This window comes from Tritonibacter sp. SIMBA_163 (assembly GCF_046535935.1).
Classification (GTDB): Bacteria; Pseudomonadota; Alphaproteobacteria; order Rhodobacterales; family Rhodobacteraceae; genus Epibacterium; species Epibacterium scottomollicae.
Genome location: NZ_JAWJBP010000001.1, coordinates 788,106 through 830,038 on the forward strand (window position 1 = coordinate 788,106; position 41,933 = coordinate 830,038).

Annotated in this window: 42 protein-coding genes and 1 tRNA gene; 14 read left to right on the forward strand and 29 right to left on the reverse strand. The window is 61.3% G+C overall.

Annotated features, from left to right (window positions below):
- Positions 1-400: 400 nt before the first annotated feature.
- Positions 401-952: a polyhydroxyalkanoate synthesis repressor PhaR gene (gene phaR, locus R0J92_RS03715; protein WP_106162787.1), complete on the forward strand. Its 552-nt coding sequence runs from the start codon at positions 401-403 to the stop codon at positions 950-952.
- 315 nt (positions 953-1,267) lie between these two features.
- Here the strand turns inward: phaR and R0J92_RS03720 are convergent, their stop codons facing one another.
- The 14 genes from R0J92_RS03720 to R0J92_RS03785 all read right to left on the reverse strand — a co-directional run bounded on the left by R0J92_RS03720 (position 1,268) and on the right by R0J92_RS03785 (position 16,710).
- Positions 1,268-2,506, reverse strand: a complete 1,239-nt coding sequence (locus R0J92_RS03720) for a DegT/DnrJ/EryC1/StrS family aminotransferase (protein WP_411050756.1) — start codon at positions 2,504-2,506, stop codon at positions 1,268-1,270.
- Positions 2,507-2,794: 288 nt separating this feature from the next.
- Complete coding sequence (locus R0J92_RS03725) at positions 2,795-4,105, reverse strand: NAD(P)/FAD-dependent oxidoreductase (protein ID WP_411050795.1); 1,311 nt, start codon at positions 4,103-4,105, stop codon at positions 2,795-2,797.
- Between the two features lie 115 nt (positions 4,106-4,220).
- Complete coding sequence (locus R0J92_RS03730) at positions 4,221-5,588, reverse strand: glutamine synthetase family protein (protein ID WP_411050757.1); 1,368 nt, start codon at positions 5,586-5,588, stop codon at positions 4,221-4,223.
- Positions 5,585-6,268, reverse strand: a complete 684-nt coding sequence (locus R0J92_RS03735) for a type 1 glutamine amidotransferase (protein WP_411050758.1) — start codon at positions 6,266-6,268, stop codon at positions 5,585-5,587. Before R0J92_RS03735 ends, R0J92_RS03730 begins: the two co-directional genes overlap by 4 nt.
- A 56-nt stretch (positions 6,269-6,324) precedes the next feature.
- Complete coding sequence (locus tag R0J92_RS03740; protein ID WP_106162782.1) at positions 6,325-7,644, reverse strand: glutamine synthetase family protein; 1,320 nt, start codon at positions 7,642-7,644, stop codon at positions 6,325-6,327.
- Positions 7,645-7,857: 213 nt separating this feature from the next.
- A complete protein-coding gene (locus R0J92_RS03745; RefSeq protein WP_106162781.1) occupies positions 7,858-8,664 on the reverse strand; it encodes an ABC transporter permease in 807 nt (268 codons plus the stop codon).
- On the reverse strand, positions 8,661-9,566 hold the full coding sequence (locus R0J92_RS03750; protein WP_106163093.1) for an ABC transporter permease: 906 nt from the start codon (positions 9,564-9,566) through the stop codon (positions 8,661-8,663). Before R0J92_RS03750 ends, R0J92_RS03745 begins: the two co-directional genes overlap by 4 nt.
- 112 nt (positions 9,567-9,678) lie before the next feature.
- Positions 9,679-10,386, reverse strand: coding sequence for a transporter substrate-binding domain-containing protein (locus tag R0J92_RS03755; RefSeq protein ID WP_106162780.1), 708 nt, complete (start codon positions 10,384-10,386; stop codon positions 9,679-9,681).
- Positions 10,387-10,423: 37 nt separating this feature from the next.
- Complete coding sequence (locus tag R0J92_RS03760) at positions 10,424-11,203, reverse strand: ABC transporter ATP-binding protein (RefSeq protein ID WP_317386480.1); 780 nt, start codon at positions 11,201-11,203, stop codon at positions 10,424-10,426.
- 195 nt (positions 11,204-11,398) lie between these two features.
- A complete protein-coding gene (locus tag R0J92_RS03765) occupies positions 11,399-12,169 on the reverse strand; it encodes a phosphate/phosphite/phosphonate ABC transporter substrate-binding protein (RefSeq protein ID WP_411050759.1) in 771 nt (256 codons plus the stop codon).
- Positions 12,166-12,606: a TerB family tellurite resistance protein gene (locus R0J92_RS03770; RefSeq protein WP_165798095.1), complete on the reverse strand. Its 441-nt coding sequence runs from the start codon at positions 12,604-12,606 to the stop codon at positions 12,166-12,168. Before R0J92_RS03770 ends, R0J92_RS03765 begins: the two co-directional genes overlap by 4 nt.
- Positions 12,606-13,076, reverse strand: a complete 471-nt coding sequence (locus R0J92_RS03775) for a TerB family tellurite resistance protein (protein ID WP_106162776.1) — start codon at positions 13,074-13,076, stop codon at positions 12,606-12,608. The genes R0J92_RS03770 and R0J92_RS03775 overlap by 1 nt, the downstream gene beginning before the upstream one ends.
- Before the next feature lie 22 nt (positions 13,077-13,098).
- Positions 13,099-13,392 carry a DUF1330 domain-containing protein gene (locus tag R0J92_RS03780; protein WP_106162775.1) on the reverse strand — a complete coding sequence of 98 codons (294 nt, stop codon included), beginning with the start codon at positions 13,390-13,392 and terminating at the stop codon, positions 13,099-13,101.
- 216 nt (positions 13,393-13,608) lie between these two features.
- Positions 13,609-16,710: a valine--tRNA ligase gene (locus R0J92_RS03785; RefSeq protein ID WP_411050760.1), complete on the reverse strand. Its 3,102-nt coding sequence runs from the start codon at positions 16,708-16,710 to the stop codon at positions 13,609-13,611.
- Positions 16,711-17,244: 534 nt separating this feature from the next.
- Between R0J92_RS03785 and R0J92_RS03790 the strand changes: the two genes are divergently transcribed.
- Entirely contained in the window at positions 17,245-19,554 is a 2,310-nt protein-coding gene (locus R0J92_RS03790; protein ID WP_411050761.1) for a xanthine dehydrogenase family protein molybdopterin-binding subunit, read from the forward strand.
- Positions 19,532-20,617, forward strand: coding sequence for a DUF2235 domain-containing protein (locus R0J92_RS03795; RefSeq protein WP_411050762.1), 1,086 nt, complete (start codon positions 19,532-19,534; stop codon positions 20,615-20,617). The genes R0J92_RS03790 and R0J92_RS03795 overlap by 23 nt, the downstream gene beginning before the upstream one ends.
- Positions 20,618-20,624: 7 nt before the next feature.
- On the opposite strand, the gene R0J92_RS03800 is transcribed toward R0J92_RS03795, so the two are convergent.
- From R0J92_RS03800 to metF, 3 genes are all read right to left on the reverse strand, one after another.
- A complete protein-coding gene (locus tag R0J92_RS03800; protein ID WP_411050763.1) occupies positions 20,625-21,251 on the reverse strand; it encodes a GNAT family N-acetyltransferase in 627 nt (208 codons plus the stop codon).
- A 118-nt stretch (positions 21,252-21,369) separates the two neighbouring features.
- Complete coding sequence (locus tag R0J92_RS03805; RefSeq protein WP_106162770.1) at positions 21,370-21,852, reverse strand: PaaI family thioesterase; 483 nt, start codon at positions 21,850-21,852, stop codon at positions 21,370-21,372.
- Positions 21,853-21,910: 58 nt separating this feature from the next.
- Entirely contained in the window at positions 21,911-22,780 is an 870-nt protein-coding gene (metF, locus tag R0J92_RS03810) for a methylenetetrahydrofolate reductase [NAD(P)H] (RefSeq protein WP_411050764.1), read from the reverse strand.
- Positions 22,781-22,947: 167 nt separating this feature from the next.
- Between metF and R0J92_RS03815 the strand changes: the two genes are divergently transcribed.
- Positions 22,948-23,853, forward strand: coding sequence for a LysR family transcriptional regulator (locus R0J92_RS03815; protein ID WP_317386473.1), 906 nt, complete (start codon positions 22,948-22,950; stop codon positions 23,851-23,853).
- Between the two features lie 130 nt (positions 23,854-23,983).
- Here R0J92_RS03815 and R0J92_RS03820 read toward each other — a convergent pair whose 3' ends face one another.
- Positions 23,984-25,006, reverse strand: coding sequence for an NADP-dependent oxidoreductase (locus tag R0J92_RS03820; protein ID WP_411050765.1), 1,023 nt, complete (start codon positions 25,004-25,006; stop codon positions 23,984-23,986).
- Between the two features lie 217 nt (positions 25,007-25,223).
- Between R0J92_RS03820 and R0J92_RS03825 the strand changes: the two genes are divergently transcribed.
- Positions 25,224-26,009 carry an inositol monophosphatase family protein gene (locus R0J92_RS03825; protein ID WP_106162766.1) on the forward strand — a complete coding sequence of 262 codons (786 nt, stop codon included), beginning with the start codon at positions 25,224-25,226 and terminating at the stop codon, positions 26,007-26,009.
- Positions 26,010-26,155: 146 nt separating this feature from the next.
- On the opposite strand, the gene R0J92_RS03830 is transcribed toward R0J92_RS03825, so the two are convergent.
- From R0J92_RS03830 to putA, 4 genes are all read right to left on the reverse strand, one after another.
- Positions 26,156-26,452 carry an antibiotic biosynthesis monooxygenase family protein gene (locus tag R0J92_RS03830; protein WP_106162765.1) on the reverse strand — a complete coding sequence of 99 codons (297 nt, stop codon included), beginning with the start codon at positions 26,450-26,452 and terminating at the stop codon, positions 26,156-26,158.
- A gap of 157 nt (positions 26,453-26,609) precedes the next feature.
- Complete coding sequence (locus tag R0J92_RS03835) at positions 26,610-26,987, reverse strand: GFA family protein (RefSeq protein ID WP_317386471.1); 378 nt, start codon at positions 26,985-26,987, stop codon at positions 26,610-26,612.
- Between the two features lie 11 nt (positions 26,988-26,998).
- Positions 26,999-27,769, reverse strand: a complete 771-nt coding sequence (locus R0J92_RS03840) for a rhomboid family intramembrane serine protease (protein WP_411050796.1) — start codon at positions 27,767-27,769, stop codon at positions 26,999-27,001.
- A gap of 290 nt (positions 27,770-28,059) precedes the next feature.
- The gene (putA, locus tag R0J92_RS03845) at positions 28,060-31,467 is read right to left on the reverse strand and encodes a bifunctional proline dehydrogenase/L-glutamate gamma-semialdehyde dehydrogenase PutA (RefSeq protein WP_411050766.1); all 3,408 of its coding nucleotides are present in this window, start codon (positions 31,465-31,467) and stop codon (positions 28,060-28,062) included.
- Positions 31,468-31,578: 111 nt separating this feature from the next.
- Here putA and R0J92_RS03850 point away from each other — a divergent pair, with 111 nt between their 5' ends.
- The 3 genes from R0J92_RS03850 to R0J92_RS03860 all read left to right on the forward strand — a co-directional run bounded on the left by R0J92_RS03850 (position 31,579) and on the right by R0J92_RS03860 (position 32,885).
- Positions 31,579-32,055, forward strand: coding sequence for an Lrp/AsnC family transcriptional regulator (locus R0J92_RS03850; protein ID WP_106162762.1), 477 nt, complete (start codon positions 31,579-31,581; stop codon positions 32,053-32,055).
- Positions 32,056-32,133: 78 nt separating this feature from the next.
- Positions 32,134-32,703 carry a tetratricopeptide repeat protein gene (locus R0J92_RS03855; RefSeq protein WP_411050767.1) on the forward strand — a complete coding sequence of 190 codons (570 nt, stop codon included), beginning with the start codon at positions 32,134-32,136 and terminating at the stop codon, positions 32,701-32,703.
- Positions 32,704-32,801: 98 nt separating this feature from the next.
- Positions 32,802-32,885: transfer RNA gene (locus R0J92_RS03860), tRNA-Leu, on the forward strand.
- A gap of 91 nt (positions 32,886-32,976) precedes the next feature.
- Here R0J92_RS03860 and R0J92_RS03865 read toward each other — a convergent pair.
- The 5 genes from R0J92_RS03865 to R0J92_RS03885 all read right to left on the reverse strand — a co-directional run bounded on the left by R0J92_RS03865 (position 32,977) and on the right by R0J92_RS03885 (position 36,271).
- Positions 32,977-34,209 carry a hypothetical protein gene (locus R0J92_RS03865; RefSeq protein WP_411050768.1) on the reverse strand — a complete coding sequence of 411 codons (1,233 nt, stop codon included), beginning with the start codon at positions 34,207-34,209 and terminating at the stop codon, positions 32,977-32,979.
- On the reverse strand, positions 34,199-34,450 hold the full coding sequence (locus tag R0J92_RS03870; protein ID WP_106162759.1) for a hypothetical protein: 252 nt from the start codon (positions 34,448-34,450) through the stop codon (positions 34,199-34,201). Before R0J92_RS03870 ends, R0J92_RS03865 begins: the two co-directional genes overlap by 11 nt.
- Before the next feature lie 183 nt (positions 34,451-34,633).
- Entirely contained in the window at positions 34,634-35,158 is a 525-nt protein-coding gene (locus R0J92_RS03875) for a hypothetical protein (protein ID WP_411050769.1), read from the reverse strand.
- 17 nt (positions 35,159-35,175) lie between these two features.
- Positions 35,176-35,457, reverse strand: coding sequence for a hypothetical protein (locus tag R0J92_RS03880; RefSeq protein WP_411050770.1), 282 nt, complete (start codon positions 35,455-35,457; stop codon positions 35,176-35,178).
- Positions 35,458-35,557: 100 nt separating this feature from the next.
- Complete coding sequence (locus R0J92_RS03885; protein ID WP_411050771.1) at positions 35,558-36,271, reverse strand: helix-turn-helix transcriptional regulator; 714 nt, start codon at positions 36,269-36,271, stop codon at positions 35,558-35,560.
- Between the two features lie 311 nt (positions 36,272-36,582).
- Between R0J92_RS03885 and R0J92_RS03890 the strand changes: the two genes are divergently transcribed.
- From R0J92_RS03890 to R0J92_RS03910, 5 genes are all read left to right on the forward strand, one after another.
- On the forward strand, positions 36,583-36,813 hold the full coding sequence (locus tag R0J92_RS03890; protein WP_411050772.1) for a hypothetical protein: 231 nt from the start codon (positions 36,583-36,585) through the stop codon (positions 36,811-36,813).
- Positions 36,813-37,076, forward strand: coding sequence for a hypothetical protein (locus R0J92_RS03895; protein ID WP_411050773.1), 264 nt, complete (start codon positions 36,813-36,815; stop codon positions 37,074-37,076). Before R0J92_RS03890 ends, R0J92_RS03895 begins: the two co-directional genes overlap by 1 nt.
- The gene (locus R0J92_RS03900; RefSeq protein WP_411050774.1) at positions 37,076-37,714 is read left to right on the forward strand and encodes a hypothetical protein; all 639 of its coding nucleotides are present in this window, start codon (positions 37,076-37,078) and stop codon (positions 37,712-37,714) included. The genes R0J92_RS03895 and R0J92_RS03900 overlap by 1 nt, the downstream gene beginning before the upstream one ends.
- Before the next feature lie 180 nt (positions 37,715-37,894).
- The gene (locus R0J92_RS03905; protein ID WP_411050775.1) at positions 37,895-38,479 is read left to right on the forward strand and encodes a hypothetical protein; all 585 of its coding nucleotides are present in this window, start codon (positions 37,895-37,897) and stop codon (positions 38,477-38,479) included.
- On the forward strand, positions 38,476-39,204 hold the full coding sequence (locus R0J92_RS03910) for a hypothetical protein (RefSeq protein WP_411050776.1): 729 nt from the start codon (positions 38,476-38,478) through the stop codon (positions 39,202-39,204). The genes R0J92_RS03905 and R0J92_RS03910 overlap by 4 nt, the downstream gene beginning before the upstream one ends.
- Positions 39,205-39,364: 160 nt before the next feature.
- Here the strand turns inward: R0J92_RS03910 and R0J92_RS03915 are convergent, their stop codons facing one another.
- Positions 39,365-40,120 (reverse strand): dienelactone hydrolase family protein, encoded by a 756-nt coding sequence (locus R0J92_RS03915; RefSeq protein WP_411050777.1) that lies wholly within the window; start codon positions 40,118-40,120, stop codon positions 39,365-39,367.
- A gap of 252 nt (positions 40,121-40,372) precedes the next feature.
- Here R0J92_RS03915 and R0J92_RS03920 point away from each other — a divergent pair, with 252 nt between their 5' ends.
- Positions 40,373-40,669, forward strand: a complete 297-nt coding sequence (locus R0J92_RS03920; protein WP_411050778.1) for a hypothetical protein — start codon at positions 40,373-40,375, stop codon at positions 40,667-40,669.
- A gap of 236 nt (positions 40,670-40,905) precedes the next feature.
- Here the strand turns inward: R0J92_RS03920 and R0J92_RS03925 are convergent, their stop codons facing one another.
- A complete protein-coding gene (locus R0J92_RS03925; RefSeq protein ID WP_411050779.1) occupies positions 40,906-41,574 on the reverse strand; it encodes a hypothetical protein in 669 nt (222 codons plus the stop codon).
- Between the last annotated feature and the right edge of the window lie 359 nt (positions 41,575-41,933).

Consider the following 41,933-nt stretch of genomic DNA (forward strand, 5'->3'; position numbering starts at 1 on the left):
CAACGGGACCCCGAAGAAAAGGGCAGGCCGCGCGCCTGCCCTTTTTTGTGTCTGAGAGCCTGGCAATCAGTGTTGGGCGCAAGGGGCACTTCCGGGGCCGACGAGGCACGCGGTCTGGCTGGCCCCCTCGAAAGCCGTGCATCGGGACCGGTCCGACGGATCTTCGCTTGTGATGATGGAGGCCTTCGGTGAGCGGGGGGACGGGGTGCGGACCTTCAAAGTGAGACAACAGCGGCATTCACAGAGAGTCTGTGTCCTCTCAAGAGTGCGTTGCACTTGATCCGCCTCCAACGGTGAAAGGGGGGGGCTCAGCAGCATCTCCTTTTGCTTTCAGTGCTTTCTTTTTATGACAGCCTCGCCTAGGGTTTTTGCAACGCGCACATTTCCCGGGGAGAAGAGAATGGCGGAACAGGATAAGCCTCTGCTCATTAAACGCTATGCCAGCCGCAGGCTCTACAATACCGAGACCAGCGATTACGTGACGCTCGAAGATGTCGCAGGTTTTATCCGGGACGGGCGCGAGGTGCAGATCCTTGACCTGAAAACGGGGGATGACCTCACCCGCCAGTATCTGTTGCAGATCATTGCCGAGCATGAGAGCCGCGGCGAAAACGTGTTGCCGGTGAATGTGCTCAACGACCTGGTGCGCAGCTATATGGTGCCGGGTGGCGGTGTGATGCCGCAGTTTCTGCAGGCGTCTTTCGATATGCTGCGCGACAGCCAGTCGAAGATGATGGAGAATATGACGGCGATCAATCCGATGGCGCAGATGCCCGGCTTCGAGGCCATGAAAACCCAGCAGGAGGCGTTCTTGAAGGCGATGACCGGCGGAATGAGTGGCGGCTGGACTGGCGGCGGCGAGGATAATGATAGCGGCGAGAGCGAAGACGATTTGAACACCATCAAGCGCCAGCTCGCGGAGCTGCAGGAAAAACTCTCAAAGCTGAGTTGAGGGCGTCTGCTCCTTAGCTGAGTCTGTAGAAAGCCCCGGTTTTCCGGGGCTTTTTTTGCGCAATGCTTGCGACCGGGCCCCCTTGCAGCGCGCCGCAGGCGCGCTGCAAGGCCCAAGGGGCGGCCTGACATCTTTGATGTCAGGCGCGACGCGCGGGAGCGCTCCCGCCCAGCGGCACCGCATCAAAGATGCAGTACCGCCAGTTGGGCCGGGCGCCGCGCTGACGCGCGGCGGCGATGGGCGCGGGAGATGGTGGACATGAAGAAGGGCGCGTCCGGACGCGCCCTTCACAAAGTCAGCGTGTTGCCCCGTCGATCAGGCGGCTTCGCGTGCCATGATCTCCTCAACCGAGGCCAGCAGGATATCCGCGATCACATCCAGTTCTGCCTGTGTCAGACGCACCGGCAGACGTACATCGCAGGCCTGCATCAGCATGGCGCGGGTTTCCGGCAGCTCCGGCAGATCCTTGAGGAATTGCCAGTTCCAGAACGCCCGGGCGTTGTCGGTGGAACGACCAAAGATCTGCACCTTTATGCCCTTGTCCGCCGTAGCCTGCGCAAAATCTGCGATCTGCGTATCAGTCATGCCGACCAGATTGAACTGGATCGAATCCGGCGCGCGACGCTCGGGCGCCAGCGGTGCGGGCACGTGGAAATTGGCATGGGCGTTCAGCTTTGCAGCCACGTAATCGTGGTTCTTCAGCCCATCGGCAACGCGGCGGGCAAGCTCAGGGATCTGTGGGCGGATCACCACGGCAGAGAGGTTGCTCATGCGCAGGTTATACAGCGGCAGCAGGTTCTGCCAGCGCCCGAAGGCCTCGGCCAGCGCGGTGCCATTGTCGCCGCGCGCCGGTTTGTGTTTCTGCCAGTTGTGTTCATAGGCGCCGGACATGATTACCGCGCGGGCCACGAGATCGGCGTCATCGGTCACCAGAATGCCACCTTCGCCAGCGTTCAGCATCTTGTAGGACTGGAAGGAGAAACAGCCGACATGGCCGATAGTGCCGATGTTGCGCCCGTGCCAGGTGGTGCCCAGCGAATGGGCCGCATCCTCCACCACGGGGATGTCACGCGCATCGCACAACGCCATGATCGCATCCATGTCGGAGGTATGCCCGCGCATGTGCGAAATGATCACGGCAGAGATGTCCTGATCCAGCTTGGCGGCAAAGTCGTCCATGTTGATGCGGTAGTTCTCACCCACCTCGCAGAGCACCGGCACGCAGTCCGCATGCACCACCGAGGAGGGCACCGCGGCAAAGGTAAAGCCGGGGATCAGCACGCGGGCATCGCGGGGCAGGTCCAGCGCTTTCAGCGACAGGAACAGCGCCGCGGAACAGGACGAGACCGCCAGCGCATATTTGCTGCCCAGAAGTGTGGCAAACTCCGTCTCCAGCAAGGACACCGGTGCATCCTTTGGTGCGGTGTAGCGAAACAGGTCGCCCGATTGCATCAAGGCCTCGATCGCCTCGCGCGCAGCCTCGGGGATGGGTTCACCCTGATGCACATTCGGAACTTGGACGTTCGGGACCTGGGAATTGGGGGCCTGGCTCATATTTCAAAATCCTGAATTTACCTTTTCAGAAATATAAAACAATGACGTCGAGAAGCCAAGGATTCCCCTGTGCTCAGGCACTTGCGGGGTGCAAATTTCACGAAATTGTTGCCTTGGGGCAGGGATGTCGCGCCCAAAACTCGGCCAAAGGAGCGATGTGGCGCGCGGCGGCAGCACCGGAGATTCGCTGTCTTCAGCTCTGCTTCATTTCAGGCGAATGGGGGCGTGACCCGTCTTCATCTTTACAAAAATACCTCGGGGGTCCGGGGGCAGCGCCCCCGGCCGAGATCAGAGGCCGAGCCGATCGCGCAGGGAAAACCAGGTCATCGCCAGCGCCAGCAGCGGCGTGCGCATCTTGGGCCCACCCGGGAAAGGGGCGGTGGGAATGCGCGCCATGGTGTTGAACCCGTCGCTTTGGCCGGCAATGGCTTCGGCCATCAGACGGCCCGCATGGGTAGCGGTGCCGACGCCATGGCCAGAATAACCCGAGGCCGACAGGATGCGCGGCGAGACCCGCGCCAGATAGGGCAGGCGTTTCATGGTGATAGCCAGCGTGCCGCCCCAGGCGTAGTCGATCTTCACGTCGCGCAGATGCGGAAAGATCTCCGTCATCGGCCGGCGCACTTTGGCGGCGACATCGCTGGGAAAGCGATAGCCATAGCTCTCGCCTCCGCCGAACAGCAGCCGCTTGTCATGGCTGAGCCGGAAGTAGTTGACCACGAACTTGCTGTCGGCCACCGCCACGTCGCGGGCGAGCACCCGGGCGGCGTCATCGCCCAGCGGTTCAGTGGCGGCGACAAAATTGTTGATCGGCATCACCCGCGCAGCAACCTGATCGTTCAGCCCGCCGAGATAGCCGTTGCAGGCCAGTATCAGATGGTTGGCGCGCACCGTGCCCTCGCCGGTGCGGACCTCCACCTGCGGGCCGTCCTCGATGGCGAAGACCTCGCTGCGCTCATAGATCTGCACCCCGGCCGCAGCGGCAGCGCGTGCCAGACCAAGCGCGTAGTTCAGCGGATGCAGATGCCCGGCGCCGTGATCCAGCACGCCGCCAACATAGGCCGGCGAGGGGCACATGGCGTGGCATGCCTCCTGATCGAGGATCTCGATCTGGTCGTAACCATAAGCGTCCTGCAGGTGACGGCCATAGTCATGCAGATGCCGCACCTCGCGGGCGCTGTCGGCGGTCCAGGCGACGCCGGGTTTCAGATGACAGTCAATATCATGTTTGGCGATCAACCCCTTGACCAGGTCCTTGGCCTCTTCGCCCAGGGTCCAGAGCTTGGCGGCATCCTCGCGTCCCACCATGCGCTCCAGCACCTCTTGGTCCTGACGCTGGCCGGAGCCCAGCTGGCCACCATTGCGCCCGGAGGCGCCAAAGCCTACCCGTTGCGCATCCAGCAGCACCACCTTGCGGCCCGCTTCGGCCAGATGCAGCGCTGCCGACAGGCCGGTGTAGCCCGCGCCCACAATGCAGACATCCGCCCGTACGCCCCCCGACAGCGACGGATAATGCACCCCCGGCGTCGCGGTGGCGGCATACCAGCTTTCGGGATATTTGCCGGGGCGGTCATTTGCGTGCAACAGGTTCAGCGCCATCGGGTCGGCCTCATGGGTCTGCCACCCCTGAGGTTCAAACGCAGGGGGCTGGTCTTTCAACTTCTCATAAATATCCATTGGCGCCACGCCCAGGACGGGGCGCGGCGCCAATGGATCAGACGTTCAGCAGCAGATGCTCGCGCTCCCATGGCGAGATAACCTGCAGGAACTCCTCGTATTCAGCCCGTTTCACGCAGCTGTAAACGCGGGCAAAGTCGGGGCCAAGCACCTCGTGCAGCGCCTTGGCCTCGTCAAAAAGATCCAGCGCCTGGCCCATCACCTGGGGAATGTCGCCATCGCCCTCATAGGCATCGCCCTTGAACTGGCGGGTGGGGCGGCGCTCTTCCATTAGGCCGAGATAGCCGCAGGCCAGCGACACCGCGATGCCGAGGTAGGGGTTGCAGTCCATCCCTGCGATGCGGTTTTCCACCCGACGCGCCGCCGGTCCCGACAGCGGGATGCGGATGCCGGTGGTGCGGTTGTCGCGCGCCCATTCCAGGTTGATCGGCGCGGCGTGGTCCTTCACATAACGGCGATAGGAGTTCACATAGGGCGCCATCACCGCGAGACCTGCGGGCAGATAGGTCTGCAGACCGGCGATGAAATGATAGAAAGCATCCGTCTCGCCACCCTGTGGACCGGAGAAGATATTCTCGCCGCTTTCCATGTCGATGATAGAGTGGTGGATGTGCATCGCCGAACCCGGCTCATCTGCGATCGGCTTAGCCATGAAGGTGGCAAAGCAATCGTGGCGCAGCGCCGCCTCGCGGATCAGCCGCTTGAAGTAGAACACCTCATCCGCCAGCTTCACCGGGTCGCCATGGCGCAGGTTGATTTCCAGCTGACCGGCGCCGCCTTCCTGGGTGATGCCGTCGATCTCGAAGCCCTGCGCCTCGGCAAAGTCATAGATGTCGTCAATCACCGGGCCGAATTCATCCACGGCCGTCATGGAATAGGCCTGACGGGCGGCGGCAGGGCGACCAGAGCGGCCCATCATCGGTTCGATGTCGCGGGCAGGGTCGACGTTGCGGGCCACCAGAAAGAACTCCATCTCCGGCGCTACCACAGGTTTCCAACCCTGCGCGTGATAGAGGTCGACGACACGTTTCAGCACGTTGCGCGGGCTGAAGGGCACCGGATTGTCCTCGCGGTCGTAGGCATCATGGATCACCTGAAGGGTCCAGTCGCCGGTCCAAGGGGCGGCCGTGGCTGTGGACATGTCGGGCTTCAGCGTCATGTCCTTTTCGATCCAGCCATCCTCATCCGCCGCATCGGCCCAGTCGCCGGTGATGGTCTGGTAGAAGATGCTGTCGGGCAGGTGGAAATAATCCTGCTTGGCAAATTTCGACGCTGGCACCGCCTTGCCTCGGGCGATGCCCGGAAGGTCCGAGATAACGCATTCAACCTCGTCGAGACGACGGCCCTCCAGATAGGTCTTTGCGGCTTCGGGCAGATTTTCCTGCCAGCGCGTCGGGCTCGTCATCGGGTCCTCACTTTCTTGAAGAAGTCGGCAATCTCATTGGCTATTTGCGTTGAGTCGGTGGCGCGGTCGAGGGTCTCTGACGCGGCCTGAAGCTGAGCGTCGGGGACCACGCCCTTGCCGCGGGTCCGCAACAGACCATCGACAAAGGCATTCTGAAATTCGGGGTGCGGCTGCGCGGTCCAGATGTGATCGCCATAGGCCAGAAAGGCATTGGCGCAGAAATCACTCTGGCCGATCACGCGGGCCTCTGCGGGCCTGTCCACCACCTGATCCTGGTGCCAGGCATTCAGCTGCACCGGCGCGCCGTGCAGGCGGTATTCGGTATGGCCAACGCTCCAGCCGCCATCGTATTTCACCACTTTGCCCCCAAGGGCCTGCGCGATGATCTGATGGCCAAAGCAGATGCCGACCAGCGGCATCTTGCGGGCGTGGATCTGGCGGATCAGATCCTCCAGCGGCGGGATCCAGTCGTGGTCCTCATAGGCGCCGAATTTGGAGCCGGTGATCAGCCAGCCGTCGGCGGCCTCGGCCGTATCCGGGAAGACCCCGTCAAGCACCGGATAGGTCTCGAAGCTGAACCCATGCCCCGCAAGCAGCGCGCGGAACATCTCGTCATAATTGCCGGAGGCGGGTTTCAGCTCTTCTGGGGCGTGGCCGGTTTGCAGGATGCCGATCTTCATAAGTCACCAAATATGATCAAAACTGGAGGTTCGCACATCGAACCCATTCTCCGCGGTCATACGGCTTCGAGCCACGAGAGCCAATGGCCCTCTGCCGGCTTCTCTGCAAAGCCCGCAAGCTCCTGGCGTTTTGTCATCACCAGATTGCGGATGGCCATCGGCGGCAAGATGCGCGCGATGAGGGGGCTGTTCTCGAACAGGTCGATGGCCTCGGCCCAGCTGCCAGCAAGCTGCGGCAGGCCTTCGATCTCGTAGATATTGCCCTCTGAGGGGGGCGGGGGCGTGGACCCGTCCTCCATGCCGATGAGCGCCGCGCCAAGGACGGTAGCGAGCATCAGATAAGGGTTGATGTCGCCGCCCGAGACCCGGTGTTCGATCCGGCGGGCCTTGTGGCTGCCGCCGGGAATGCGGATCGCGGCGGTGCGGTTTTCATAGGCCCAGGCGGCGGAGGTGGGCGCATGGGCGCCGGGCACCAGCCGTTCATAGGAGTTGCCATGCGGGGCGAAGACCAGCGTGCTGTCGCGCATGGCGTTGATGCAGCCTGCCACCGCCGCATGCAAGGCGGGCGTGCCCTCGGGGCCGCCATTGTCAAAGATGTTGGTGCCATCAGTGTCGCAGACGGAGAAATGCACATGCATGCCGTTGCCTGCTTCCTCGGCATAAGGTTTCGCCATGAAGGTGGCGGCAAAGCCGTGCTTGCGCGCAACCCCTTTGACCAGCGCCTTAAAGAGCCATGTATCATCGGCGGCGCGCATGGCGTCCTGATGGGTCAGGTTGATCTCGAACTGACCCAGACCGGCCTCGGAAATTGCATCCTGGGCCGGGATGCCCATGGCCTCGGCACCATCATAGAGATCGGTAAAGAAGTCGTCATAGGCGTCCAGCTCAGCAATCGACAGCACCGATTGCTGGTCCAGAGCGCGACCGGTCAGCGGATCAATGGGCGGCAGCGGCTGGCTGCCTGCGTCGTCGATCAGGATGAACTCCAGCTCGGTGGCGGCGGCGACGGTCCAGCCCTTCTCGGTATAGCGGTCGAGCACATGAGCCAGCACCTGACGCGGGTCGCCGAAGAACGGGCGGCCATCTTCATGCACCATCTTCATCGGCACCAGCGCCGAGGGGGTGGCGAGCCAGGGCATCGGCACGGCGCCGCGTTTGGTGGGCAGCAGAATGCCATCGGCGTCGCCGGTTTCAAACACCAGCGGGCTGTCTTCGATGTCACGGCCCCAGATGTCGACGTTGAGAACCGAAAACGGCATGCGGGCGGAGCCTTCACCCAGCTTGTCGGCCATGCCGACGGGGAGGCGTTTGCCGCGCATTTGCCCGTTCAGGTCACAGGCGGCGATACGAATTGTTCTGAGCGCAGAGAAGTCCATGCGCGTGCTCCTTGTCTTGTTGCCCCTACATTGGCGTGACCAATCGAAGCTGGCAAGCAAATTTGATCAAAAAAATTACTCAAGGCAGAATGTGCCGTACTCTTTTGCGACATTTCCGGGTCGCAAACCCGGGAGCGAGGCCGCGGCCACAAAACAAAAAAGGCTCCCGAAGGAGCCTTTGTCGCATAGGAGCCGTGTTAGCCCGGATGTGGTTCAGCGGATCATCTGTGGCTTGAAGCGGACTTTGGTGCGCCGCTCTTGCGGGAGATGCCGGTTCAGCCGGGTGTTGATCGCCCCGAAGACGGCGATGATCACCAGCGTCAGCAGGATGAAGTAGAAGGCGAGAATCGGGTAGGGGACAAAGGGGTTGAACGTCTTGTCCGCGAAATAGTTCGCGTAGTAGAGCGCGTCGCCTTTTTGCCGCCAGGCGGGAAAGCCCGAAAAATACACCAGCGTGGTGGCATGAAAGAGGAAGATGGCCTCATTCGTGTAGGCGGGCCAGGCGAGTCGCATCATGGTGGGCCAGATCACCCGGCGAAAGCGGTGCCAGCCGGACAGCCCATAGGCATCCGCGGCCTCGATATCGCCCTTGGGTATCGAGCGCAGCGCACCGTAGAAGATCTCTGCCGAATAGGCGGAGGTGTTGAGAAACAGTACGATCAACGCCCCGAGCCACGCCGCAGAGAGCGGGTCAAAGATTGGCGACACGCTCTTGAGTGACAGGAACAGGAAGTAGGCAAAGAAGAACTGAATGAACAGCGGCGAGCCGCGGAACACGAAGATGAACCCGTTGGCGGGGCTGCGCAGCCAGCGCCGCGGCGAGTTCTTTGCCATCGCAAGCGCGTTGGCAAAGAAGAACCCGGTGACGATCGCGATCACGCCGAAGTAGACGTTCCAGATCAGTCCGGAGCCGATCAGCACGAATTGTTCACAGAGGGTGAAGTCGCTGCGCGGCAGCAGGCGTTCGCCATAACCGAGCGACCGAAAGGCATAGGCTTGTAGCGTCTCAAAGCAGCTCATGTCGTGGCCTCCGCAGCCGTGCCGGGTTCCTTGCGCTGTGCCTCTCCGGCCAGCGTGGCCTGACCTTTGGACAGGCGGCGCGAGATCCGTGCCAGTACAAGTTCAGAGACCTTGGTGAAGGCGAGGTAGAAGATCAGCAGCGCCAGGAAATACCACATGCGCCAGTCGCCGTGCGGGAAGTCGGTGAACCGTTCGGTCTTGGATCCGCCGAGTTCGCGGGCCCAGTAAACGATGTCTTCCACACCCAGCAGGAACAGAAGCGGCGTGGCCTTGATCAGCACCATCCACAGGTTCGACAGGCCGGGCAGGGCATAGACCCACATCTGCGGCACCAGCACCCGCCAGAACGACTGGCGCGGTGACATGCCGTAGGCCTCGGCGGTTTCGATCTGGGCCCGGGGGACCGCACGCATCGCACCAAACAGGACATTCGCGGCGAAGGCGCCAAAGACGATTGCAAAGGTCAGGACCGCGAGGCTGAAGCCATAGGCCTCATGCACCCATTGGGGGGAATCGTTCAGCGGCATCTTTGCGATCTGGCAGACCACAAAATCATTGCCCTGTCGGATCGGTTCATCCCAGTCAGAGCATTTCACCTTGTGACGCAGCCATTCGATGCCCTGATCGAGCGCAATGACGAAAAACAGGAAGAAGGCGATATCGGGCACACCGCGCACGATGGCGATGTAGCCTTTGCCGAATATGGCCAAGGGGGCAATACGCGAGCGTGCGGCGCTGGCGCCAAAGAACCCGAAGGCCAGCGCCAGTGGCGCAGTGATCGCCAGAAGCAGCAACACGGTCCCGAAAGACAGGTAAAAGCCCATGTGCTTGCCGGTGGTCAGATAACAGCTCAGCCATTGGAAACCCTCCAGGATGGCCGGATCGGAGCAATAGGAAAAAATGGCGGGCCTCGTTTTCTGGCGCGGGATCGCACGCAAGCGCAGCAGGGTGCGCGGGGAAAAGTGGAAAGGGGGCCAATGCCCCCCTTCCGTGTCTCAGTCTGGGGTCAGCGGATCAGAACTGACCTTCGATTTCCCATTTTTCGAGCATGTCGTTCAGGGAACCGTCTTCTTTCATGGAGGCGATCGCGGCGTTGAATTTGCCACGCATCTCGTCGTCGGACTGACGGAAGGCCATGCCGATACCGCCGCCGAGGTAGACGTCGCCGAGGAACACCAGATCACTGGATTCGACGATCGGCGCCAGGAAGTCCTTGTCGGCCATGACCACGTCCGTCTCGCCGGAGTTCACCGCCGCGATGGTTTCATCGGGGGTCGGGAATTCCACTAGGGTTGCGCCGGATTCGGCGACATGCGCGGCCTGGATGGTGCCAGCCTGAGCAGCAACGACGCTGGAGGTCACGTCGACACCTTCGGACAGCGCTGCATAGGCGGAGGGCGATGGCTGGGTGTAGCCTTCGGTGAAGGCAACAACTTCCTTGCGCTCGTCGGTGATCGACATGCCTGCGATGATGGCGTCATAGTTGCCGGACAGCAGGTTCGGAATGATCGAATCCCAGTCGTTGGTGACCCACTCGCAGGTCAGCTCGGCGCGCTTGCACAGCTCGTCACCCAGCTCGCGCTCGAACCCGTCAACTTCGCCAGCATCATTGATGAAGTTGTAGGGAGGGTAGGCGCCCTCGGTGCCGAGGCGAACGGTATCGGCCAGGGCAAATGTTGCGGAGAGAGCCAGCGCGGCAGAGCCGAGAAGCAGAGATTTCATGGTGTTACTCCCGTTATTGTGTTGGTCTGGTTTTTGGTTATTGGTCCTGTCGCGTCGACGACAGGAACGCCCGCAGCCGTTCACTGCGAGTGTTTCCGAAGATCTCGTCCGGGCAACCTTCTTCCTCGATCAGCCCCTTGTGCAGGAACACGATGTGATCGGAGACATCGGCGGCCATGCGCATATCGTGGGTCACGATCAGCATGGTGCGGCCTTCGCTGGCGAGATCCTTGATGACCTTGACCACCTCCTGCTCCAGTTCAGGATCGAGGGCGGAGGTGGGTTCGTCGAACAGCAGCGCCTCGGGCTCCATGCAGAGCGCGCGGGCGATGGCGGCGCGCTGTTGCTGGCCGCCCGAAAGCTGCGCCGGAAAGGCGTCGCATTTGTCGCCGATGCCGACCTGGTCGAGGTATTTCCGGGCAGAGGCCTCGACCTCGTCGCGGTCGCGTTTCAGCACTGTTAGCGGTGCTTCCATGACGTTCTGGAGAATGGTCATGTGAGACCACAGGTTGAACTGCTGGAAGACCATCGAAAGGTTGGTGCGGATGCGCAGCACTTGTTTGGCATCGGCAGGCTGACGGGATAGGCCCGCGCCACGCCAGCTGATGGGCTCGCTCTTGAACAGAATATCGCCCTGCTGACTGTCTTCCAGAAGGTTGCAGCAGCGCAGCAGTGTGGATTTTCCGGAGCCTGAAGAGCCGATCAGAGACACCACATCGCCTCTTTTGGCGGTGATATCCACCCCTTTGATGACTTCCAAGTCGCCGTAGGATTTATGCAATCCGCGGATTTCGAGTACAGGGGTGTCGTCGGTCAATGTGATCTCGTCCGGCTATTGTGCAAGGTGACCCTATTGGACCAACTTTTTGGGCGAATGCAATGCGCAATGGGGCAAACACGCCCGTCAAAACGCCAATTCCGCTGCGGAAACTGCCAGAAGGGGCAATGCTCCTGAAAATGCTCCGGAAACGGGGACTGTGTGCGCAGGTCCGGGCGGTGTGGCAGGGCAGCTTCAGCGCGCGCGCGCCAGACGGTCCATCAGCAAGGTCGGCCCGGGCGGGGTGGGAATGGCGAGATAGTCGCTGGGCGTCATCGCCATGATTTTCTTCAGGTGCAGCGTCTCGCGATGGCCCGTGTCCAGGGTCTCCAGCGCGGCTTGCATGGCGGCCAGAATCGCGGCGGCGTCCTCGCTCAATGCAGTGATGAAGGGCAGCGCCGGGGTGGGCTCCGTGCGTTCGAGTTCACACAGTTGCGCGATGAGGTCAGGCTCGTAGCTCTGCAGCATCCGAAAGGTGAGCGCATCAATGCAGGCGAAATCGGCCTTGCCGGTTGCGACCGCCTCGGCAGAGGCACGATGGCTGCCGGTTTCCAGCAGCTCGCCGGGCAGGATATCCTCGGAGCGCATCCGCATCATGGCGGCGGCCCAGCCGGATTGCGACAGCGGCTCATTATAGGCAAACCGGCTGCCGCCGAATTTGGACAAGCGGATGCCGCTTTGATCGGCGCGGGCAATAAGGACGCTGTTGTAGTGGCCCTCGGGACAGCCGGGCAGGCCGTAATCCGGGGTGCCGACGAGCTCCACATCACCATAGAGGCGCGCGCGATAGGGCAGGCCGCAGGTCTGTGCCAGCAGCAGGTCCGGCGAACGCCAGGCCTGCCAGAGATCCATGTCACGGGTCAGGTGGTCTGGACCACGGCCAAGCGCGGCACGGATCGCCTGCCAGAAGGCATCATTGGCCGCCTTTGTCTCGGGGCGGTCATACATCGGCAACAGAGCAATCATGCGCGGGCCTCTGCCCGTTTGCGCGCCATGGCGCTGTCGACGTCGTTCACACCCAGAAGGTTGGCCGCCAGCCGGATCAGCGCGTCTTCGCCATCGTCCCGTTTGCCGTCCGCCAGTGCGACTTGCCAGAGGGCTTCGACCACGCCGGTCCGGTCCTCATAGGGCACAGCTTCCTTGATCGCGCGGGTGAAGCGCACGGTGTCCGGGGCTGCGGCCTCCAGGCCCTCGCCCTGTTCGCGCAGGATCTGCGTGGCGCCGGTATCCAGCGCAAAGCGGGTGCGCAGGATGCGGTCGATGCGATCCCGCTCCACATCCGAATAGACGTTATCCGAGCGCGCCAGACGCACCAGTAGCGCCGTCAGCGCCAGACGAGCTTCCTCATCCGGCAGGATCGCGGGGGCCGGGGCCAGCAATTTGTCCAGAAATTCCTTGAACATCACACGTCCTCCCGGTCTGTCGGTTCTGTCGCCAGTTTTGCGCGTGCCTTGTCGCGTGCGCGTTTGTTGTCCATCACGGAAAGCCCCATGGCCTTGCAGGCGTCCTGCACGATCTGGACCTCGCCCTCGTGTTCGCGGCGGTCCGCCAGCACCACTTCCCACAGCGCATCGAGTGCGGCGAGGCGCTCTTCCAGCCCGGTGGTTTCACGGATCAGGCGACCAAATGTGTCGGTTTCCGGAGCGGCGGCGTGCAATTTCTCGCAGGTGGCGCGCACTTTGGCCGCCTCGATCGCGTTATGCTCATAAAGCCGGGCAAGAATGCGGTCGATCAGGCTGATTTCTTCCAGCACATAGGCCCGATCTGATTGGGCGATGCGCACCAGAAGCGCCCCGAGGGCGAGTTCTGCATCCGGGTCCGGCAGGCTTTGGCTCTGCGAGGGGCGGAAGGCCTGAAACAGCTTCTTCAGCATGAAAAAATCCTCTCCCGCGGGCTCAACCGTTGTAGCCTTCGATGATTTCCATATCCCCGGTTGATACCGGATCGCGCAGGGATTTCGCATCCTGATACGCGACACTATCATAGCAGGCCTTGGCCGTTGCGAAATCCTTGAACTCGATCACCACAGTGCGGGACCGCATCTGACCTTCGCGCACCTCCTTCGGGCCACCACGGACCAGAAAGCGCGCGCCGTAGTCGGCAAAGGGAATTGCGTTGGCTGCAACATACTCCTTGTAGCGCTCCATGTCGTCAATATCGACATGCGCAACCCAATACCCCTTGGTCATGTAGTTCCCTCACCCTTCTGCGGACCGGTGACCGGCCTCTGTCATTTCGTAGTCCAAGCTGTACCAGATCACAGGCTTTGGCAATCACCACCTATAGGCGATTGTTGATAATTTCACGGGGAAAGCCCGTGTATGCGCATCCGTCAAGCTGCTCTGTTGCAACAAAAAACGCCCAAGCATGACCTCGGGCGTTTTTCATTCAGTTTTTGCGATAGATCAGCCGATCTCTGCAAGGCGCGCCAGCGCCTCTTTGACCTTCTGTTCCTCTTCCTCGCGCATGGCGAGATTTTCGCGCGCTTCGGCCACCACCTCATCGGGGGCGGAGGCGGCGAACTTGGGATTGTTCAGCCGACCGCGCAGGCCACCCAGCTCCTTGGCCAGCTTGCCGAGGTTCTTTTCCTGACGGGCCTTTTCGGCGGCCACATCGATGATGTCGGCCAGCGGCAGCGCGAAGGAGGCGCCCGGAACCGGAATCGAGATGCAGCCCTTGGGCAGCGTTTCGGTCCGGGTCAGGCTTTCGATACGCGCCTTGTTCATGATGAGCGCCCCGTTGCGGTCCCAGAACCCCTGACTGGTGGCGTCCATTTCTGTCACCAGCATCGGCACGATGGAGCCCGAGGGCACGTTGAGCTGGGCGCGGGCGGAGCGGACATTGCCAATCACCGCGATGACCCAGTTCATTTCCGCTTCGGCCTCTGCATCCACCAGATCGGCCGCCGTATAGGTTGGCCAGGTCGCGTGGGCGAGCATCTTCGACGCCTCACCTGTCTTGGTGCCGCGACCCTCGGTGACGTTCCACAGCTCTTCGGTCACGAAGGGCATGATCGGGTGCATCAGGATCAATGCCTGGTCAATGGCCCAGGCAAAGGTGGCGCGGGTCTCTTCCTTGGCCGCTGCGTCCTCTCCCTGGAACACCGGTTTGGTGAATTCCAGATAACGGTCGCAGAAGGTGTTCCAGAAGGTGGAGTAAAGCGCATTGGCCGCGTCATTGAAGCGGAAGCTTTCAAAGCCCGCATCGACCTCTTCGCGCAATTTGGCGATCTCGCCGATGATCCAGCGGTTGAGGGGCAGGGTGGCCTTGGGCGGCGTTGCGTCGCGGGTGACCGAGAAGGCGTCAATCTGGCTCTCGCCATAAGAGCACGCCTGCCAGATCTTGGTAACGAAGTTGCGATAGCCCTCGATCCGCTTCATGTCCAGCTTCAGAACGCCGCCCAGCGAGGCCATCGCCGCATTGGTAAAGCGCATGGCGTCGGCGCCGTATTCTTTGATGATCTCCAACGGGTCGATGACGTTGCCGGTGGATTTCGACATCTTCTTGCCCTCGGCGTCGCGCACGAGGCCATGCAGGTAGACGGTGTCGAAGGGGATGCGGTCCTGCACGGGCAGGTTTTCGTCCAGAACGGCGAGTTGCATCATCATCATCCGCGCGACCCAGAAGAACAGGATGTCCTGACCGGTGATCAGCGTGGAGGTCGGGAAATACTTCGAGGTCTCCTCGGTCCATTCCGGCCAGCCCAGCGTGCCGATCGGCCAAAGGCCGGAAGAGAACCAGGTATCAAGCACATCCGGTTCGCGCCACATCGGCACCTGCATCGGGCCGGCAAAGCTCTGGATGGTGCCCTCGGTGCGCACATCCATCAGCTTGCGCTGCTCGGCAAGAATATCGGCGGCCTCGTGCTGGTCCGCAACAATGCGGAATTCGGTGCCCTCGGCAGATTGCAGGCGGGCCTTTTCCAGCGCTTCGGCTTCGGTGGCAGCACAGATCGGGTACCAGTCATCCTCGCCGGGGATGTACCAGACCGGGATCTGGTGGCCCCACCAGAGCTGACGCGAGATGCACCAGGGCTCGATGTTTTCCAGCCAGTGGAAATAGGTCTTCTCGCCGGACTCCGGCAGGATTTTCACGTCGCCATTGCGCACCGCGTCGAGCGCCGGGCCGACGACCTTTTCCGCATCGACGAACCACTGGTCGGTCAGCATCGGCTCGATCACCACCTTGGAACGGTCGCCAAAGGGCTGCATGATCGGCTTGTTCTCGACCATGGGCAGGGTCTCGGTGACCTCGCTCTCGTTGCCGTCGGCGTCCTTCACCGTGCGGGTGACGGTCTGCATGACGGCGAGGCCTTCGTCGGTGATTTCCTGAACCACCCGTTTGCGCGCCTCGAACCGGTCAAGGCCGCGCAGGTGATCGGGCACCAGGTTGATGGCGTCGACATCGTTCTCGGTGAAGGCGGCGCCCTTGGCGTGATCTTGGGCCTTTGCCGCATCTTCGGCATAGGGTGCGCCGTCGGCGCGCATCGCGCCCTTCATGTCCATCAGGCGATACATCGGGATGCCGCCACGCTTGGCGACCTGATAGTCGTTAAAGTCATGCGCGCCGGTGATCTTCACAGCACCCGAGCCAAACTCCTTGTCCGGATATTCATCGGTGATGATCGGGATCTGGCGGCGGTGTTCCTTGGGACCGACCGGGATCTCCACCAGCTTACCAACGATAGGCGCGTAACGCTCGTCCGAGGGGTGCACGGCAACCGCGCCGTCGCCGAGCATGGTCTCGGGCCGGGTGGTGGCGATGGAGATGTAGTCGCGCTCTTCCTCGAGCGTGACGTTGCCGTCTTCGTCCTTCTCGACATAGGTATAGGTCGCGCCGCCCGCGAGCGGATATTTGAAGTGCCACATGTGGCCGGCGACTTCGATGTTTTCCACCTCAAGGTCGGAGATCGCGGTCTCGAAATGCGGGTCCCAGTTCACCAGCCGCTTGCCACGGTAGATCAGGCCCTTGTTGTACATCTCGACAAAGACTTTGATCACCGCGTCATGGAAGTTCGGCGAGTTCTCATGCCCGGTGCGGGTATCACCGGCAGCGCCCGCCATGGTGAAGGCGGTGCGGTCAAAATCGCAGGATGCGCCGAGGCGTTTGAGCTGGTTGATGATGGTGCCGCCAGAGGTCTCTTTCCATTCCCAGACTTTCTCCAGGAATTTCTCGCGGCCCATCTCGGCGCGGGAGGGCTGCTGGGTTGCCGCCAGCTCACGCTCCACCACCATCTGCGTCGCAATGCCAGCGTGGTCGGTGCCAGGCTGCCAGAGCGTGTCGAACCCCTGCATGCGTTTCCAGCGGATCAGGATGTCCTGCAGTGTGTTATTGAACGCATGGCCCATGTGCAGAACGCCGGTGACGTTCGGGGGCGGGATCATGATGCAATAGGTGGAGGCGCCGGGCTTTGCGTTGGCGCCTGCGGTAAAGCAGCCGGCCTTTTCCCAGGCGTCGAAGAGACGGCTTTCCGCCTCTGCTGCGTTGAAGGTCTTTTCCATTGCCATGTCTGATGCCCCGTCCGTCACGTCTTTGATCTCATGTAGCGGGACCGGCCCGCGTTGAAACCTCCAATAGCGAATGCGGCTGCAAAGGGAAAGTGTCGAACCGATCCGGAAAAAATCGACAGGAGAGGGTCAAGAGGGGCGGTCTGATAACCGGCTATTAAGTCTTATTTGAAATAAAGATGATCAAGGGCCGCAGCCCACCCCACCCACACCCCCCAAACTGCGGCCTGAACCAATCAAGAACCCGGCCTTAGTGCCCGGTCAGGTCTGACGCGCATCCCGCGAACCTGGCCGGGCACACGAGGTCGGGTTTTCCTTTGATCTGGAAGGGCTCGTACGTGGGGGGAATTGCCACCGACCTCCACGCCTTGACGACCGGGGCGTGTATGATCGGAGCCTATGGCAGCCGGACGGGGCAGCGGTTCTCCGCCCTTCGACGAAATTCCTTCACCTGTTCAGCGCTATCACTGGACAAGCGCGGCAGGCGCATTAGGCTCCGCGACAGCAGATCGCAGGCACAGAGGAAGCAGTCTCATGAACCAACGCGTCGAGAAATTCGGGAAAAGCCAGCCGCTCGCGCGGGTTGAGGATCAGCGCCTGTTGACCGGGCAGGGACGCTATATCGAGGATACGATGCCGCAGGGGGCGCTGCGGGCGTTCGTGTTCCGCAGCCCGGTGGCGCATGGCGAGATCACCACGCTCAACGTAGATGATGCGCGCGAGGCCGATGGTGTGCATCTGGTGATCACGCAGGCGGACCTGGTCGAAGCCGGGATCGAGGCCAGTCTGGACGGGGCGTTGGTCAAGAACATCGATGGCAGCAAAGGGGCGGCCCCCGAACGCCCGGTGCTGGCCGGACGCCGTGTGCGATATGTCGGAGAGCCTGTCGCCGTGGTCTTTGCCGAAACCATGGAGCAGGCCCGCGACGCGGCTGAATTGATCGAATTCGACTATGATGATCTCGACGTGAAAATGGACCTCGCGTCAGGCGGCCCCCAAATCCACCCCGAAGCACCGGACAATCAGGCCTTCAACTGGGGGCTGGGCGACAAGGAGGCAACGGACGCCGCCTTTGCCGGTGCCGCACATCGGGTCAGCCTGCAGGTGGCGGACAACCGGATCATCGTGAACGCGATGGAGCCGCGCGGCTGTCATGCCAGCTGGGCGGACGGGCGGTTGCATTTCCACTTCGGCGGGCAGGGCGTCTGGGGCATGAAGGAGCAATTGGTCAAGAAGCTGCACCTGGCCGAAGACGCCGTGCATGTGGTGACGCCTGATGTGGGGGGCGGCTTTGGCATGAAGGCGATGCCCTATCCAGAGTATTTCGCCGTTGCCCATGCGACCCGGGTGCTGAAGCGCCCGGTGGGCTGGATGTCGGACCGCACCGAAGCGATGCTGAGCGACAATGGCGGCCGTGATCTGACCTCGCTGGCGGAGCTGGCCTTTGACGCGGATCTGAAGATCACCGCCTACCGGGTGCATACGCAGTGCAACCTTGGTGCGTATAACTCCCACTTCGGGCAACCGATCCAGACTCAGCTGTTTTCCCGGGTCTTGGCCGGGGTTTACGACATCCAGACCGCCTGGCTGGAGGTCGACGGCATCTATACCAATACCACGCAGGTCGACGCCTATCGCGGCGCGGGCCGGCCCGAGGCGATCTATGTGCTCGAGCGGGTGATGGACCGCGCAGCGCGCGAGCTGGGCGTCGATCCGATGGAGCTGCGGCGCAAGAATTTCATCGCCCCGCAAAAGTTCCCTTACAAATCCGTCACCGATGAAACCTATGACGTGGGCGACTTCAATCTGGTGCTGGACCGGCTGGTGAAAGAGGCGGATCTGGCCGGGTTCGAGGCGCGGCGCGCGCGGGATGCGGCAGAGGGGCGTTACCGGGGCGCGGGCCTTTGTTACTATATCGAAAGTATTTTGGGTGATCCTTCAGAGACCGCAGACGTCGAATTTCTGGAGGACGGACGGGTGAACATCTACGTGGGCACGCAAAGCAACGGACAAGGGCACGAGACTGTCTTTGCCAAGTTCCTTGCGGACCAGACCGGCATCCCCGTCAGTGAGATCGAAGTTATTCAGGGCGACAGTGATCGCATTGCCAAAGGCGGCGGCACCGGGGGATCGCGGTCTGTCACCACACAGGCCAATGCGACACTGGCAACGGTCGACAAGATGGTTGCCGCCTTTACCCCCTTTCTTGCGGAGGAAATGGGGGTCGATGAGGAGGCCGTGGAATTTGACGGTGAGACTTTCCGCGCGCCCGGATCAAACCTGACGCCAACGGTGCTGGAAACGGCTGATCTGGCACGCGAAAAGGGGCGTGTTGACCTGCTGCGCCATCAGGCGGAGGCGTCTCTGCCCGGGCGCTCCTTTCCCAATGGGGCCCATCTCGCGGAGGTCGTGATCGACCGTGATACCGGACAATCGCGCGTGGACCGCTATACGGTGGTCGATGACTTTGGTAATCTGATCAACCCGATGCTCGCCGAAGGTCAGGTTCACGGTGGTGTCGCGCAGGGGCTTGGGCAGGCGATGCTTGAGCATGTGGTCTACGACGCCGAGGGGCAATTGCTCACGGCAACCTTCATGGACTACGCCATGCCCCGCGCCGAGGATATGCCCTGGGTCGGCTTCACGTCCGAACCGGTGCCCTCGACCCAGAACCCGATGGGCATGAAGGGCTGCGGTGAGGCTGGTACTGTCGGTGCGCTGGCGGCGGTGGCAAATGCGGTGCAGGACGCGCTTTGGGATCAGGGCATCCGGCAGGTGGACATGCCGTTCACGCCGGTCAAACTATGGGAGTTGATCACGGATGTTTCTCAAGCGGCTGAGTAAATCAGTTCTGGGATTGTTCGGGCGGCCAAGGCTGCTGTCCGCGCAATCCTCGGAAACCGTCACACGCGGACCGCAATGTCATGTGATCATCCTGGACGGCACCATGTCGACGTTGGAGCCAGGTCATGAAACCCACGCGGGCATGGCCTATCGCCTGTGCAAGGAGATGGGCCCCCAGGTGTCGGTCTACTATGAGGCTGGTGTGCAGTGGACCGCATGGAACAAGACTGTCGATGTGATGATCGGGCGCGGCATCAATCGCAAGATCCGCCGCGCCTACGGCTATCTCGCGTCGCGCTATCGTCCGGGCGACAGGATCTACCTTCTGGGGTATTCGCGCGGCGCTTATGCGGCGCGATCACTGGCGGGGATGCTGGGGGCGGTTGGGCTTGTGACAAGCGAACATGCCACGGTGCGCCACATCCGCACCGCCTATCGCCATTATCAACTGGCCAGCGGCAGTGATGTGCGGCAGGCATTCCGCAGCGCCTATTGCCACCCTTCGGTCGAGGTGGAAATGGTCGGAGCCTGGGACACAGTCAAGGCGCTGGGCCTCAGGTTGCCGTTGTTTTGGCGATGGTCACAGGTGCATCATGCCTTTCACGATCACAAGCTGAGCCAACATGTGAAAGCCGGGTTTCAGGCACTGGCGCTTGACGAGACGCGCGAGGTCTACGCGCCGGTCTTGTGGGAGACATCGCCCGACTATGAGGGGCAGTTGGAGCAGGTCTGGTTCCGCGGTGCGCATGGGGATGTGGGCGGTCAACTGGGCGGGTTTGAAGACGCGCGCCCGCTGGCCAATATCTCTCTGGTGTGGATGCTGGAGCGGGCTGAAATGTGTGGATTGCCCTTGCCGCGCGACTGGCGGATGCGGTTTCCGGTCGACCCGGACGCGCCCTCCGTTGGAACCTGGTCGGGGTGGGGGAAGATCTTTCTCATGCGCCGCCACCGGAAGGTTGGATTGGACCGGAGCGAGAAAATTCACCCCAGTGTCCATGCCGCCGGAAAAGATCAGAAATCAGCAAATTGGCTGAGTTTATTCATGCGTCGAACGCCGCATTGACCGCATCTTACGTGCCGGGATGATCACTTAGCGTTCTGGACATTTCCGTTGCGCTGGAAAATCCAAAGACCGGAGCGAAGATGCCAAGTGACTGGACATTCTGGGCGACGAACCCTTCGCGCTCGTACAGCGCGCGGGCGCGTGTGTTGGTGTCAATCACGTCCAGCCGGACCCGCTCCAGCCCGGATGTTTCGGCGTGATCCACAATTGCCTGCAATAACGCGGTTCCGACGCCAAGGCCGCGGGCCTCAGGATCGACGAAAATCCCGTCCATCAGAAGGGTTCCCGGCTCGCATTCGCGCTCCAGTGAGCTGACCAGCATTGCACGCCAAGCCGCGCCGAACGTGCCATAGACCTCCGCGAGATCCGCGAACGTGCCGCCGATGAAGCTGCCGTGCGGGGATTTGAACCCGGCCACGCCGAGAAACCTGCCGTTGGATGAGATCGCACTGATCGCGTGATCGGGCGCGATCACCTGTTCGAAAAAGGCCACGGCCTTTTCCTGTGGACCCAGCGGATAGCGGAGCTTGCGGGAAAAAGCCTGCCAGTAGCCGCGCGCGGCGCTTGCACGATGTTCCGCCCTCAGGCCCGGTTCGATCACAATCCTGGCGGCGTCCTGGCCCAAGTTTTCCATCATCCCTCCCTGCATTGTGAGGGATATGGTTTTTCCAGGCCCACCATTCAATTCTCAGTCTGAGCTTTTATGATACCACCAATACGCACGAGCCGCAAAAGTGGCGGCCCTCAGCGCGTTATGGCGCGAGCTTCATCACGATGCAGGTGGTCGATCCGGTGGCATAAAGCTTGTCATCCTCCACGCCCCGTATCTCGCCGTGGGCGATCCCGGTGGAGCGGCCGACGTGGTCGATCTCGCCCCAGCAGTCCACGGTCATGCCCAGCGGGATCGGACGCAGAATGTTGATCTTGTATTCCAGCGTTGTGTAGACCGAGCCCTTCGGCACACGGGTCATCACCGCGCAGGCCATGGCGCTGTCCAGCAAGGTGCCGTACCAGCCCCCGTGCACCGTGCCCATCGGGTTGGTGACGTTGAATTCGGGCGTGCCGCGAAACACCACGCGACCGGCGGTCACGCTGGTTAAGTGATAGCCCATGGTCTCGCCGATGGGCGGGCCGGGCAGGCGGCCCTCGAGGATGCCGGTCATGAAGTCGAGGCCAGAGATCGTAGCGATCTCGGCCATCGGCATCAGATCATTTGGGGATGTTGCAACCGCCATGGCGTCCTCCTGTCAGCGTTGCGCGCAGGCTAGGAGGACGCCGGGGCGCCAACAAGTCTTACGCAACGTTCTCGAGGCGCATCTTCGAGGTCACGCCAAGCGCGTGGCAGACATCGCGGGTCAGTTCCGGACGGTTGAGCGTGTAGAAATGCAGCTTCTTGACGCCGCCCTCCAGCAACTCGGTGCAGAGCTCGCTGCACAGTGCGGTCGCCAAGAGGTCACAGCGATCATCGCGTACGGCCTTCTCAAACGCCTCGTCGAGCCAGGCCGGGATCGTGGTGCCGCAGGCCTCGGCAAAGCGGCGCACGCCTTTCCAGTTCTCAATGGGCAGGATGCCCGGCGTGATGCGATCCGTGTCGAGACCCGCCTTGGCGCAGGCATCGCGAAAGCGAAAGAAGCTCTCGGGCTCAAAGAAGAACTGGGTCAGCGCCTCATCCGCGCCCGCATCAAGCTTGCGCTTCAGCCACTCCACATTGGCCTGCTGGCTGGCAGCCTCCGGGTGGCTTTCCGGGTAGGCGCCGACGCGCAGGTTGAATTTTCCTTTCGCTGCCAATGCCTCGATCAGTTCAACAGAGGAGCCAAACCCATCCCTAGTGGGCGTGAAACGGCCCTGTTCTTTGGGCGGATCGCCACGCAGGGCGACGATGTCGGTGATCCCCGCCTCGGCATATTGGTCTGCAATATCAAGCGTTTCCTGACGGGTCGCGGACACGCAGGTCAAATGCGCGGCAACCTTGAGGCCGGAGTTTTTGTGCAGCGTGGTCACCGCGTCGCGGGTGAGTTCACGGGTGGTGCCGCCCGCGCCATAGGTGACGGAGACGAACCGCGGTGCCAGCGGTGCCAGGGATTGAACCGTGTCCCAGAGCCGGAAGGAGGCCTCCAGGTTCTTGGGCGGGAAGAATTCAAAGGAAATCTCGGGCGTGGTCACTGTCACTGTCTCCTCGGGGGGCCGGTGGGGCCGAAAATGGGCGTTCTGCGCACGGGGTGTCGCATTGCGGCTGGTAAGCGTCGCAAGTCGTTTGACCCCTTGTCACACGAGAGCTAAGAGTGAAGCAAATTCATATTTCTCAAGAACAACATGAGGTGAACCACAGGATGCATATCGAATTCCGTCACCTTCGCACGATCAAGGCAATCCACGAGGCGGGCGGCATGGCGCGTGCGGCCGATCAGCTGAACATCACCCAGAGCGCGCTGAGCCACCAGATCAAGGGTCTGGAGGAGCAAACCGGGGTGGAGCTGTTCCAGCGGCGCTCCAAGCCGATGAAACTGTCAGCGGCCGGCATGCGATTGCTGCGGCTGGCAGAGCAGATCCTGCCGCAAATCGAGGCGGCACAGGCGGAATTTGCGGCCCTGCGCGAAGGCGAGGCCGGGCGGTTGCATATCGCCATCGAATGCCACGCCTGTTTTGAGTGGCTGTTTCCGGTACTGGAGTCCTTCCGCAAGAGCTGGGGCGATGTGGATGTGGACATCCGGCCCGGTCTCGCGTTCGAGGCAATGCCGGCCTTGAAGCGTGAGGAGGTAGACCTGGTGGTCTCCTCCGATCCCGAGGAAATGCCGGGCGTCACCTTCATCGAACTGTTCGACTATAGCCCGGTCTTTGTCGCCTCGGCGCAACATCCGCTGGCGAAGAAGCCTTTTGTGGAGGCCGAGGATTTTCGTGGCCAGACACTGATCACCTACCCGGTGGAGCGCACCCGGCTGGACATCTTCAGTCAGCTGTTGATCCCGGCGGGGGTGGAACCTGCGGGCATCCGCAAGGTCGAGCTGACGGCAGTGATCCTGCTGCTGGTCGCGTCGAACCGCGGGGTGTCGGTGCTGCCGGACTGGGTGGTGCGCGAGGTGAAATATTCCTCCGATTACGTCACACGCCCCCTGACCGAGGCGGGGATCACACGTCGTCTTTATGCCGCCATCCGAACAGAGGATGAGGCAAAGCCCTACATGCAGGAGCTGATCCGTCTGGCGCGTGTCGAGGCGCGCAAGCTTCAGACGCAATGATCGGCGCGCGTTGCGGCGCGATGCGCATGCCGGGCCGTCAGGCCCGGTATGCGCGGGTCCGATCCGTCGGGATCGGAAACCTCTCAGGGCGGAGTGGTCTGTATTGGACGACAGACTAGCAGTCCGGGGGTCAGGCGAGTTTGACCACCTGCTTGCCGGTGTTGCCGCCCTTCAGCATTGACATGAAGGCAGTAGGCGCATTCTCCAGCCCCTCAGCCACGTCTTCCATAAACTTCACCTGACCGGAGGCCACCATCGGGCCGACCTCCTGCAGGAAGGCGGGGTATTGGTCAAAGTGATTGGCGATAATGAAGCCGTTGATCGACAGATGCTTCACCAGCACCGTGCGCCAGATCCCTGGCCCGCTGAGTTGCGTGTCCGCAGCGCCATCATACCAGGCGATCATGCCGCACAGCGGGATGCGGCCAAAGCGGTTCATCAGGGGCAGGACCGCTTCCAACACTTTACCGCCGACATTTTCAAAGTAGATATCAATCCCGTCCGGGCAGATCTCGGTGAGGGCCGCCTGCAGCTCCTGCGCCGTGTCATAGGCGCGGTGGTCAAGGCAGGCATCAAAGCCGAACGTCCTGGTGGCCAGGGCGCATTTCTCGCCGCCCCCCGCAATGCCGACGACGCGCAGCCCGGCGGCCTTGGCCAGCTGTCCCACCATGGAGCCGACAGGGCCGGTGGCCGCTGCCACCACCAATGTCTCGCCCGCCTTGGGGCGGCCATGGACGTTCAAGCCATGCCACCCGGTAAACCCCGGCATGCCCAGGGCACCCAGTGCCAGCGAGGTCGGCGTCAGGGAAGCGTCGAGTTTTTGCAGCTCATCACCGGGCACAGCCGCATGTGACGCCCAGCCGAACATGCCCAGGACCTTGTCTCCCGGCGTCAGATCGGGATGGTTCGAGATCAGCACTTCGCCCACCGCGCCGCCTTCCATTTGCGCGCCGACCGCGACTGGGGCCGCATAGGATTTGGCATCGTCCATCCGCCCGCGCATATAGGGGTCGAGGGACATATACTCCGCTTTTACAAGAACTTCGCCCTTGCCCGGTGTCGGGATGTCCAGGCTCTCAAGGCGAAAGTTCTCAGGGGTGGGCGCGCCATTGGGGCGGCTGGCGAGTACGATCCGTTGCATCTGGTCGGTCATATGGGGTGTCCTCCTATCGAGATGAATGGGGCAGGTGGGCTGCATCCGGTTTGCATAAACTGAACTAGTCAGTTCAGTTGAGGGCGACAACCCCCTCTCAGTTTACCACGAGGTCGACAGATCCCGATGGGGGCAGGTTTCGCCCTTGGCAAGCGGGCGCGAGGCGTGTATGGGCACCCTTTGACCGACATCTCCCCCCGCAAGGACAGCTCGTACAATGATTGGTAGCGCAAATCTCAACGTGATGATCAAGGCCGCTCGCAAGGCAGGCCGCTCCCTGGTGAAAGATTTCCGCGAGGTCGAAAACCTGCAGGTCTCTACCAAAGGGGCCGGGGATTTCGTGAGCCGCGCCGATATCGCCGCCGAGAAGATCCTGAAAGATGAGCTGATGGGCGCGCGCCCGACCTATGGCTGGTTGGCCGAAGAAGGCGGCGAAGAACCCGGCGAGGATCCGACCCGTCGCTGGATCGTCGATCCGCTGGACGGCACCACCAACTTCCTGCACGGTCTGCCCCATTGGGCGGTGTCCATTGCGTTGGAACACAAGGGCAAGATCGTTGCGGGCGTGGTTTATGACGCGGCCAAGGACGAGATGTTCTTTGCCGAAAAGGGCGCAGGCGCCTGGATGAACGAAACCCGCATGCGTGTCTCTGCACGTCACCGCATGATCGAGTCGATCTTTGCCACCGGATTGCCGTTCGCCGGTCGTGCCGACCTGCCGGAAACCCTGAAAGATCTGGCGCGTTTGATGCCGGCCTGTGCTGGTGTGCGTCGCTGGGGGGCTGCCGCCCTCGACATGGCCTATGTGGCTGCCGGACGGTATGAGGGCTACTGGGAACGTCGCCTGAACGCTTGGGACGTTGCCGCAGGGATCATTATCGTCAAGGAAGCAGGCGGTCTGTGCGAAGGGCTCGACCCCGAGGCCTCCATCATCGAGAGCGGGAATGTGATCTGCTCCAACGAGCCTATCTTTGAGAACTTTGCCAAGGTTATCCGGGGCTGATCGAGCCCGGGACATACTCATCGGTTTCGGGGGAGACCCCGGTGCCGTCCAAATGATCTGATCTGACACCCCGGCGGCGCTCCTGCCTCGGGGTGTTTTTTGTTTCGGACGATCATGGCGACCGGGGCATTTGCCTCAGATCCGGCTCAGGCTTCGATGAACTCGTAATGTTTGATCGATCTGAACTGGACGAGATCTGCCTCGGCCGGGTCGATATGCGGGCTGTCGTAATCCTCGCCGACAAAGTCCTTGAGCGCATCGAGGCTCTCCCAGACCATGACAAGGCTGAAGTCCCGCGGACTGTCGTTGCGTGCGGCTCCGGGGAACACCGAGATGACGCCCTTGGTGGCTTTCATCATGGGGATCGCGGTGCGGTGAAAGAACTCGGCAAACTCGCCTTCCTTCCCCGGATGGGTGATAACTTGAAAAATGCGCATGATCATGGCGAGGCCTCCCTGAAGTGAACGGGCGTCCTGACGTATGTCTGCCTCTGCGTTTCTACGGCTTGTCAGCTAAGGTAGCATAAAAGCGGGCTGTGGTCGCCATCTGACGCAAGTGTTCGGGCGACATCATTCCGTGGGCATGGATGGATGGCTGCGTCTAGCGGTCGGCCGGGTGGTTGACGCCGTCGGTCCAGGGAATGTCGCCAAAGCTGTCGGCATGGGTGCGCGGGTTGCCGCCCTCGATACAGCCGAGGTTGACGCCGCATTGTGCCGGGTCAGAGCGTCGCTGGTGATAGACATAGATGCCGCAGATCTTGCAGAAATAGTGCTTTGCGGTGTGGCTGCCCCATGTGTAGCAGCTGAGCGCCTCGCTCCCGCGCAGCACCTTGAGGCTCTGCGTGAGGGCGGTCACCGCAGGGGCGCCGCGGCGCAGGCAGAAGGAACAGTCGCACCGGCTGGCGGAGGTCAGCCCGTCTGGGAAGTCGGCGCTGATTTCAACGGCCCCGCAATGGCAGGTGGCGTGGCGGGTTTCCATATCCGTCTCCTTCACTTGCCCCAGGGGCCGGGGCGGCGGGCTGGGGTGTGGCGCGGGATGCGTGGAATGCGGCTGGTGCTGTAGGTCGTTTCCGGGTGCGGCGGCTGACCGTCTGTGCGGGTCCAGAACCGTGGGCCGCCTCGCTTGATCCAGAGCGGCACAGTCAGCGCCAGCCCGATGAAGAAGCCCCCCGCATGGGCCCAATATGCGACGCCGCCCAGATTGGGATCGGCGTTGAGGCCACCGAGGAACTGCATGCCAAGCCAGAGACCCAGCATGATGAAGGCGGGCACGGGAATGATGCGGAAGAAAATGATCAGGATGATCAGGATATCCACCCGCGCCTTCGGGAACATCAAGAGGTAGCCGCCCATGACACCGGCGATGGCGCCGGAGGCTCCCACCAGCGGCACCAGTGACTGCGGGGCCGACACCACATGGGCCAGTGTCGCGCCGACACCAGACAGCAGGTAGAACAGAAGAAAGGGCAGGTGGCCCATCTCGTCCTCCATATTGTCGCCGAAGATCCACAGGAACAGCATGTTGCCCGCCAGATGCAGGATGCCACCGTGGATGAACATTGACGTCACCAGCGTCAGCGGCGCCTCTCCCATCATGATCTCTCGCGGGACCGTGGCAAAGGCATTGTAAAAGAGCGCGAGGCTGCGATCTGTCGAAAAACTGGTGGAGTACCACAGATACCCAAGGATGTTGGCCGCCATCAGAAGATAAACGACATAGGGCGTGCGGCCGGATGGGTTGTGATCGCGCAGTGGAAACATGCGCAGACGCTGGGCCGTGGGCGCGCCGAGGTCAAGGTCATCGGCGTGATTTGCCACCGGCCTTGAGTGATTTTTGGCCGGGGGCGCTCCCGCCCCATGGGCAGGCGGCAAAGCCACCCACACATGCGTTGGGCCGGGCGGGGGCCGCGCCAAAGGCGCGGCCCCCGCCCCCGGCGATGCGCGCAGCGCAGCGCAACCCCTCTCTTGAAAGAGCAATTCAAAGAAACGCCGCCCCGTCTCGGAAGGACACGGAGCGGCGCGTTGGTGTTGATCGCGTCAGATGGCGCGCGTCAGGCGTTGCCGCCGAGGAGCGCGGCATTGCCCCCGGCCGCAGTGGTGTCGACGCAGACGTGGCGTTCGGCCAGCACGCGGGCGCGATCCGGGGTGCCCGGGATCAGTGGCAGGATCGGGCCGTCGCGCTTGGACAGGGCCTGCTCGATCTCGCGGCCCGTTGCCTCATCGCCCCACCACAGCACACCGGCGATGCCACCGAGATGTTGCAGGCGATGCAGATCCACCATGTCGTCTGCCTCCAGCGCGGTGCCGCCAAGTGCGATGACTTGCTTGGCCTGCTCTGCGGCGGCGGCTTTGCCGGGGCCCATACACAACAGCGGCGCGCGGGCGGAGACTGTCAAACGGTTGGATTCACCGGTGGGGCCGGGCAGGGACGTGGTGACAGGGGCGCGGGCCTCGCCGGTCTCGCCGGGGAGTTCCGCCATGGTGCCGTCCCATGCCTCGGTGCTCTGCTGACGATCCGGGGCGCAGAACCGCGCGAGGTAGTGGGGGCCACCCGCCTTGGGACCGGTGCCCGACAGACCTTCGCCGCCAAACGGCTGGCTGCCGACGATGGCGCCGATCTGGTTGCGGTTCACATAGATGTTGCCCGCGTGGATGCGGTCGCAAACATGCTGCACCCGGTCGTCGATACGGGTCTGCAGACCGAAGGTCAGCCCGTAGCCAGTGGCATTGATGGCGTCGATCACGTCGTCCAGCTGGCGCGACTTGAAGGTCGCCACATGCAGCACCGGGCCAAAGATCTCCTCCTGCAGGTCGCTGATGCCGTCGATCTTGATCAGCGTCGGACCGACGAATGTGCCACCCTGCGGCGCCTGCATCTCCTTCAGCACCCGACCTTCGCTGCGGGCCTGGTCGATATGGGCGAGGATCTTGGCGCGGGAGCCTTCGTCGATCACCGGGCCGCTGTCGATGGACAGATCCCAGGGATCGCCGAGATCCAGCACTTCCATCGCGCCCTTGAGCATGGTCAGCACGCCCTCGGCCACGTCTTCCTGCAGGTAGAGGCAGCGCAGGGCGGAGCAGCGTTGGCCTGCCGACTGAAACGCGCTTTCGATCACCGCCTGCACGGCCTGTTCGGGCAGGGCAGTGGAATCCACGATCATCGCGTTAAGGCCACCGGTTTCCGCAATCAGCGGCGTGCCGGGGGCGCAATTGTCGGCCATCGCCGCACGGATGCGCATGGCGGTGGCGGTGGAGCCGGTGAAGGCGACGCCGCCCACACGCGCATCGCCGGTGATCGCCGCGCCGACCTTGGAGCCACGTCCGGGCAGGAATTGCAGCACCTCGCGCGGAACACCTGCCTCATGCATCAGCTCAACCGCGCGGAAGGCCACGAGCGGGGTCTGATCGGCGGGTTTGGCCAGCACTGCGTTGCCGGTCGCCAGTGCGGCCGACACTTGACCGGTGAAGATCGCCAACGGGAAGTTCCACGGCGAAATACAGGTGAAGATGCCCGCAGCGGCGGCATCGGGGATGCGGGCGGCGTAGTAGCGCAGGAAGTCTACCGCCTCGCGCAGCTCTGCCACCGCGTCCATCTGTGTCTTGCCAGCCTCGCGCGCGAGCAGGGCGAACAGCTCGCCATAGTTGGCCTCATAGAGGTCAGCGGCCTTGTTGAGTGCGGCGGCGCGCACCTCTGCCGGGGCGTCCCAGGTGGAGGCGGAGGCCAGGGCCAGCTCCACATCCTCGGCGCTGGATTGCGCAACGGAGCCGATCTCACTCAGATCACTGGGGTTGGTGACGGCCACACGGGTCTCCGGCATGGCCTCGCCCGCGATCAACGGCACTGCGTCCCATGTGGCGCTGCGGAAGGGCGCGCGTGCCGCGTCGATGGCCGCAAGGGTGGGCGCGTGGCGCAGGTCAAACCCTTTGGAGTTGATACGCTTCGGCTGGAACAGGTTCGGGCCGGTGGGGATGTCGGTGCTCAGGTCGTCCACTTGCAGGAAGGGATCGGCGGCGACCTCTTGCGGTGGCACATCCTCATCGACGATCTGGTTCACGAAGGAGGAGTTGGCGCCGTTTTCCAGCAGACGCCGCACCAGATAGGCCAGCAGGTCGCGGTGCGCGCCAACCGGTGCGTAGATGCGGCAGCGGGTGTTGTTCTTGTCCATCACCTTCTGGTGCAGGGTCTCGCCCATGCCGTGCAGGCGCTGGAATTCATAGGCCTGACCGTCCTCTGCCATATGCAGGATCGCGGCGACGGTATGAGCGTTGTGGGTGGCGAACTGCGGATAGATCCGGTCCGTGCGCGCCAGCAGCTTGCGCGCGTTGGCGATGTAGGACACATCCGTCAGCGCCTTGGAGGTGAAGACCGGGAAACCATCCATGCCTTCGACCTGCGCGCGCTTGATCTCGGTGTCCCAATAGGCGCCCTTCACCAGTCGCACCATGAAGCGGCGGTCGTATTTTTCCGCCATCTCGTAGAGGGCGTCGATGGCCAGCCCGGTGCGCGGACCATAGGCCTGCACCACAACGCCAAACCCGTCCCAGCCATGGAGCGCGGGATCGGAGATCACTTCCTCGATCACCTCGAGCGAGATTGACAGGCGGTCGGCTTCCTCGGCGTCGATGTTGAGGCCCATTTTTGCCGCCTTGGCCAGCAGCGCCAGGGCCTTGAGGCGAGGCACCAGCTGTTGCTTGACAGAGGCTTCCTTGGCGATCTCGTAGCGCGGGTGCAGCGCCGAAAGCTTCACCGAGATGCCGGGGTTTTCGCGGATGTCGCTGCTGGTGCAGGCGCTGGCAATGGCCGAGATGGCGCGGGAATAGGCAAGGTGATAGCGCGAGGCATCCGCCTCGGTGCGCGCGGCCTCACCCAGCATGTCATAGGAATAGGTGTAGCCCTTGGCTTCCATGTTGGAGGCGCGTTTCATGGCGCTCTCGATGGTCTCGCCCAGCACGAACTGGCGGCCCATTTCCTTCATGGCGCGGCCCACGGCGGTGCGGATCACCGGCTCACCCAGACGTTTGATGGCACCGCGCAGGGCGCCGACGGGGCTTTTTTCCTCGTCCAGCACGCGACCGGTCAGCATCAGGGCCCAGGTGGAGGCATTGACCAGCGAGGAGGTCGATTTGCCCATGTGCTTGCCCCAGTCTGAGGGCGCGATCTTGTCTTCGATGAGGGCGTCGATGGTATCCGCATCCGGCACCCGCAGCAGCGCCTCAGCCAGGCACATCAGGGCAATGCCTTCGTCGGTCGACAGGCCATATTCGGCCAGGAAGACCTCCATCAACCCGGGCGAGGAATGGCCCCGGATGTCCGTCACCAGCTGGGTGGCGGAGGCACAGATGGCAGAGCGGTCGGCCTCGGACAGCGCGGCCTGGGCCACCAGCGCATCGCGCATGCGGGCCTGATCTGCATAGGTGCCGGCATCGATCCGGTCGCGCAACAAGATGGTAGATGTCATGTCTTTCCCCAATCTCAGAGATTTTGACCCTTGTATCGCGTTCATACTGGTCATTTCTCCCGTTTGTGTCGATAATGCGGATCAAACGCGTTTATTTGCGGAGGCTTTTCGATGCAATCGCGCTTCCCCGGTCTCGACCGGTTTGATCAATCGATTCTACGTGAGCTGAGCCACAACGGCCGCAGCTCCATTTCCGATCTAGCGCGTGCAATCGGTCTGTCGAAGTCGCCCACCCAGGCGCGCCTGAAGCGGCTGGAGGCGGAGGGTATCATTCAAGGCTATCGCGCGATGATCGACCCGATCCGGCTGGGGCTCGATCACATCGCCTTTGTCGAGGTGAAGCTGACCGACACCCGCGAGGCGGCCTTGGCGGCATTCAACGCCGCCGTCGTACAGGTGGCCGAGATCGAGGAAGTTCATATGCTGGCATCGCATTTCGACTACCTCCTGAAGGTGCGCTGCCGCTCGATGTCGGATTTCCGCGCGGTGTTGGGCGAGCGGATTTCCTCGCTGCCGCATGTGTCCTCGACCTCCACCTACATGTCGATGCAGACGGTGAAGGACGACGGGGGTCTGGGGCCGATCTAGGCGCGAGGGCTATCGAGCAGGCGCTAGCACACGCGATTGTAACTTGTCCGCAGCGGAATTTGGCGCACCATATCGGGTATGTTGCTTCGTGTCGTGATCCCCACCGTCGTGTCCCTGTCATTTCTTGCCGGGGGCAGTTGGGCAGAGTGTCCCAGCGCGCCGGATCACGCGGCGCGGATCAATGAGGTGCTGGAGCAGGTGCAGGCCGCCGACAGCGAGCGCGAGGCAAAGCGCATCGCCAATCAGCTCTGGACCTTCTGGGCGGATGCGCCGGACGCTCAGGCGCAGGAGATCCTGGATCGCGGCATGACCCGGCGCTCGGCCTTTGATTTCCTCGGCGCGATGTCCGATTTCGACCGGCTGATTGACTACTGCCCCGACTACGCGGAGGGCTACAATCAGCGCGCCTTCGTGCACTATCTGCGCCGGGACTTCGCCGCTGCGCTTGAAGATCTGGATCGCGCTTTGGCACTGTCGCCGCGCCATGTGGCGGCGATGAGCGGGCGTGCCTTGTCGTTGCTGGGCCTCGCGCGACCGGACGAGGCTCGCAGTACCCTGCAGGAGGCTCTGCGGCTGAATCCCTGGCTATCCGAACGCCACCTGCTTGGCCCCGGTGCGCCTTTGGCAGCGGATGAGATCGAGTTGTAGCGACGTCTGTCGTGTGAGAGATGAAACCTCAAGCCTCTGAAAATCCTGTTGAACACAGCCGCCCGCGCGGGTAGAGCTTGACGCTGAGGTCCAGCCGCGCGGGCGTGGTGGAATGGTAGACACAGGGGACTTAAAATCCCCAGGCTTTAGCCGTGCGGGTTCGAGTCCCGCCGCCCGTACCAATCTGAAAATAATATATTTTCCCCACTTAAATATCTGCCTTGAAAAGCCGTTGCTACTCGTCTGTTACTCGTGTTGTTACTCGTTCTGTTCTTACCCTCTTTTGGCACGGACCTGAATCACGTTGTTTGCGGCTCCAGACCGGTCACGGGTGTAGATCGCGGTGGTGGTGCCTTGAGTGTGCTGGGCCGCGTGCTGCAGGGTAGTGGGGTCCACTAGAGACTTTGCTTCGGTGATGCCGCCAGACCGGGTGTCACGGATCTGTAGATCATCAGGGAAGGGGTCTAGTTCAGCTTTGGCGCGTGCCTTATTCACAGCGCGCAGTGCCTCCTTGAAGCCGCGGGACAGGACACCATTCTTGGGTGGCTTGCCGTTTGCCATGGTGATTACTGGGCCGGTGCGCTGATCTGTCGGGATCAAAAGCAGGCGCTGCCGGATCTCGGGGGTGTACTTCAGGCTGAAGGTGTAAGGTTCGGTCAAGCTCTTGCGGGTCTTGCTGATAACCTTGGTGAACGAGGTGACGTGCTGATCGAACATATCCCACGTCACACCGTCGACCCAAATCTGCCCGCCGTCGCGAACGCCGCCCTGCCGGGTATCGTCCTTGACCCATTGCCCGTGCACGTCGACACCGCGCAGGATAAACTCGAACCGCATCAATATGGCAAGGGCGAGGTGGGGGCGGCCCATGCGGTCGGCCTCGGCCACGATGGCCTCGATTTGCTCGCGGGTGGCATAACGTGATCGACGGGCGGGATTCTGGATGCGCACCTCCTCGCGGATCGCTTTCACCTTGGCGCAATGATCTACACCGACCTTGATCCCGTGGGAGACGACTAAGCGCCAGTGGGTGAACCATTTCTTGACGTAGTGGGTGGAGCGGCCCTTGTCGTGCATGGCTTTCTTCCACCTCATAATCCGCTCAAAGTCAGTTTCCTCGATCAGCACATTGCCAATTGCTTGCTCGATGTATCCCAGCATCTGCCGATACTTTTCCTGCGTTTGGGGCAAGACGTCATGGAAGGAGCTGAACTCGTCTGACAGGTAGCGGCCAATCAGCCACCCCCATGTACCTGCCTTCCGGCCTTTAGCTTCGCCGTCAAACCATTCAAGCATCTCGCGAGTGAGGGCGCGGCAGTGAGCGGCGCGCTCCAAATCAAGCCCGTCGCCTTTTGATCCGCCGAGCTTATATGTTTTGATGCTGTATCCAGCTTCGAGATACTTCTTGCTTGGGCGCCATAGGTAGCTGTTCCGGTCTTTCAGGTACTTCAGGAACGGCGCATAGGCCGGTTCGCTGTCATCCCAGAGCGAGTCTCTAAAACGCATCGTGGTTCTCCGTATGGTTGGTTTCCGTCAACCGCCGGGAGCGCGCTTTAGCAGATCTAGCGTTGCGTTCTCGCGCCCATTCCTCAACCGCCTCACGGTGGCGCATGCCTATTGCAGGATCGATCTTGGGAAAGCCGTACTGACGTTCGAGTGTTTCACTGTTTGAGCGTAGCCACTTGACGTCATGGCCCAGCATTTTGGCTATGTCCGCTTCCTTTACGAAAAGCTGCTGAAATGGCATGAAATTTCTCTCGATTCAGGACCTTGCTTTGGGCGGCCATTGCTTCCGATCTTCGCGCCGCCTTAGGCGGCAACGAGGCGGCAACGAGGCGGCAACGAGGCGGCAACGAGGCGGCAACGAGGCGGCAACGAGGCGGCAACGAAGCGGCGCATGATGCCGCTGGTTTTGCGGGCGATCCGTGCGTTAGACATTGAAGTCACCTTGCAGGAAATTCGGCGCGGGCAATTGGCCGTCGTAGGGGCAATCCGGGCGACCATCGCTGGCGCGGCGGGGTACGCGCGCCGAGGCGGTCTTGATCCAGTTGCTCAGCGCGTTTTGGCGGGATGTGCCGGCGCATAGAACGCCCATCAGATCGACCAACCAGAGCGCCTCATCATAGACCCATGCGTCCGAAGCTGGCGCGGTGATGCATCCGCCGAGATCTGCAAACTGCGCCGATCTCTGATGCATCGGCGTCGCCCGGAGGGTCTCTGTCGCGGCGTAGAGCGCCAGGGTGTTGATCTCGGCAGATGATGCGCGGGCGGTGGGCAATTTGGAGGATTGAGCCGCCCGCGCCTGATCCGCACCGCAAGACGGGTGCGAAACCTCGCGAACCCCATTGGCGCGCAATCCTCCAGCGCGGCGCGGGTGTTCGTTATTCGGGCAAGGGCGGCGCCCTTGGAGTTTGTCCGCTATGGGCGCGGAACCTTGAGAGATAGGGTTTGTCATTGCGGGTGCGCCTCGCCTTACGCCGCATGGGGGCCGTGCGGGGTGATCTGGCGATCCGCCATGACACGGCGCACCTTGTGGCCGACGCGCTCCAAGACATGTTCGGTCGGTTCAGGTGTCGGTGCCGGGCGCTCGATCAGGTGTGCAGCGCGCAGGCGGGCGGGATCAAAGCCCTGACCGCGCGCGGCTTTTAGCGTGGCCCATGCCGTAGTGAATAGGTGCGGGGTGTCGAGATGATCCTCGGGGGAGCCAGCGATTTGCTGAGCGTCACGCAGCACGGTTTCAAGTCTGTCTTGCATTCAATCCTCCATCGGTTGATGGAAGATTGATAGCGGGGTATAATTACCCCGTCAACTCAAAAGGGGTATAATTACCCCGCAGCATGCATGAGGTGCAAAGTTAGATTCTCTGAGCCAACTCTGCTGGCCAGTGCAGACGCACCCTTGCAGCCCACTTCAATCGCACATTCCACATGTTCTGAGCGCCTGGATTGAGAGAGATCAAGTGAAAGCTACCCGGCTCATCACCCGGTTTGATCTGCTTAACCCAACCCATTCCATCCTCGTCTTCGCAAACGCATCTGTGGCCGATATCATCCGAAACAACTGCGTTGTGACCGTTGCGCGTGTAGAAAAGCAGGTCTCCAGCTGAATAGACCGGTTCCATACTGTCGCCTTCGATTTCAACAGCAACTACGCCATGAGGGGATAGCCCTTGTGGGCAAAAGACTTGCGGACCTGCGCCTTTTTCATAGGCGTCAAAAACGGGAACTCGTGCACCGGCTCCAACTTTACCTGCAATAGCGATGCTAGGCGCCTCAGAGTAAGTCAGCTGCCCCTCTAAAAAGCCTTCTAGCGTGGTGCCAAATGACGCAGCAATTTTCACTGCATCATCTACGTTGGTTGATTTGCTCTTGCCCTGTGCCAGGTTCTTGAGCTGCTCATATGAAACGTCCGCGTCACTCGCAACTTTGCGCATAGACTTGCCGGAGGTCTCGATTGCCGCAAGGAATGCGTCTCTAAATGATTGTTGCATGTGGGGTAATTTACCCCACCGATCCGAAATAAGCATGGCGTAAATACACCCTTGACTGCTGGGGTAAATAAACCCCAATTAGGGTTTATGGAACATTTTCTCGCAGAACTCTCCGCCTATGCAGATGCCGTTGGTCGCACCCCGCAACATGTGTTGCGGCAAGCCATTGGCGCGAGCTGGGGGCAGTGGGCGTCTTGGAAAGATGGTAAATCGAGCCCGACGCTTCACACCGTGGACAAGATCCGAAAGCACATGTCGGATAACCCGCCTCCAAGTCGAGTGGGGGGTATCGCCGCATGAGCCGCCCGCGTCTGACCCTGATCGTGAACAATGATGTGCCATGCGACCAGCCTGGCACGTCAGCTGACCAAGCGTCTTGGTCAAATCAGTTGGATCCATACGTGCTAAAGATCAGCGCGCCTGACCTTTGGTCGGCCTATTTCCACGCGCGGTTTCACAGCCCGCGCGAGGTGGCGCTGTTCTGCGATGTGTCGTTCCAGACCGCGCTGAACTGGTGGGGCGCGGTGACAGCACCCGCCAGCCATACCGCCTTGCTGATGGTGCTGACCGACCCCGGCGCGGCGGCGTTCTTCCAGGACAAATTGGCGAGGGCAGCATGATGGCACAGATCGCTTCACCGCGTATCGAGCGGATCGCCTATCAGATCTGGTGGCTGATCGAGGACAGGGCCGGGGAATGCACGTTGGCGGATATGGCCATGTTCACCGGCGCATCGAGGCAGACCTGTTCCCAGATCTGCCGCTATCGCGGTTGGTCTGGGCGCTATCGCAAGATGGCGCGCAGTCATGCGGTCGACAACGGCCCACAGTTGATCGATGCAATCGATGATGAGCTGTCGTCTCTGTTCGGGGAGGCCGCGTGATGCTGGGCGCGGTTGGATTGCAGCCTGTCTCCACCGATGACCTGCCGGAATACCCGCTTGGCATCGAGGATCGGCTCGACAGCCACTATTTCATGGCGTGGGAGCGGCGGCGCTGGCTGAACTCGGACATGCGGCTGAAGGGCACGCCGGAGTGCCGGGCGCTCTACTTCGATCTGATCAATATCGCATATGACCAGACGCCAGTGGGCACGGTGCCGCAGGATCTGGAGACGCTGGCCAAGCTGCTGCTGGTCGATCCGGGGCACTTCCGATCTCTGTGCAAGCTGGATTACGGCCCGCTGCACAAGTGGACGCCTTGCATCTGCGAGGGCGGCGAGGTGCGGCTGATGCATCCGATGGTGCTCAGGTCGCTGACCGAGGCGCTGTCACGCAAGGAAGACAATCGCGCCAAGCATGAAGCGGCCAATGCGGCCAAGCGGTTGCAGCGCTTGCGCATGACGGTGGCCGGCTATCACGCCGAGTTGGCGAAGAACGACGCGGCCATTCGTTGGATGGACGAATGGCTGGTCCAGGAGGGCTGCGAATACCGCAACGCCAGCTGGATCGAGCGCGCCATGCGGTCCTGGTCGACGCATATGTTCGACCTCGGTCAGGCGCGCTCCGGCTCCGTCCGATAACTGTCCCGACAGTGTCCAAGACTGTCCGGCGGACAGTTCAAGACAGTCTCGGACAGTCTCAGACTGTCCTGCACGACAGGGACAGAGACAGAGACATAACAAAACAGAAGGACAGTCGCAGGACCGTTCGCGTTCGGTGGCTGTGGATAACTCGGATTTGCTGAGAAAAGAGGTGCAGAGATGGATGAGAAACAACAGGCCGCCGGAGAGAAACGGGTTCAGGACATGCTGATCACGCCGCTGGAGGCGCTGGGGCTGGCGCGGCCCTCGACCCTTACCAAGGCTCAGTTTGCGGTCATGCTGGCTGAGATGCGCCAGAAACTGGCGTATATGACGCCGGGCAGCCTCGCGGTGTTGCGGGACTGGGTGGAGGCGCACCCGGGCGGTCGGGACAAGGATCGGTTTCCGATTGGGTTGAAGATCCTGAACAAGGCACGGGCGATCCAGTCGCCGGAGAGTGGGCCGTCGCCGCTGATGATCAAGGTCTTCGGGCATGCGCTGGGACAAGAGGCGCTGGCTGGGGGCTGGGCGCCTGAGCTGCTGCGCTATCTGCGTGGGGCGCGGGAATGGCCTGGGCGTTACACCATCACCCAGATCCGGAATGAGGCGGATGAGGCTGTGCGGCGCATGGCGGATATCGAGATGCGCTTGGGTCGTGGGGATCGGTTGTCGGTGGAGGATGAAAGCTTTCGCGCCCGCCGGTCTGAAGCGCTGCAGAAATGCCGGGAGATCACAGACCAGGCGCAGCGAGGTACAGCAGCATGAGCGAGAATGTTGTGATCGTGGCACCGGACGGGATGGCGGATTTGACGCCGATGGCGGTGTTCCTGGCGGCGCGCCAGCTCCGCCTGCAGGCAGAGGCGGGCCGCATCCAAGCCGTGAAAGCGCGGGGTCAGGTGCCCGAGGTTTGTGGTGATGCAATCCCCGAGGCGCCCGCGCGTGGTGCAATCCGGGTGTTTCAGCCGATGAGGCTATTCCCTGACGGCAAAGAAAACTGGAAGGCGCGCCCTTCGGGCTACCGTGGCAGATCAGCGATGCAGCGGGCGGATGTGTTTGACGTGATGACGGCAAAGGCCGCTAGCAAGGGAAAGCCTGCTCCGTTCACACGGGAGCAGGTGGCTGCAGGACGCTATTATCGAGATCTGGTCGAGCGTCACGCCTGTGCTGGTGTCATGTGTTCATCTATTGAGGCGCTACGCGGCGGAGGTGGCTGCGGGAACTTCATCGATGCGGTCTTGCGAGATCGAGAGGAGATCGAACGGATCCGCCGCCGCATCGGCAGCGGCACTGCAATGGCGGTTCGCAAGATTCGCCCGTCCAAGCGTGGCTCACGCAAGAACATCACTGACCGGTGCCTGGTCGATATGGTGTGTCTCGAGGATAAACCGATCAGCGTGGTGCTAAAGGTGAATGGATGGAGTTCCCGAGGGCAATCTTCTGGTGCCTTGCGTCAGGCGTTGTCGGATGCTCTTGAACGTGTGGTCTGTTGAGTGCCGCAGCGGCCTCGATCATGATACCTGCGCCGCGTTGCAACTGCGTTAGGCGCGAAATTCCGGGGCTACGCGTGAGCACACACATCATTCAATGACATTCCATCGGCGGAACTTATTTGATCGCCCTTCTTCGGTAGAAGGACGATCCAGGCGCTTTCTATTCAGTTGTTTCAGGTTGAATGAGTTGCTGTCGCTCCAGCCACCCCCACAATTCAGGGTCTTCAAGCGCCTTCATTTCAACTCCCTTGTGGGTCACGCCCTCAAAGACAGTAACACGCACATTTCGGTCCAGCTCTCTCAGCCTCTGAACCAAGGTTACGGTATCGCTAAGCGGGATCACATCATCATCTGTAGAGTGAAAGGCCCAGAACGCCGTGTTCTCGTTGGTCCTGTTTAGATAATGACGCGTGCCACCGCCGGCGATAGGCACCACGGCGGCAAAGGTGTCGGGAAATTGTGAAGCCATCGCCCAGGCACCAAACGCGCCACGACTATAGCCCATAAGGTAGATGCGACTTTCATCAATACGGTTCGACGCAACGACTTCATCTAGCGCTGCTTTGATCCGCTCGATGGGATATAGAAGTTTCTCGCTAGGGTTCTGCGGTGAAAATACCACGAAGGGGAAACTCTTTCCCTGTTCGATCAAACTGGGCAAGCCGCTCTCGCGAACCTTGTCGACATCGCTGCCGCCCTGGTTGCCTCCATGCAGCCAGACCACAAGCGGGAATTCTTTCTCTGAATTCTCGAAGCTATCCGGAGTATAGAGTAAGTAATTGATATCTAATGGCATCGGGGCGGTCGAAGTCATGGCTGCTTGTTCGGCCATGGTAGTGCTTGCTCCCCCAAGAGATGCCAGCGCGATGGCGACGGCGGAAATTGAGGTTCTAGTTGCTGATCTCATAAATTTCATGTGTCCTCCCTAAAAACTGACCTGCGCCTTGCAAGACGCAGTCATGACGCACGCTGCCTGTAGAACCTGTCATCAACCTGTCATTGCTGCTCTACTGGAGGTTTAATTGCAGCTGCACTGATGACCGGCCTCAGCGGATACTCGATGGGGGCAGACCATGCCCATGTCGCCTACCTGTCGCCGCGATGCCGCATGTCTGCTTGGAGCCCATACTACCTTCAATCTTCAAGCATCTGACTGTATAAAACACCTATGTTCAACCGTCTCTTCGCCAAGCTATTCGGTTCAAAACCGCAAACAACTTTCCAGTTTCAACCTCGCTGGAAGGAAGAATTGGTTGTGAAAGGTCCAGGTGGCTCGTTCGTTCTTGAGCTACCTATGGGCGTGTATTCTGCATACCTTCCAACTCAAAAGGCCTGGGAAACGAAGGCTCCAGAATGGGCGAGAGACCTTTGGCCGCTGCTGAAGAGTGAACTGGAGGAATGGTGCGTTAGAAACAAGGCAGCGTTTTATGTCGATGAGACTGCGACAGTGTTCGTAGAAGGGTAGCCTGACTGCGTGTTTCCCAACTCTAACTGTATAACTGACCAACGGCAGCTTTGTCCGCTTAGCTGCCGCTGACCGTCCAGTTCGGCAACGATCTTGCTTGCTGGCGCGGTGAAGGACTGGCTTGAGCCCAACATGTCGGATGCTGCGCGTTGCGCAAACGTCGGCTATGCGCGTGAATCTGACTTAGCAAAGCTTCTGCTGTTCGGTTGACTAGTCCCGAATGGGCTTAACTCTTGCTAACTTTTTGCGACAGATAGGAACGGGCAGGTTCTTAACAACGCGTCCGCCACGGCTTCGACAAACGCGTCCAAAGTCTCGGAACGGCGTCTCGTTCTTGAAGCCCACTCATTTGCTGTTTTGCGATAGTGAGATTGATACGCTCGTTTGCTCAGTTCACGGCCGTCAGAAGGGTCCGTGAGTTCGAGCAGAGCGATCCGATAAATCGCCACATCATCGAACGCCTCATGGTGGTGAACGCCATGCCTTGCTCTAATTTCTTGATCGAACTCCTTGTCAAAAGTCTTAATTAACTTGCCAAAATCCAACCCATGATCGGGAACCGCGCTCTTAACTTCCTTAGAGAGCACCTTTAGCCGTTCTCGAAACTGATAGAACCGCGAAAAGTACATTTCACAACAGTATCTTAAGTGACTTTCTTGCGTAACAGGTGCGCGAGAAAATGGGTAGCGTCGAAAATACCATTCTACATCGCGGAGTGCATTGGCGGTGCTTAATAGCTCCAGGTACGAACTCAGGACTGCATGCTCTGACTCCATCTCAGGCGAGAACTTGAACTCTTCAACTTGTCTTTCGCGAGGCATGAATTCGTCGTCGAAATTGAGCGCATAGCCGATTTGTGAACGCTTCCATTGTTGCCAACCAGGATACGCTTGCAGCTTATGCATCCAATCCCGAATTGCGTTTGAAATTCGTTCTTGAGCAGTACTACTGTGGGGCATCTGTTTTGCAGCTCGTTCATTGTTTGCGGGAGGAAGATCAAAGTCACATCCCTCATCCAATCCAACAAGACAATCCAAGTGAGTTCAAGCGCTGCTTCGGGCAGGAAGCGGCCATTGACGGTGATCGCGCTGGCTGCAGCAAAGTCCGCATTGCAGTCAGTCAGCAGAGGTTTGGGGCTGCGCCTACAGCGAATGGCTATATCTGCGCCATTTTGGCCTCCTGCAAATCCCCCTTGACGCCAATGTCACCGGCATGGCAGTAAATATGCATCATCACTAAATGCGCCCACGGGAAACCGGAGGGC

What these genes read in the sequence shown, in the direction of transcription:
- R0J92_RS03735 (WP_411050758.1), bottom strand. Translation starts at nt 6,268, where the DNA reads ATGAAGATCGGCATCCTGCAAACCGGCCACGCCCCAGAAGAGCTGAAA.
- putA (WP_411050766.1), bottom strand. Translation starts at nt 31,467, where the DNA reads ATGACATCTACCATCTTGTTGCGCGACCGGATCGATGCCGGCACCTAT.
- R0J92_RS03740 (WP_106162782.1), bottom strand. Translation starts at nt 7,644, where the DNA reads ATGGACTTCTCTGCGCTCAGAACAATTCGTATCGCCGCCTGTGACCTG.
- R0J92_RS03775 (WP_106162776.1), bottom strand. Translation starts at nt 13,076, where the DNA reads ATGCTGAAGAAGCTGTTTCAGGCCTTCCGCCCCTCGCAGAGCCAAAGC.
- R0J92_RS03765 (WP_411050759.1), bottom strand. Translation starts at nt 12,169, where the DNA reads ATGATTGCTCTGTTGCCGATGTATGACCGCCCCGAGACAAAGGCGGCC.
- R0J92_RS03730 (WP_411050757.1), bottom strand. Translation starts at nt 5,588, where the DNA reads ATGACGAGCCCGACGCGCTGGCAGGAAAATCTGCCCGAAGCCGCAAAG.
- phaR (WP_106162787.1), top strand. Translation starts at nt 401, where the DNA reads ATGGCGGAACAGGATAAGCCTCTGCTCATTAAACGCTATGCCAGCCGC.
- R0J92_RS03925 (WP_411050779.1), bottom strand. Translation starts at nt 41,574, where the DNA reads ATGCATAAGCTGCAAGCGTATCCTGGTTGGCAACAATGGAAGCGTTCA.
- R0J92_RS03795 (WP_411050762.1), top strand. Translation starts at nt 19,532, where the DNA reads ATGTTTCTCAAGCGGCTGAGTAAATCAGTTCTGGGATTGTTCGGGCGG.
- R0J92_RS03915 (WP_411050777.1), bottom strand. Translation starts at nt 40,120, where the DNA reads ATGAAATTTATGAGATCAGCAACTAGAACCTCAATTTCCGCCGTCGCC.
- R0J92_RS03920 (WP_411050778.1), top strand. Translation starts at nt 40,373, where the DNA reads ATGTTCAACCGTCTCTTCGCCAAGCTATTCGGTTCAAAACCGCAAACA.
- R0J92_RS03785 (WP_411050760.1), bottom strand. Translation starts at nt 16,710, where the DNA reads ATGGCAATGGAAAAGACCTTCAACGCAGCAGAGGCGGAAAGCCGTCTC.
- R0J92_RS03825 (WP_106162766.1), top strand. Translation starts at nt 25,224, where the DNA reads ATGATTGGTAGCGCAAATCTCAACGTGATGATCAAGGCCGCTCGCAAG.
- R0J92_RS03855 (WP_411050767.1), top strand. Translation starts at nt 32,134, where the DNA reads ATGTTGCTTCGTGTCGTGATCCCCACCGTCGTGTCCCTGTCATTTCTT.
- R0J92_RS03850 (WP_106162762.1), top strand. Translation starts at nt 31,579, where the DNA reads ATGCAATCGCGCTTCCCCGGTCTCGACCGGTTTGATCAATCGATTCTA.
- R0J92_RS03870 (WP_106162759.1), bottom strand. Translation starts at nt 34,450, where the DNA reads ATGCCATTTCAGCAGCTTTTCGTAAAGGAAGCGGACATAGCCAAAATG.
- R0J92_RS03745 (WP_106162781.1), bottom strand. Translation starts at nt 8,664, where the DNA reads ATGAGCTGCTTTGAGACGCTACAAGCCTATGCCTTTCGGTCGCTCGGT.
- R0J92_RS03800 (WP_411050763.1), bottom strand. Translation starts at nt 21,251, where the DNA reads ATGGAAAACTTGGGCCAGGACGCCGCCAGGATTGTGATCGAACCGGGC.
- R0J92_RS03840 (WP_411050796.1), bottom strand. Translation starts at nt 27,769, where the DNA reads ATGTTTCCACTGCGCGATCACAACCCATCCGGCCGCACGCCCTATGTC.
- R0J92_RS03865 (WP_411050768.1), bottom strand. Translation starts at nt 34,209, where the DNA reads ATGCGTTTTAGAGACTCGCTCTGGGATGACAGCGAACCGGCCTATGCG.
- R0J92_RS03910 (WP_411050776.1), top strand. Translation starts at nt 38,476, where the DNA reads ATGAGCGAGAATGTTGTGATCGTGGCACCGGACGGGATGGCGGATTTG.
- R0J92_RS03830 (WP_106162765.1), bottom strand. Translation starts at nt 26,452, where the DNA reads ATGATCATGCGCATTTTTCAAGTTATCACCCATCCGGGGAAGGAAGGC.
- R0J92_RS03790 (WP_411050761.1), top strand. Translation starts at nt 17,245, where the DNA reads ATGAACCAACGCGTCGAGAAATTCGGGAAAAGCCAGCCGCTCGCGCGG.
- R0J92_RS03770 (WP_165798095.1), bottom strand. Translation starts at nt 12,606, where the DNA reads ATGTTCAAGGAATTTCTGGACAAATTGCTGGCCCCGGCCCCCGCGATC.
- R0J92_RS03780 (WP_106162775.1), bottom strand. Translation starts at nt 13,392, where the DNA reads ATGACCAAGGGGTATTGGGTTGCGCATGTCGATATTGACGACATGGAG.
- R0J92_RS03880 (WP_411050770.1), bottom strand. Translation starts at nt 35,457, where the DNA reads ATGCAAGACAGACTTGAAACCGTGCTGCGTGACGCTCAGCAAATCGCT.
- R0J92_RS03875 (WP_411050769.1), bottom strand. Translation starts at nt 35,158, where the DNA reads ATGACAAACCCTATCTCTCAAGGTTCCGCGCCCATAGCGGACAAACTC.
- R0J92_RS03905 (WP_411050775.1), top strand. Translation starts at nt 37,895, where the DNA reads ATGGATGAGAAACAACAGGCCGCCGGAGAGAAACGGGTTCAGGACATG.
- R0J92_RS03835 (WP_317386471.1), bottom strand. Translation starts at nt 26,987, where the DNA reads ATGGAAACCCGCCACGCCACCTGCCATTGCGGGGCCGTTGAAATCAGC.
- R0J92_RS03720 (WP_411050756.1), bottom strand. Translation starts at nt 2,506, where the DNA reads ATGAGCCAGGCCCCCAATTCCCAGGTCCCGAACGTCCAAGTTCCGAAT.
- R0J92_RS03815 (WP_317386473.1), top strand. Translation starts at nt 22,948, where the DNA reads ATGCATATCGAATTCCGTCACCTTCGCACGATCAAGGCAATCCACGAG.
- R0J92_RS03725 (WP_411050795.1), bottom strand. Translation starts at nt 4,105, where the DNA reads ATGGCGCTGAACCTGTTGCACGCAAATGACCGCCCCGGCAAATATCCC.
- R0J92_RS03895 (WP_411050773.1), top strand. Translation starts at nt 36,813, where the DNA reads ATGGCACAGATCGCTTCACCGCGTATCGAGCGGATCGCCTATCAGATC.
- R0J92_RS03805 (WP_106162770.1), bottom strand. Translation starts at nt 21,852, where the DNA reads ATGGCGGTTGCAACATCCCCAAATGATCTGATGCCGATGGCCGAGATC.
- R0J92_RS03820 (WP_411050765.1), bottom strand. Translation starts at nt 25,006, where the DNA reads ATGACCGACCAGATGCAACGGATCGTACTCGCCAGCCGCCCCAATGGC.
- R0J92_RS03900 (WP_411050774.1), top strand. Translation starts at nt 37,076, where the DNA reads ATGCTGGGCGCGGTTGGATTGCAGCCTGTCTCCACCGATGACCTGCCG.
- R0J92_RS03755 (WP_106162780.1), bottom strand. Translation starts at nt 10,386, where the DNA reads ATGAAATCTCTGCTTCTCGGCTCTGCCGCGCTGGCTCTCTCCGCAACA.